56 protein-coding genes and 2 pseudogenes (1 of these 58 running past the window's edge) are annotated in these 55517 nt (G+C 71.5%); 33 read left to right on the top strand and 25 right to left on the bottom strand.

The genetic code is table 11. The annotated features are described in order from the left end of the window. From IEX22_RS12500 to IEX22_RS12480, 5 genes are all read right to left on the bottom strand, one after another. Window positions 1-740, bottom strand: partial view of a hypothetical protein gene (locus IEX22_RS12500; protein WP_188668745.1) — the 5' end (the start) only. Its footprint begins 787 nt before the window's first position; 740 of the gene's 1527 nt are visible here — the first part of the coding sequence; it begins with the start codon at window positions 738-740; the stop codon falls past the left edge of the window. Then, entirely contained in the window at window positions 709-1350 is a 642-nt protein-coding gene (locus tag IEX22_RS12495) for a hypothetical protein (RefSeq protein WP_188668744.1), read from the bottom strand. Before IEX22_RS12495 ends, IEX22_RS12500 begins: the two co-directional genes overlap by 32 nt. Before the next feature lie 271 nt (window positions 1351-1621). Next, window positions 1622-3331, bottom strand: coding sequence for a hypothetical protein (locus tag IEX22_RS12490; protein ID WP_188668743.1), 1710 nt, complete (start codon window positions 3329-3331; stop codon window positions 1622-1624). Between the two features lie 591 nt (window positions 3332-3922). After that, window positions 3923-4858 (bottom strand): aldo/keto reductase, encoded by a 936-nt coding sequence (locus IEX22_RS12485; RefSeq protein ID WP_268236881.1) that lies wholly within the window; start codon window positions 4856-4858, stop codon window positions 3923-3925. Window positions 4859-4892: 34 nt separating this feature from the next. After that, window positions 4893-5753, bottom strand: coding sequence for an aldo/keto reductase (locus tag IEX22_RS12480; protein WP_188668742.1), 861 nt, complete (start codon window positions 5751-5753; stop codon window positions 4893-4895). 80 nt (window positions 5754-5833) lie between these two features. Here IEX22_RS12480 and IEX22_RS12475 point away from each other — a divergent pair, with 80 nt between their 5' ends. Further along, window positions 5834-6757 carry a LysR family transcriptional regulator gene (locus IEX22_RS12475; protein ID WP_229660012.1) on the top strand — a complete coding sequence of 308 codons (924 nt, stop codon included), beginning with the start codon at window positions 5834-5836 and terminating at the stop codon, window positions 6755-6757. Between the two features lie 49 nt (window positions 6758-6806). Here the strand turns inward: IEX22_RS12475 and IEX22_RS12470 are convergent, their stop codons facing one another. Both IEX22_RS12470 and IEX22_RS12465 read right to left on the bottom strand, forming a co-directional pair. Further along, the gene (locus IEX22_RS12470) at window positions 6807-7127 is read right to left on the bottom strand and encodes a hypothetical protein (protein WP_188668741.1); all 321 of its coding nucleotides are present in this window, start codon (window positions 7125-7127) and stop codon (window positions 6807-6809) included. 138 nt (window positions 7128-7265) lie between these two features. Further along, window positions 7266-8213 carry an NAD-dependent epimerase/dehydratase family protein gene (locus IEX22_RS12465; RefSeq protein ID WP_188668740.1) on the bottom strand — a complete coding sequence of 316 codons (948 nt, stop codon included), beginning with the start codon at window positions 8211-8213 and terminating at the stop codon, window positions 7266-7268. Between the two features lie 63 nt (window positions 8214-8276). On the opposite strand from IEX22_RS12465, the gene IEX22_RS12460 reads away from it, so the two are divergent. Further along, window positions 8277-8732 (top strand): hypothetical protein, encoded by a 456-nt coding sequence (locus IEX22_RS12460; protein ID WP_188668739.1) that lies wholly within the window; start codon window positions 8277-8279, stop codon window positions 8730-8732. Between the two features lie 61 nt (window positions 8733-8793). Here the strand turns inward: IEX22_RS12460 and IEX22_RS12455 are convergent, their stop codons facing one another. Next, complete coding sequence (locus tag IEX22_RS12455; protein ID WP_188668738.1) at window positions 8794-9591, bottom strand: alpha/beta fold hydrolase; 798 nt, start codon at window positions 9589-9591, stop codon at window positions 8794-8796. Between the two features lie 44 nt (window positions 9592-9635). Beyond that, window positions 9636-10385: an MBL fold metallo-hydrolase gene (locus tag IEX22_RS12450; protein ID WP_188668737.1), complete on the bottom strand. Its 750-nt coding sequence runs from the start codon at window positions 10383-10385 to the stop codon at window positions 9636-9638. Window positions 10386-10547: 162 nt separating this feature from the next. Here IEX22_RS12450 and IEX22_RS12445 point away from each other — a divergent pair, with 162 nt between their 5' ends. Next, complete coding sequence (locus IEX22_RS12445) at window positions 10548-10856, top strand: MarR family winged helix-turn-helix transcriptional regulator (protein ID WP_229660011.1); 309 nt, start codon at window positions 10548-10550, stop codon at window positions 10854-10856. A gap of 59 nt (window positions 10857-10915) precedes the next feature. Here the strand turns inward: IEX22_RS12445 and IEX22_RS12440 are convergent, their stop codons facing one another. The 5 genes from IEX22_RS12440 to IEX22_RS12420 form a co-directional block, all read right to left on the bottom strand. After that, window positions 10916-11422 carry a glutathione peroxidase gene (locus IEX22_RS12440; protein WP_188668736.1) on the bottom strand — a complete coding sequence of 169 codons (507 nt, stop codon included), beginning with the start codon at window positions 11420-11422 and terminating at the stop codon, window positions 10916-10918. Between the two features lie 5 nt (window positions 11423-11427). Beyond that, complete coding sequence (locus IEX22_RS12435) at window positions 11428-12147, bottom strand: SDR family NAD(P)-dependent oxidoreductase (protein WP_188668735.1); 720 nt, start codon at window positions 12145-12147, stop codon at window positions 11428-11430. Window positions 12148-12156: 9 nt separating this feature from the next. Continuing rightward, window positions 12157-12741 (bottom strand): lytic transglycosylase domain-containing protein, encoded by a 585-nt coding sequence (locus IEX22_RS12430; protein WP_188668734.1) that lies wholly within the window; start codon window positions 12739-12741, stop codon window positions 12157-12159. A 110-nt stretch (window positions 12742-12851) separates the two neighbouring features. Continuing rightward, on the bottom strand, window positions 12852-14090 hold the full coding sequence (locus IEX22_RS12425; RefSeq protein ID WP_188668733.1) for an RNA polymerase sigma factor: 1239 nt from the start codon (window positions 14088-14090) through the stop codon (window positions 12852-12854). Further along, the gene (locus IEX22_RS12420; RefSeq protein WP_188668732.1) at window positions 14080-14439 is read right to left on the bottom strand and encodes a YciI family protein; all 360 of its coding nucleotides are present in this window, start codon (window positions 14437-14439) and stop codon (window positions 14080-14082) included. Before IEX22_RS12420 ends, IEX22_RS12425 begins: the two co-directional genes overlap by 11 nt. Window positions 14440-14629: 190 nt before the next feature. On the opposite strand from IEX22_RS12420, the gene IEX22_RS12415 reads away from it, so the two are divergent. Together IEX22_RS12415 and IEX22_RS12410 are read left to right on the top strand one after the other, a co-directional pair. Further along, window positions 14630-16348: a cation:proton antiporter gene (locus IEX22_RS12415; RefSeq protein WP_188668731.1), complete on the top strand. Its 1719-nt coding sequence runs from the start codon at window positions 14630-14632 to the stop codon at window positions 16346-16348. An 84-nt stretch (window positions 16349-16432) separates the two neighbouring features. Beyond that, the gene (locus IEX22_RS12410) at window positions 16433-16576 is read left to right on the top strand and encodes a hypothetical protein (protein WP_188668730.1); all 144 of its coding nucleotides are present in this window, start codon (window positions 16433-16435) and stop codon (window positions 16574-16576) included. On the opposite strand, the gene IEX22_RS12405 is transcribed toward IEX22_RS12410, so the two are convergent. After that, a complete protein-coding gene (locus tag IEX22_RS12405) occupies window positions 16570-17916 on the bottom strand; it encodes an MFS transporter (RefSeq protein WP_188668729.1) in 1347 nt (448 codons plus the stop codon). The genes IEX22_RS12410 and IEX22_RS12405 overlap by 7 nt on opposite strands. Before the next feature lie 104 nt (window positions 17917-18020). On the opposite strand from IEX22_RS12405, the gene IEX22_RS12400 reads away from it, so the two are divergent. From IEX22_RS12400 to IEX22_RS12390, 3 genes are all read left to right on the top strand, one after another. Further along, window positions 18021-18521, top strand: coding sequence for a winged helix-turn-helix transcriptional regulator (locus tag IEX22_RS12400; protein ID WP_188668728.1), 501 nt, complete (start codon window positions 18021-18023; stop codon window positions 18519-18521). Window positions 18522-18700: 179 nt separating this feature from the next. Then, complete coding sequence (locus IEX22_RS12395) at window positions 18701-20176, top strand: amino acid permease (RefSeq protein ID WP_188668727.1); 1476 nt, start codon at window positions 18701-18703, stop codon at window positions 20174-20176. A 152-nt stretch (window positions 20177-20328) separates the two neighbouring features. Next, window positions 20329-21195, top strand: coding sequence for an NmrA family NAD(P)-binding protein (locus tag IEX22_RS12390; protein ID WP_188668726.1), 867 nt, complete (start codon window positions 20329-20331; stop codon window positions 21193-21195). A 164-nt stretch (window positions 21196-21359) separates the two neighbouring features. Here IEX22_RS12390 and IEX22_RS12385 read toward each other — a convergent pair whose 3' ends face one another. The 3 genes from IEX22_RS12385 to IEX22_RS12375 form a co-directional block, all read right to left on the bottom strand. Beyond that, window positions 21360-21887, bottom strand: coding sequence for a methylated-DNA--[protein]-cysteine S-methyltransferase (locus IEX22_RS12385; protein ID WP_188668725.1), 528 nt, complete (start codon window positions 21885-21887; stop codon window positions 21360-21362). A 198-nt stretch (window positions 21888-22085) separates the two neighbouring features. After that, the gene (locus IEX22_RS12380) at window positions 22086-23066 is read right to left on the bottom strand and encodes a hypothetical protein (RefSeq protein ID WP_188668724.1); all 981 of its coding nucleotides are present in this window, start codon (window positions 23064-23066) and stop codon (window positions 22086-22088) included. A 61-nt stretch (window positions 23067-23127) separates the two neighbouring features. Then, window positions 23128-24132 carry an alpha/beta hydrolase gene (locus tag IEX22_RS12375; RefSeq protein ID WP_229660010.1) on the bottom strand — a complete coding sequence of 335 codons (1005 nt, stop codon included), beginning with the start codon at window positions 24130-24132 and terminating at the stop codon, window positions 23128-23130. A 177-nt stretch (window positions 24133-24309) separates the two neighbouring features. Here IEX22_RS12375 and IEX22_RS12370 point away from each other — a divergent pair, with 177 nt between their 5' ends. From IEX22_RS12370 to IEX22_RS12285, 18 genes are all read left to right on the top strand, one after another. Continuing rightward, window positions 24310-25257: a DUF6282 family protein gene (locus IEX22_RS12370; protein WP_188668723.1), complete on the top strand. Its 948-nt coding sequence runs from the start codon at window positions 24310-24312 to the stop codon at window positions 25255-25257. Continuing rightward, window positions 25254-25820, top strand: coding sequence for a carboxymuconolactone decarboxylase family protein (locus tag IEX22_RS12365; protein ID WP_188668722.1), 567 nt, complete (start codon window positions 25254-25256; stop codon window positions 25818-25820). Before IEX22_RS12370 ends, IEX22_RS12365 begins: the two co-directional genes overlap by 4 nt. 91 nt (window positions 25821-25911) lie before the next feature. After that, window positions 25912-27282: an MFS transporter gene (locus IEX22_RS12360; protein WP_188668721.1), complete on the top strand. Its 1371-nt coding sequence runs from the start codon at window positions 25912-25914 to the stop codon at window positions 27280-27282. Continuing rightward, window positions 27279-28280 (top strand): cyclase family protein, encoded by a 1002-nt coding sequence (locus tag IEX22_RS12355; protein ID WP_188668720.1) that lies wholly within the window; start codon window positions 27279-27281, stop codon window positions 28278-28280. The genes IEX22_RS12360 and IEX22_RS12355 overlap by 4 nt, the downstream gene beginning before the upstream one ends. 54 nt (window positions 28281-28334) lie before the next feature. Then, complete coding sequence (locus IEX22_RS12350; protein ID WP_188668719.1) at window positions 28335-29219, top strand: DUF6282 family protein; 885 nt, start codon at window positions 28335-28337, stop codon at window positions 29217-29219. Next, window positions 29216-30001, top strand: a complete 786-nt coding sequence (locus IEX22_RS12345; protein ID WP_229660009.1) for an HpcH/HpaI aldolase family protein — start codon at window positions 29216-29218, stop codon at window positions 29999-30001. Before IEX22_RS12350 ends, IEX22_RS12345 begins: the two co-directional genes overlap by 4 nt. A gap of 21 nt (window positions 30002-30022) precedes the next feature. Further along, the gene (locus IEX22_RS12340) at window positions 30023-30946 is read left to right on the top strand and encodes a cupin domain-containing protein (protein ID WP_188668718.1); all 924 of its coding nucleotides are present in this window, start codon (window positions 30023-30025) and stop codon (window positions 30944-30946) included. Next, window positions 30943-32442: a flavin-containing monooxygenase gene (locus IEX22_RS12335; protein WP_188668717.1), complete on the top strand. Its 1500-nt coding sequence runs from the start codon at window positions 30943-30945 to the stop codon at window positions 32440-32442. Before IEX22_RS12340 ends, IEX22_RS12335 begins: the two co-directional genes overlap by 4 nt. Further along, a complete protein-coding gene (locus IEX22_RS12330; RefSeq protein WP_188668716.1) occupies window positions 32439-33254 on the top strand; it encodes an N-acyl homoserine lactonase family protein in 816 nt (271 codons plus the stop codon). Before IEX22_RS12335 ends, IEX22_RS12330 begins: the two co-directional genes overlap by 4 nt. Beyond that, window positions 33251-34138, top strand: a complete 888-nt coding sequence (locus IEX22_RS12325; protein ID WP_188668715.1) for an SDR family NAD(P)-dependent oxidoreductase — start codon at window positions 33251-33253, stop codon at window positions 34136-34138. Before IEX22_RS12330 ends, IEX22_RS12325 begins: the two co-directional genes overlap by 4 nt. After that, window positions 34135-35052 carry an NAD(P)-dependent oxidoreductase gene (locus IEX22_RS12320; protein WP_188668714.1) on the top strand — a complete coding sequence of 306 codons (918 nt, stop codon included), beginning with the start codon at window positions 34135-34137 and terminating at the stop codon, window positions 35050-35052. Before IEX22_RS12325 ends, IEX22_RS12320 begins: the two co-directional genes overlap by 4 nt. Continuing rightward, window positions 35049-35450 carry a cupin domain-containing protein gene (locus IEX22_RS12315; RefSeq protein ID WP_188668713.1) on the top strand — a complete coding sequence of 134 codons (402 nt, stop codon included), beginning with the start codon at window positions 35049-35051 and terminating at the stop codon, window positions 35448-35450. Before IEX22_RS12320 ends, IEX22_RS12315 begins: the two co-directional genes overlap by 4 nt. Further along, window positions 35447-35848, top strand: coding sequence for a 4-carboxymuconolactone decarboxylase (gene pcaC / locus IEX22_RS12310; RefSeq protein WP_188668712.1), 402 nt, complete (start codon window positions 35447-35449; stop codon window positions 35846-35848). Before IEX22_RS12315 ends, pcaC begins: the two co-directional genes overlap by 4 nt. Continuing rightward, window positions 35838-36716 (top strand): NAD(P)-dependent oxidoreductase, encoded by an 879-nt coding sequence (locus IEX22_RS12305; RefSeq protein ID WP_188668711.1) that lies wholly within the window; start codon window positions 35838-35840, stop codon window positions 36714-36716. The genes pcaC and IEX22_RS12305 overlap by 11 nt, the downstream gene beginning before the upstream one ends. Continuing rightward, complete coding sequence (locus IEX22_RS12300; protein WP_188668710.1) at window positions 36713-37411, top strand: GntR family transcriptional regulator; 699 nt, start codon at window positions 36713-36715, stop codon at window positions 37409-37411. The genes IEX22_RS12305 and IEX22_RS12300 overlap by 4 nt, the downstream gene beginning before the upstream one ends. A gap of 40 nt (window positions 37412-37451) precedes the next feature. Further along, window positions 37452-38231 carry a carboxymuconolactone decarboxylase family protein gene (locus IEX22_RS12295; RefSeq protein WP_188668709.1) on the top strand — a complete coding sequence of 260 codons (780 nt, stop codon included), beginning with the start codon at window positions 37452-37454 and terminating at the stop codon, window positions 38229-38231. Window positions 38232-38264: 33 nt separating this feature from the next. Beyond that, the gene (locus tag IEX22_RS12290; RefSeq protein ID WP_188668708.1) at window positions 38265-40040 is read left to right on the top strand and encodes a glycoside hydrolase family 2 TIM barrel-domain containing protein; all 1776 of its coding nucleotides are present in this window, start codon (window positions 38265-38267) and stop codon (window positions 40038-40040) included. Window positions 40041-40143: 103 nt separating this feature from the next. Further along, window positions 40144-40788: a class I SAM-dependent methyltransferase gene (locus IEX22_RS12285; protein WP_188668707.1), complete on the top strand. Its 645-nt coding sequence runs from the start codon at window positions 40144-40146 to the stop codon at window positions 40786-40788. A gap of 6 nt (window positions 40789-40794) precedes the next feature. Here IEX22_RS12285 and IEX22_RS12280 read toward each other — a convergent pair whose 3' ends face one another. Both IEX22_RS12280 and IEX22_RS12275 read right to left on the bottom strand, forming a co-directional pair. Further along, a complete protein-coding gene (locus IEX22_RS12280) occupies window positions 40795-41760 on the bottom strand; it encodes an NAD(P)/FAD-dependent oxidoreductase (protein WP_188668706.1) in 966 nt (321 codons plus the stop codon). A gap of 64 nt (window positions 41761-41824) precedes the next feature. Continuing rightward, window positions 41825-43963: a beta-glucosidase gene (locus IEX22_RS12275; RefSeq protein WP_229660008.1), complete on the bottom strand. Its 2139-nt coding sequence runs from the start codon at window positions 43961-43963 to the stop codon at window positions 41825-41827. 106 nt (window positions 43964-44069) lie between these two features. On the opposite strand from IEX22_RS12275, the gene IEX22_RS12270 reads away from it, so the two are divergent. Further along, on the top strand, window positions 44070-44522 hold the full coding sequence (locus IEX22_RS12270) for a nucleoside deaminase (protein ID WP_188668705.1): 453 nt from the start codon (window positions 44070-44072) through the stop codon (window positions 44520-44522). Window positions 44523-44739: 217 nt separating this feature from the next. On the opposite strand, the gene rox is transcribed toward IEX22_RS12270, so the two are convergent. The 4 genes from rox to IEX22_RS12250 all read right to left on the bottom strand — a co-directional run bounded on the left by rox (window position 44740) and on the right by IEX22_RS12250 (window position 49790). Then, window positions 44740-46182: a rifampin monooxygenase gene (gene rox, locus IEX22_RS12265; protein WP_188668704.1), complete on the bottom strand. Its 1443-nt coding sequence runs from the start codon at window positions 46180-46182 to the stop codon at window positions 44740-44742. Window positions 46183-46325: 143 nt separating this feature from the next. Then, complete coding sequence (locus IEX22_RS12260; RefSeq protein ID WP_229660007.1) at window positions 46326-47552, bottom strand: FAD-dependent oxidoreductase; 1227 nt, start codon at window positions 47550-47552, stop codon at window positions 46326-46328. Between the two features lie 70 nt (window positions 47553-47622). Next, window positions 47623-49095, bottom strand: a complete 1473-nt coding sequence (locus tag IEX22_RS12255) for an amino acid permease (RefSeq protein WP_188668703.1) — start codon at window positions 49093-49095, stop codon at window positions 47623-47625. Window positions 49096-49247: 152 nt separating this feature from the next. Beyond that, the gene (locus IEX22_RS12250) at window positions 49248-49790 is read right to left on the bottom strand and encodes a MarR family winged helix-turn-helix transcriptional regulator (RefSeq protein WP_188668702.1); all 543 of its coding nucleotides are present in this window, start codon (window positions 49788-49790) and stop codon (window positions 49248-49250) included. Window positions 49791-49905: 115 nt separating this feature from the next. Between IEX22_RS12250 and IEX22_RS12245 the strand changes: the two genes are divergently transcribed. From IEX22_RS12245 to IEX22_RS16115, 6 genes and pseudogenes are all read left to right on the top strand, one after another. After that, a complete protein-coding gene (locus tag IEX22_RS12245) occupies window positions 49906-50484 on the top strand; it encodes an NADPH-dependent F420 reductase (protein WP_188668701.1) in 579 nt (192 codons plus the stop codon). A 94-nt stretch (window positions 50485-50578) separates the two neighbouring features. Then, window positions 50579-51523, top strand: coding sequence for a VOC family protein (locus IEX22_RS12240; protein WP_188668700.1), 945 nt, complete (start codon window positions 50579-50581; stop codon window positions 51521-51523). Next, entirely contained in the window at window positions 51520-52164 is a 645-nt protein-coding gene (locus IEX22_RS12235; RefSeq protein WP_188668699.1) for an alpha/beta hydrolase, read from the top strand. The genes IEX22_RS12240 and IEX22_RS12235 overlap by 4 nt, the downstream gene beginning before the upstream one ends. 148 nt (window positions 52165-52312) lie before the next feature. Beyond that, window positions 52313-53269: a hypothetical protein gene (locus IEX22_RS12230; protein ID WP_188668698.1), complete on the top strand. Its 957-nt coding sequence runs from the start codon at window positions 52313-52315 to the stop codon at window positions 53267-53269. Window positions 53270-53363: 94 nt separating this feature from the next. Beyond that, a complete protein-coding gene (locus tag IEX22_RS12225; protein WP_188668697.1) occupies window positions 53364-54779 on the top strand; it encodes an anthranilate synthase component I family protein in 1416 nt (471 codons plus the stop codon). A 292-nt stretch (window positions 54780-55071) separates the two neighbouring features. Further along, window positions 55072-55263: pseudogene (locus IEX22_RS16115) on the top strand (hypothetical protein); the annotation flags it as partial. Between the two features lie 50 nt (window positions 55264-55313). On the opposite strand, the pseudogene IEX22_RS15890 reads toward IEX22_RS16115, so the two are convergent. Next, a pseudogene (locus IEX22_RS15890) lies at window positions 55314-55517 on the bottom strand (hypothetical protein); the annotation flags it as partial.

Raw genomic sequence — 55517 nt, 5'->3', positions numbered from 1 at the left:
ACCAGCCTCTTCGCCGCTGACCTGGCGTCCTCGGAAGCAGCCGGGTCCTGCGCAGTCGCGCGAATCAGCTGGAGCCCCACGCACAGCGCAAGGTCGAGCCGCTGCGTCCGAAGCAGTGAGTTGATGAGGATCGCGGCCTCAACCGATGCGCGCGGGGCGGTGCCGGCAGTGCGCAGCCAGCGCCGCGAGTAGGTCTCTATGCGCCCGTCCGTGAGTCCGCCGTCCATCACGGATGTCAACATAGCCAGCAACTCGGTCTGCACAACTTCTCCCGCCACTCCGATGAACGGATCGTCACAGAGCCACTCAACGAGATCGGGCCTCTCCCAGATCTCTAGGTCAGCGAGGCCCCGGGTGTCGACAGACTTGCGGTACTCGGTGACGTCGGCCGGGGCTGCGCCCTTTAAGCGGCCGGTGGTGACAAGCACTGCGACACGGGGGAGGTCCGGATCGAACGATGGATGCCCGATGGTGTTGTACTCGCACTCCTCAAGCTGTGGGCGGACCGCGCGCCATTCGGGTTGGCCGATGTCACCGGCCTTGGATTGGAGGACGTACTGTCGTGTCTCCCCTGTGGCTGGGTCAACCTTCTTCGCCAAGACGTCCTTCCCGAACTCGAAGGCACCATGGATGAAGTGAATGTCAGTGAAACCTCGCGTGTGGAGGAGGGCCAGCAAGGGGCCGTCGAACTCGCGCTCCGTGAGGGTGTCAAGGAAGGTCCCTACGACGTCGCGAAGCAAGCCATTTCTCCTTTCGTCGGCTCAAGATCGCGTCGATGCGCGCTTCCTGTTCGGGCGTTGGCGGATTCTCGCGAAGTTTTTCCGCCTGGTCGGGGTGCATGACGATAGAGAGGTTCGGCCGGCCCTCTTCGTCGAAGGAGATGTCGATGGTCTCAAGCGCATCAGCGAAGGCGTCGGCAAAGTCTCGGCCCGTGACATCAACAGTATTGCCGTACTCTTCGGTCACGGCAGAGACGTGCTCGAGCATTCCGCGGACCAGCTGCCCACCCATAGAGTCGGCTAACCCGTACAAATCTGTCAGAAACTGGTCCATGTTAAAGGCGGCCACGTCCTCGATCGACACCGTCCAAACGTGCTGTACGGCCATCGAGCGATAGAGCGATGACGCCTCGGCCGGGAGAGAAGCGCCGTCGGCCAGCGGTGGTGGCGCCTCGGCAAGTTCTTCACGGGTCACCTGAGCGAGCAACGGGTGAAGAGCGCGAGCCATCTTCTGCGAAGCGTGACTTAACCAGCGCACTCCGCCGATCTCGTACTCGCGTGGCATAACCCACGGCTCTTTCGGACGGTCCTGCGGATAATTCAGGGAGTCCGGCGCGTCTTGGGTATCCACGCCGCCAATTTTAACGGCTCTTCGCAGTTCAGGGTGTAGCCGGGGGTGGGCGCGGCGGCGGGTCGATCATCAGCAGTCCTTCTACCTGCGTCAGCCAGTGGCGGGACGGCATCGACGGCGCGCGCCGTCCCTGGCGGCGCGAGGTTGAGCATACCCCTCCCGACCGATCCCTGAGATGCGAGCGGGTACTTGCCTAGTGTTTGGTCGTGACGTGGTAGATGGTGGCTTGGGGATGAAAGAACCGGCACACATCAAAGAATCAAGGTTCAACTTAGGGGAGAGCTTCGGTGATGTCTTCCATAATTGGCTTCCAAACGCCGAGGTGGATCGAACCGTCGAGGCCGCCATTAGCCTTACTATAGTAGCGGTACTTCTCCCAATCCGGAGAGTAAAAGATCATGTCGCCCGCTAAGTATATTACACCTTTGCCACTAAGAACTTGAAGAGCCGCGTTAAGACTCTCGCGTTTTAATGCTTGGCGCCCTTTAAGCTTGTGGAAGAAGGTGGCTCGAGGTCCACCGTGCCCATGTGTGCGAGTGAGGTCCATTAGTCGATCAAGGAACCGCGGAACCCTGGGATCAACGTTGGGCAACACTTCGGGTTGCACCGCGACCACGTAGTCGGTCCACGGGTAAGCTAGTGGGGTGGGGCTCTCGATCTCAAGCGTTGAAGACCGAGGTGGGGGCGGGGCAATAGTTGGCGGCAATGCGCATTTCTCGGTGACGCTTAGGAATACTTCATCACCTTCCTCGCCGGAATCACGTCGACCGAATGCAGCGCTGGTCCCCTCAATAGTAATGGAGCGGGCGCTCATAGACAGGTCGGGGCCGAGGGCAACGTCATCACCGTGCGCTGGTACATGAAGGTCGCATTTGATGTCGACGGTAAGATTGGTCAATGGACCGTGTAAGACGACGACCTCCTTATTTGCCCGTTGTAGGATAAAGTCGATTGTCGACGACTCGACTTTACTGTCGCCGAGCGAGAAGGTCCCTCCCACCATGGTCTCTTCTTCGCTGATTGAGACCGCCGCATCAGCGGAATATCGCTGACCGGACAAGAGTGACCTGTGCAGAGCTGCGAATTGTCTTTCGTCGAGATCTAGCTTCTCCGCGTTTGGAACGCTCATCAACTCGAATAGCATGCCGGAGGCATCCCCGGCGTCCACAAGTGCGGAGATTGGTGCTTCGTGGAAGGTGAGAGTGAGGACGTACGCCTGAAAAACGGGACTTGCCCACCTTCCTTCATCACGAAAAGGATGGTCCCTCCGGAACTCCTCAGTGTCCTCGATATAGCGAGCTTTCTGCTGGTCATCGGCAATGTGGCTGAGATCGGGCGAAGCCGCGTCTTCGAGGGCATTCAGTAACCAGTTTGCCTGTTCTTGTGGTGTGTATACGTCTTCGGGTCGAAGCCCGAGGTCGAGGGCCACGTCGGCGAGCTTCTCCTGCTCACGAAGGATGATCTTGTCCAGGATCTTATACAGCATCTCTGCACGGCTCGATGGGCTTGATGACTGAAACTCGTCGGCGACCGCCTGGAAGTTACGATGGTCAAGAAGTAATGCTACGACGGCCTCAAGTACCGGCGGATATCCAACGAACTTTTCGGCGCTGCTCGCGTCGGCGAGCGGCTCTCGGAGCGCAGTTAAGACTGCGCTCCGTGCTGCACGGTAAGTGACCTGAGTCGTGTCGATCGGATGCTTACTCCCAGCTACGCGAGCGTCAATGTAGGTGATTTGAGCCTCTGCGTCGAAGTGGGAGACCTCGTACCAAGCGACGTCAAGGTCTCCGCTCTCAAATTGTGCACCGAGGTCTTCGAGCGTTAGCGTGCGTCCAAGCAAGACCAACCGGAGTCCGGCTTTCGAAGCACGGATCAGGGCGCCGACGAACTCGCTCCACGAACTAGCGGAGACACGCGCCCGTGCTTCGTCGAGTGAGTCAATGATGAGGAGCGGACGATTCATCTGCGGGAGCTCGGCCATCCAGTCCATAACGCCGAGGTGGCGAGCAAGTGTCCAGCTGACCAACGAAGACGACGCGGTGCTTTCGTCTTCAAGCCGCCAAACGGGAGCTCCTAAGAGTCGGGACAGTTCGTCAGCCGTCGTGCTCTTCCCCGCGGCGCCGCGGGCCGAAAGCAGCATTACTCCAGCTGTCTCAGGGCTCTGGATGGCATCAAATCGGGGCTCGACGAAGAATCCCTTAGGAGCACGAACTGCTAGCGCGGTCGTCCCGTTCCCGCTGAGCGGAGTGCCAAGGAGACGAGCGTGAAGCTCGCTGAAGGTCGCAGTATCATCCGCCATGGGGAGCCCCAATCGTTTCGGTGTCGTCTCTTACCGCATCGGGAGGCAGCACGGGTTCGTAGTGGATCTCGGGCCTCGGATGTCCCCGTGTCGTTGATCACCATACGTGAAGGTCTCCGGCGGAGGCGGTACGACGACCTCCGCCGAGTCAAAGCGGCCGAAGTTGGTCAAGACGACAGGCAGACGGATGGTCAGTCGCCAGCAACTCGCCGACACAACAAGAGCCCGGGTCCACGCGGTCGTGGACCCGGGCTCTCGCCGTTGAATGAAGACCTACGGAACCCTGTATCCCGCCGCGCGGAACAGTTCGTACCACTCCGCTTTGGTCAGCGGCACGGCCGAGCCCGCCGCGGCGCCCGACACCCGCTCCGGCGTCGTCGTCCCCAGCACCACCTGCATCTGCGCCGGGTGGCGGGTGATCCAGGCGGTGGCGATGGCGATTGCCGGCACGTCGTACTTCTCCGCCAGCCGGTCGATCACCGCGTTCAGCTCGGGGTACTCGTCGTTGCCCAGGAACGGGCCGTTGAAGAACCCGGCCTGGAACGGCGACCACGCCTGCACGGTGATCTTGTTGATCCGGCAGTAGTCGAGGATGCCGCCGGCGTCCAGCGTCAGCGACTGGTCCTCGCCCACCATGTTCGCCGCCACGCCCTGGGCGATGATCGGCGCGTGCGTGATGGACAGCTGCAGCTGGTTGGCCACCAGGTCCTGCTTGACCGCCGTCTTGAGCAGGTCGATCTGCCGCGGCGTGTGGTTGGAGACGCCGAACGAGCGCACCTTGCCCGCGGCCTCCAGCTCGTCGAACGCCTGCGCGACCTCCTCCGGCTCCACCAGCGCGTCCGGCCGGTGCAGCAGGAGCACGTCGATGTAGTCGGTGTTCAGCGCCTTCAGCGAGCCCTCGACGCCCTCGATGATGTGGTCGTGGGAGAAGTCGAAGTACGGACCCTCCGGCACGATGCCCACCTTGGTCTGCAGGGTGATGTCCGAGCGCTGCGACGGCGTCAGCTGCATCGCCTTCGCGAACCGCTCCTCGCAGTCGTGCACGTGGGCGCCATACACGTCGGCGTGGTCGAAGAAGTCGATGCCGGCGTCGCGCGCGGTCTTGACCAGCGTGCGGATCTCGTCGTCGCTCTTCTCCGAGATGCGCATCAGGCCGAGCACCACGTTGGGCGCCGTGGCACCGGAGGGGCCGAGGGGAACACTCTTCACGGTTGACTCCTGTCAAGAAGGGGTAAGGGACGGATCACGCGGCGTTGAGCGCGTCCAGCTCCTCGGCGGTCAGCTGCAGCTCGGCCGCCTTCACGGAGTCCGTGATGCTCTCGGGCCGCGAGGCACCCGGGATCGGCACGACGATCGGCGCAAGCGCGAGCTCCCACGCCAGGGCCACCTGCTGCGGGCTCACGCCGTGCGCCTCGGCCACCTGGCCGAACGCGTCGTGCTTGCTGCCGAGGTCCCCGGCCTTGCCGATGCCGCCCAGCGGCGACCACGGCAGGAACGCGACACCGATCGAGGCGCAGTGCTGCAGCTCCTCGAGGCTGGTGCGGAACGCGGGGGAGAACTGGTTCTGCACGGAGACCAGCCGACCGCCGAGCACCTCGTTCGCCTCGTCGATCTGGGCGACCGTGGCGTTGGAGATGCCGGCCATCCGGATGACGCCCTCGTCGAGCAGTTCGACGAGCGCACCGATCGAGTCGGCGTAGGCGACGTCCGGGTCCGGGCGGTGGAACTGGTAGAGGCCGATGGCGTCGACGCCGAGGCGCTTGGCCGAGGCCTTCGCGGCCTCCTTGAGGTACTCGGGCCGGCCGTTCTGGGTCCACGAGCCGTCGCCGGGGCGCAGGTGGCCGCCCTTGGTGGCGACCAACACGCCGTCCGTGTTGCCGCTGTAGCTGCCGAGTGCGTCGGCGATCAGCTGCTCGTTGTGGCCGACCTCGTTCGCGTCGCGGTGGTAGGCGTCGGCAGTGTCGATCAGGGTGACGCCGGCGTCGAGCGCGGCGTGGATGGTCGTGACGGAGCGCTCCTGCTCCGGGCGGCCCTCGATGGACATGGGCATCCCGCCGAGTCCGATGGCGGAGACGGACTGGGTTCCGATCTGACGCTGCTGCATATCAACCTCCAGGGTGTGGTCTGGTGCACTTGAGACTCACGCTACGAACCGCGAAGCTAGAAGTCCAACAATTCGTCATCATGCTGTCCATCAGTGGCAGTCATGAATACCGGGAGCCGGCCATGGAACTGCGTCAGATGGAATACCTCGTCACCCTCGCCGACGAGCAGCAGTTCACGCGCGCCGCCGCCATCTGCGGCGTGTCCCAGTCCGGCCTGTCCGCGGCGATCCGCAGCCTCGAGGACGAACTCGGCGTGTCCCTGTTCCACCGCACCACCCGCCGCGTCGAGCCCACCGACGCCGGCCACGCCCTGCTCGCCCACGCCCGCACGATCCTCGCCCAGGCCGCCGCCGCCCGGGACGCCGTCGGACGCACCACGGACCAGCTCACCGGCCGGCTGCGCATCGGCACCGAGCAGTGCCTCGGCGCCGTCGACGTCAACGCGCTGCTCGAACGCCTCCACCACCGCCACCCCCTGGTCGAACTGCACTACGTCCAGGCCGGCTCGCACGAGCTGACCGCGCAGGTGCGCGACGACCGCCTGGACATCGCCTTCATCGCCACCGGTGACCACCTCGGCACCCTGGACCGCACGGAGCTGGGCCAGCAGCCCCTCGTCCTGCTCGCCCACCCGGGACACGAGCTGGCCACCGGCGACGCGGTCGACTGGGCGGAGCTGACCGACCAGGACTGGGTCGACTTCCACGATTCCTGGGCGATCCGCTCCTTGAACGACGACGCCTGCAACGCCCACGGCGTCCGCCGCCGGATCCGCTGCGCCGTCAACGACGTCCACACCCTGCTCGACCTGGTGCACCGCCGGCTCGGCATCGCGATCGTCCCGCAGCACGTCGCCGCCAAGCCGCAGGCGGCCGGCCTGGTCACCCGCACGATGCCGGTCGACGCGCCGCGGTGGACGGTGACGGCGATCAGCCGCAGCGACAGTCACGCCACCACCCGCCGGCTGCTCAGCCTGCTCAGCACGGAGGCACTCGCCGCCTGAGCCGCCCCCGCGCTGCCCTGCTCGACCACCGACGCGGACGGCGGCGGGTTCAGACCGCCCAGATCGCCGGGCGCCCGGGAGCGACCGAGAGCTCACGCAGACTCAACTCGGCCACGATGGCGTGGCGGCGCAGGGTCAGGACATCGACGTCGCTCGCCGCCTCCCTCGGCCCCCGGTCGAGCTGGTGGCAGATGCGGTTCAGGATCGTCCGCAGGTCGTCTGAACTCAGCCCGAGGAGGTCCCGGGAGACGACGGCGGAGCCGCCGGCGAGGCGCTGCGCCGGTCCGAGTACCCTCAGTCGCCTGCTGATGGACGCGGCGGCGGTCCGGGGGCGGGGGACATCGGCGGCGGTCGCGGGGTGAATGGACATGACACAGCTCCCTCGACGGGGTGGAGGCAACTGTTCAGCCGTGTTCCACGGTAGGCGTCCACGGCGGCGAGCGCCAGAGGTCGTCGACGGTGACGGCGTCCATGACGGCGCGTGACGAGGTCGGTGGTGGGCGTAGCGTCAGGCGACGGCGCGCCGGTGCCAGGCGCGGGCCGTTGCGTCGAGCACGTCCGCCCACGGCGTGGCCTCGAGCCCGAAGGTGGCGGTGGTCGCGGAGGCGTCGACCAGGAACGGACGATCGAACTGGTAGAGGACCCCGGTCAGTTCGCGCAGCAGCGGGACCGCCAGTCCGCCCGCGCGCAGCACCGCCCGGGGGACCCGGCGGAGTCGCGGTTGCCCGGTCCCGGCGATCCGCCCGAGCTCCTGCAACACCGCCCGCACACTCGCCGGCGGGCTGGACGGGACCAGCCAGGCCGACCCCCAGGCTCGTTCGTCGCCGCCGAGGGCGACGAGCGTGGAGGCGATGTCCTCGACGGCCGTCCAGGCGTGGGGCTGGTCCGGGTCGCTGTACACCCACGCGGGCTTGCCGGCCAGCGTGGCGTTGGCGTACATCGCGAGGATCGAGCTCTGGACGGGCGCCGTGGGACCGAGGTAGTCCGACGCGCGTGCCTCCGTCACCCGCACCCGGCCGGCCTCGTGCGCCTCGAGCGCGTCCTTCCACATCCGCGCCCGGAGCGCGCCCTTGTGGTCGGAGGGCCGCAGCGGCAGGTCCCGGGTCATCGGTTGGTCGACCGGGCCGTAGCCGTAGAGGTTGCTCAGGGTGACCAGGACGGCGCCGCTCGCCTCGGCGGCGTGCAGGATGGCCGTGGCCAGCGGGGGCCACTGTCGCTCCCAGGCCGGGTAGGCGCCGGGGTTGGCGCAGTTGTAGAGCACGGTCGCGTCCCGGGCGGCGTCGGCGAGCGCGACGCCGTCCGAGGCGTCCAGCGCGACCCGTTCGACGCCCGGATGGTCCGGGCCCTGCCCGGAGCGGGTCACCACGCGCACGTGGTGCCCGGCCTCGGCGAGCCGGATCGCGACGGCCGAGCCCACCGGCCCGGCACCGACGATGAGATGACGTTCCGCTGCCATGTCGGCAGTATCTCGCGTACGGCCGTCACCGCAACCGCGCGGGACGCGCGGTAGCCTCCGGTCGTGGGGTTCTCGCCGCTGGGCCTGGTCGTCGCCCTCGCCGTCCTCGCCCCCAATCTGCTGCTCGTGCGCTGGCCGCCCCGCGAGCCCCTTCCCGAGGCGCGCGTGCCCCGCCTGCTGACCTGGCTCGAGCGAGCGGGGCAGGCGCTGTGCCTCGTCGTGCCCGTGATCACGCGACCGGGGGAACTGGTCGGCTGGTGGTCGATCCCGGTGTTCGTCGCGATCGCGGCGTACAACGGGTTGTGGGTGCGCTACCTCCGGACCGGGCGGGCAGGGGCGAGCCTCTACCGACCCTGGTGGGGCGTGCCGGTGCCGATGGCGGTGCTCCCCGTGGTGGCATTCCTGGCCACCGCCGGGTGGCTGAGCAACCCGTGGATCGCCGTCGCCGCCGTCATTCTCGCCGCGGGGCACATCCCTGCCGCCGACATCATCGCGCGAACGCTGCGCGCGCGCCGATGACCAGCTCTCGGGCAGATCTGCGGTGTTTGCCCGTCGGTAGCAGCGCGCAGGTCCATGCGCCTCACCCTCGTGCGACGGAGCCCTCTCGACCTCCGGCATAGTCGTCCAGCAGGGCGAACGTCGCCTCCGGCTGTTCCAGATGGGGCAGATGCCCGGCGTCGGCGACGAGCTCGAAGCGGCAGTCCCCGAGCGCAGCAGCGTACGCGCGGCCGTAGTCGGGCGTGACGATCCGGTCCGCATCGCCCCAGATCGCCAGCGCGGGCAGAGCGACCCGGCCGAGCCGCCCGAGCAGCTTGGGATCCTCCATGTACGGATCCCCGGCGAGCGCCTTCAACGTCGCCATGTTCGCCGCCTGCACCGCCCGGCGCTCCTCCGGAACCGTCGCCGGATCGATGTAGAACCGCTCGGCGTCGTGCCAGGAGTACTCGGCGACGCCGCGCGGGTCCAGCGCGAAGAAGTCCCGCGCCGGATGGCCCGGGACGTCGACGCCGACGGCATCAAGTAGCACCAGTCCGGTGATCCGGCCCGCGTCGGCGTCCCGGAGGGCCAGCTCGGCGGCGATCCACCCGCCGATGGACGAGCCGACGACGAGCACGTCCCGCATCTCCTCCTCCGCCAGCCACCCAAGCAAGGCAAAGGCGATGTCGTCGATCCCGGTCACCCAGTCCGGCCGTGACGTGCCCTCCCAGCCCGGCAGCGTGGGGGCGAGGGTGCGCCGGGTGCGGCCGAGGTGCCCGGCGAGGCCGGCGACGGTGGCGGGGCCGCCCCCGCCGTGGATGACGAGCGCGGGGCGGCCGGCGCCCTGCTCGTCCACGTGCAGTGTGAGGCCGCGGTCGAGGTCGATTTCGCGGGACGTCATGGGTGTCTCCTGGATCGTCGTCGCTGCGGAGGGGCCGGCGCCGGTCATGGCACCTCGACCCGTTCGCCGGGAACGGTGACGCGGACCTCGACGTCGGGCGCCAGGCGCCGCGCCGCGTCGACGAACAACTGGGGGTCGCGGTCGCTCTTGGTGATGGTGCGGTCCCCTTCCTCCCCGCTGGTGAAGCGGTAGTGGTGCGGGATGGCGAGCTTGGGGGCGAGGATGGCGGCCAGCCGCGCGGCGTCCTCGGCGTCCATCACCACCTGCAGCTCGTGCATCGGCCTGATCTTCAGCCCGTTGATCGGCAGCAGCGCCACCTCCACGGGTCCGACCTTCTCGGTGAGATCAGTGATCGCGGGGATCAGCAGGGTGTCGCCGCCGAAGTAGAGCCGGATGTCAGGGGAGCCAATCACGTAGGTGATCTCCTCGACCCCGTGGGCGGCCGGCACAGCGGTGATGGTGACGTCCCCGACGGCGGTCGATTGCCAGGGCTGCAGCTCCCGGACGTCGGTGAAGCCGTGGTCGCGAGCGACCGCGCCGACGCTCGGTGGGCCGACGACGGGGACGGCGTGGTCGCGGTAGGTCTGGAAGGCGTCGAAGTCGCAGTGGTCATAGTGGGTGTGCGTGATGACGACGGCGTCCAGGTCGGGCAGCTCGTCCACCGTGAAGGCCAGGCGCTCGCCGGGGAAGTAGTCTTCGCGCGTGGAGAACCACGGGTCGGTGAGGATGGTGAGGCCACCGAGTTCGAGCAGGTGGCAACTGTGGGTGACGCGGGTCAGTGCGAGTCGGGTCATGATGAGCACCTCCACGACGCACGTTACTAAATATATTTAGTCAGTCAAGAGGGGGGTGGCGTCATCAACGACCTGCAGGTCCTCGGCCGCGCCGTCAAGCAGCTCCAGTGGCGCCACCATCGCACCATCGATGCCCGACTACGGGCGGTCGGTTCCACGATCATGCAATGGGACGCCCTCCGGGCGATGGTCCGCGAGCCCGATGCCAGCGCACGCCGCCTGGCCGCGGAGACCTTCCAGAGCGAGCAGTCCTTCGGGGTGATGGCCGCGCGGATGGAGCGCAACGGCCTGATCACGCGGACCGCCGGCCTGGGTCGACTCCGCCGGCACCGGCCGACCGAGGAGGGACTGCACCTGCTGGACCTCGGCAACGCCGTCGCCAACGAGGTGTTCGCCGCGACGATCGGCACGCTCACTCCCGACGAGCGGGCCGTGCTGCTGGACCTGCTCACACGAGCCGCGGCCGAGTGACGCGGCTGCGCGCCGCCGCCCGCCGCCTGACACCTGACACCGACCGCCGAGTGAAACGGTCAGGCGTCACCGGGGCGATCGGAGCCGGCGGTCCACTCCTCGATGGTCCGGACGATCTCCGGGTCGTCGGGGTGCGTGGTGGGCCGGAATCGCTTGACGCGTCCGTCGGGGTGGACGAGGAACTTCTCGAAGTTCCAGCTCACGCGGCCGGCCTTGCCGTTGGTGTCGGGGGTGCGGGTCAGCTCCCGGTACAACGGATGGGCGTGCCGGCCGTTGACCTTGACCTTCTCCGTCATCGGGAACGTGACGCCCCACGTGGCGGAGCAGTACTCGGCGATCGCGTCCGCGCTGCCGAGCTCCTGCAGGAACTGGTTGCTCGGGAAGCCGACCACGGTGAACCCGGCGTCGCCGTAGCGTCGCTGCAGGTCCTCCAGCTGCTCGTACTGCGGGGCGAGGCCGCAGCGGGAGGCCACGTTCACCACCAGCGCGACCTTCCCGCCGGTGAGTTCGCCGAAGGTGGTCGGCTCGCCGCGCAGCGTCGTGACATCGATCGGGCTCACGTCCATGCCTCTCACCATGGCACCGTGTCCCCGTTGCGGTCCAGGTACTCCAGGCCCGGCCGGCCACGCTTGGCGAGCAGGACGTCCACGATCAGCGGGACCGATTCCTCCAGGGTGTAGGGGGCGTCCGGGCCGCCCAGGTCCGTCTTGATCCACCCCGGGGCCAGCAGCAGGAGGGCGCGCCGCGTCCCGGACTGCCGGGCGGCGAAGCTGCGCATCAGCATGTTCAGGGCCGCCTTGCTGGCGCGGTAGACCTCGCGCCGGCCGGTCGTGTTGTTCGTGATGCTGCCCTGCCCCGAGGTCATCACCCCGATCAGGCCGTCGTCGGGCACGAGATCCTGCAACGCCTCGATCACGCGCAGCGGGCCCAGGGCGTTGGTGACCATGACGTCGACGAAGTCGGCCTCCGGGACCGCGCCGATCGGCGTGTCCTCGCCCGTGGTGGTGCCCGCGTTGACGAAGAGCAGGTGGAGCGGGCGGCCCGCCAGCCGTTGACGCAGGGCCGCGATCTGCTCGGGATCCGTGACGTCCAGGCGTTCGACATCGACGCGGCCCGCGGCCTCCTGCCCGTGGGTCCGATCGGCCAGCTCGCGCAGCGGTGTCGGGGCGGACGGGTGGCGGGCGGTGCCGATGACGTGCCATCCGCGGCCCGCCAGTTCGGCGGCGATCCCGTGACCGAGGCCGCGGGACGCGCCGACGATCAGGGTCGTCGGAACCTGCTGATCAGCCATGGTGTGACCCTACGAGTTCTCCGCCGTCGGCCGCTCGTACGCCGCGACCCGGTCGCGGATCTGCGCGACGTACCGCTCGGTCTCGGGGAACGGCGGGATGCCGTCGTGGCGCTGGACCGCGCCGAAGCCGGCGTTGTACCCGGCCAGCGCCAGCTCCACCGGGTCCCCGTCGATGCCGGAGGACCGCGCCAGCTCCAGCAGGTCCGCCAGGTAGCGCCCCTGGGCGGCGATGGCGTGCGCGGGGTCGAAGGGGTCGCCGCCGCGGCCGTAGTCGGTCCACGTGTCCGGCATGAACTGGGACAGCCCCTGGGCTCCCACGGGGGAGCGGGCGCCGGCCCGCCAGTTCGACTCCACCTCGATCTGTGCGGCCAGGACGGGCGCCGGAATACCCGCGTGCTCGGCCGCGGCCTCGACCAGCGGCGCCCAGCCGTGCGGGACGGCGGCGGCGTCGAGGTCGCCGACGTCGGCCGCGAACGACGAGCGCCGCTCAGAGCCCAGGGCCACGGCCACGCCGATCACCAGCGCGGTGACCGCGAGGACGGCGACGGCGATCGTCGTCCGGGTTCCTCTCGCACGCGCGATCGGCTGGCTCACGGCGGTCCTCTCCGGTGCTGCGAAGACGCTGACGCCCGCGGGCCGGGCGCCTCGTCAAGGAGAACGACGCGCGGCCGGCCCCTGTTCCTCGGCCCGCCGTGCCGGGCGCCTCACGCCGGCGCGTCCCGCAGCCGGGCGAGCACGGCGGCCTCCGCCGGATTGCCGGTCAGCGCGATGGCACGCTCGTACGCCGCCCGCGACGCGTCCGCCCGCCCCAGCCGGCGCAGCAGGTCCGCACGGCTGGCGTGGAAGGGGACGTAGTCGCGCAGTGCCGGCTCGAGCCGGTCGACGAGGGCGAGGCCGACGTCGGGCCCGTCCAGCTCCGCGACGGCGACGGCGCGGTTGAGCGCCACCACCGGGGACGGGTCGAGCAGCAGCAGCCGGTCGTAGACCGCGACGATCTGCGCCCAGTCGGTGTCCGCGAACGTCCGCGCGGAGGTGTGCACGGCATTGACGGCCGCGAGCAGCTGAAAGCGGCCGGGCGCCGTGCCCGAGCGCCGAGCCGCGTCCCGGCACCGCCGCACCAGCCGGTGCCCCTCGTCGAGCAGGGCCGCGTCCCAGCGCGACCGGTCCTGCTCGGGCAGCGGCACCAGCGCCCCGGCGGCGGTGAGCCGCGCGTCCCGGCGCGCCTCGGTGAGCAGCATGAGGGCCAGCAGCCCGGCCACCTCGGCGTCGTCGGGCAGCATCGCCGCGAGCAGCCGGGTGAGCCGGATCGCCTCGGCCGTGAGGTCCCGCCGCACCGGATCGCCGTCGGGACCGGAGGCCAGGTAGCCCTCATTGAACACGAGGTAGAGCACGGCCAGCACGCCCGCCACCCGCGCCGGCAGGTCCTGCGCGGCGGGCATCCGGTAGGGGATGCGCGCCGCAGCGATCTTGGCCTTCGCCCGGGTGATCCGCCGGCCCAGCGTGCTCTCCGGAACAAGGAAGGCGCGGGCGATCTCGGGGACCGTCAGGCCGCCGACCAGCCGCAGGGTCAACGCCACCCGCGCCTCCATCCCCAGGGCCGGGTGGGCGCAGATGAAGATCAGCCGGAGCCGATCGTCGTCGATGACGCCGAGGGGCTGCGGTGACGGATCGTCCAACATCCGTGCCTCCCGTTGTCGTCGCGCGCCGAGCGTCTCGCGTCGGATCCGGTCGATCGCCTTCCGGCCCGCCGTCGTGGTCAGCCAGGCGCCCGGCCGCGCGGGCACGCCGTCGACGGGCCACCGCTCGACGGCGGCCACGAAGGCGTCCGCCGCGGCGTCCTCGGCGAGGGCGAGGTCCCCGAAGTGCCGGGCGAGTGACGCCACCACCCGGGCCCACTCGTCCCGGTGGGCCCGGGCGACGGCCTCGGAAGCGTCAGGCGTCATCGGGCTCCTGCAGCGCACGGACCTCGATCTTGCGGTTGCACGCCGTGGAGGCGTCGGCGGCGAGCGCCAGGGCGGCATCCAGATCCGGGACCTCCCACACCCAGAAGCCGGCCAGGTACTCGCGCGACTCGATGAACGGGCCGTCGGTGATCACGGGCTTCTCGCCGCGGTTGTCGATCACCGTCGCCGTGTCCGGGCCCGCCAGTCCACCGGCGAACACGAAGTGCCCGTCCGCCTGCAGCCGCTGGTTGAACGCGTCCACGGCCTCCATCTCCGCCGCGGTGGCGGAATCGGTGCGGCCGGCGCTGGCGGCCTGCCCGTCGTCGATCACGGAAATCAGATACTGCATGGCACGATCCTTCCCGGTGGCGGGGCCGCCCTCCTGGGCGTCCCTCTACCCCTACGACGAACCACTCTGCACCGATCCGACAGTGCCGGCGACGAGATTTTTTCGGGGGTCGTGAGCGTCGGCGGTGACGTGTCAGCACCGGCGCTCCGTAGGCTGACCCTGACCTGCCTGCCGACGAGGGGAGACGACCATGACCGAAGCACTGCTGGTGGCCGCCGCGGTGGTCGTCATCGTCGCCGTCCAGGGCTGGGCCCGCCGCACCGGCGTCGCCGCCCCCCTGCTGCTCGTCGCCATCGGCGTCGCGGTCAGCTTCCTGCCGTTCGTGCCCGGCATCACCGTCGAACCGGAGTGGATCCTCGCCGGGGTGCTGCCCCCACTGCTCTACTCGTCCGCGGTCTCGATGCCGGCGATGGACTTCCGCCGGGACTTCGGCTCGATCAGCAGCCTCTCGGTGCTGCTCGTCGTCGTCACCGCGGTCGGCCTGGGCTTCGTCTTCCACTGGCTGCTCGGCGTCGACCTGGCGTTCGGCATCGCCCTCGGTGCGGTGGTCAGCCCCACGGACGCCGTCGCGACCGGCATCGTCAAACGCCTCCACGCTCCGCGCCGGGTGGTGACGGTGCTCGAGGGGGAGAGCCTGCTCAACGACGCGTCCGCGCTGGTGCTGCTGCGGTCGGCGATCGCGGCCACCGGCGGTGCGGTCTCGCTGTGGGGTGTCGCGGGGGACTTCCTGTACGCCGTGGTCGTCGCCGTCGCCATCGGCGTCGTCGTCGGGCTGCTCAACCTGCGCGTGCGCGCCGCGACCCGGGACGCGGCGGCCAGCACGGCGATCTCCTTCATCGCGCCGTTCGTGGCGTCGGTGCCCGCGGAGCACCTGGGCGCGTCCGGGCTGGTCGCGGCCGTCGCGGCGGGGCTGGTCACCGGGCAGGGGTCGGCCCGCTATCTGCGGGCCGCCGACCGCATCGCCGAGCGCTCGAACTGGGCGACGGTCGAGCTCGTGCTCGAGGGCGGAATCTTCCTCGTGATGGGCCTCGAGCTGTTCGGCCTGGTGGAGGAGGTGACCGCCGAGGACGCGTCGCTGTGGCTGGCGCTGGGGACCGGTGCCCTCGCCGTCGTCCTCGCCCTGGTGATCCGCAGTCTCTACGTCGTGCCGCTGCTGTGGCTGGTGCGCAAGCAGGCGATGGACCCCGTCGAGTCCCGGGAGCGGCTGGCGCGGGTCCAGGAGCGGATCGACGCCTCCAGCATGGACCGCGAGGACCCGCGCGTGCAGCGCCGGCTCGCGTCCTGGTCGCAGCGGATGACGCACCGCCTCGCCGACATCGACTACCTGGCCCGCTCGCCGCTGGGCCGGCGCGAGGGCGCCCTGCTCGTGTGGGCGGGCATGCGCGGCGCCGTGACGCTCGCCGCCGCCCAGACCCTGCCCGACGACACCCCGCAGCGTTCGCTGCTCGTGCTCATCGCCTTCGTGGTCGCCGCCGGGTCGCTGCTCGTGCAGGGCGGCACGCTCGGCGTCGTCGTGCGGGCGCTCGGGCTGCGCGGCAACGGCGGGGTCGACGGCAGCGAGCAACGCACGGTGATGGAGGCGATGACCCGCGCGGCGGTGGACGTGCTCGAGGACCCCGGGCTGCGGCGCGCCGACGGCTCACCGTTCGACGCGGCGTCGGTGGAGCGGGCCCGCGCCATGATGCGCAAGGTGATGGAGACCAAGCAGCTGGACGCCGTCGACGACACGGCCGCCGCGCGGGAGGGCACCGAACTGCGGCTGCGCATCATCGAGGCGCAGCGGGCCGCGCTGCTGGACGCCCGGACCGCCGGCACCGTCAGCTCGGCGACGCTGGGCGCGGCCCTGGATCAGCTCGACGCCGACCAGATCAGCACCGAGCTGCGGGCCGGTGACGCCGATGGCGGCTGAGGCGCACGACGGTGGCCGCATGCCCCCGGCGACGACCGTCGGGGGCCGCCCGTCGCCGACCGCCTTCGACGTCGAGGCACACCGATGACCGTCTTCCGCACCGTCCTCGAGCCGACCGGCGGCAACAACGTCGGCATCGTCGTCCCCGAGGAGATCGTGCTCGGCTTCGACCGCCGCGCGCCGGGTGACGGGCTGGGTTCGTCGGGACGTCGCGCTCATCGTCAGTGAGCACCGGCCGCGGCGTCGGTGGTGGAGTCGCCGCCCGGCTTCGCCGAGGTTCCCGTCGGCGTCGGGCCGCGTCGCGACGTCACGAGGATCGAGAGCACCGCCGCGATGGCGCACAGGGCCGCTCCGGCCCACCACGCGTACGTGTAGGTGCCGAAGACGTCGCGGACGATCCCGGCCCCGAACGCCGCGACTGCCGCGCCGATCTGGTGGGAGGCGAACACCCAGCCGAAGACGATGGTGCCGCGCTCGCCGAAGTGCTCCCGGCACAGCGCCGACGTGGGCGGAACCGTCGCGACCCAGTCCAGGCCGTAGACGACGACGAACAGCACCATGCTGGGGTGCACCTGGTCGGAGAGCAGCGACGGCAGGAGCAGCAGGCCGACGCCGCGGAACGCGTAGTAGAACACCAGCAGCTTGCGCGGGTCGATCTTGTCGGTGAGCCAGCCCGAGGCGATGGTGCCGGCGATGTCGAAGACGCCGACGACCGCCAGCAGCCCGGCCGCCGTGGTGGCCTCCATGCCGTGGTCGTGCGCCGAGGGGATGAAGTGGATGCCGATCAGCCCGTTGGTGGTGGCCCCGCAGATCGCAAACGCGACGGCCAACGCCCAGAACGTGCGGTGCCGCACCGCGAACGCCAGTCCCTCCAGTGCCCGCCGGACCGCGCTGCCCGCCGGCCGCTGCGGGGCGGTGTACGTGGTCGGGTCGGCGCCGTAGGGGATGGTCCCGCGATCCTCCGGGTGGTCCCGGATGACCAGGCCCACCAGGGGCACCGCGGCCAGGGCCACGGCGGCGATCACCAGGGACGCGACCCGCCACCCCACGTGCTCGGCCAGGAACGCCGTCGGCGGCAGCAGCACGAGCTGCCCGGTCGCCTGCCCGGCCGTGAGCACCCCCATCACCAGGCCGCGGCGGGCGACGAACCACCGGTTGGCCACCGTCGCGGCGAAGACCAGCGCCATCGAACCGGTGCCGGCGCCGATCAGCACGCCCCAGAAGACCAGCAGCTGCCAGGACGCGGTCATCAGCACACTGCCGCCGGCCCCCAGGGCGACCAGGGTGAGCGCGGTCGAGACCACCCGGCGCAGCCCGAACCGGTCCATCAGGGCGGCGGCGAACGGGGAGACCAGTCCGTACAGCAGCAGGTTGACGGCCACGGCCAGGGACATCACGCTCGTCGACCAGCCGAACTCATCGTGCAGCGGCACCATCAGGGCGCCCGGCGCGGCGCGGAATCCCGCCGCCGCGAACAGGGCGACGAACGCGACGCCCGCCACCCACCAGGCGGGGTGGACGCGTCGCCGGTGGCCGGCGAGCCGGGGGTCGGTGCTGAGTCTGCTCATCGTTCTCGCGCTTTCCGTTCGTCCTGGTGCTCCACCAAGTGACTTTCTTCAAGGAAGTTATATGCTGATCCCACCGTGGACGCAAGGAGAGGTGGGGGAGGACGATGCCGCTGCGATCGGACTGGTCCGGGGAGGTGTGCCCCATCCGCCGCTCGCTGGACGTGCTCGGAGACGGCTGGGTGCTGCTCATCGTCCGGGACGTGCTGCAGGGGCACGGCCGCTTCGACGAGCTGAGGCAGAACCTCGGCATCGCCGACGCGGTGCTCAGCCGTCGTCTGCGCACGATGGTCGAGGCCGGCCTGCTCACCCGGGTCGACTACGCCGACGGCGGCCGGACCCGGCAGGGGTACGCCGCCACGGAGGCCGCCGCCGAGCTGCTTCCGATCCTCCAGCAGCTGGCGGTCTGGGGCGAGCGGCACACGGCGATGCCGGACGAGAGCGGCCACATGGCACTGATCCACGACACGTGCGGCCACGAGACCACCCAGGGGCAGGTGTGCAGTGCCTGCGGCGAGGTGCTCGTCGCCGAACAGATGACCTGGGTGAAGCCCTGGGCCGGCGTGCGCACGTCCCTGGTCCCGGCGGGCGTGCTCGGGGACGCCTGACGCCGGGGAACCGCCACCCGTCAGGCGCCGAGGCGCCCATCCCCGCCGTGTGACATGGCGCTCACCAGCTGTTTCGTTCTCGTGAACTTGTCGCTCCTAGACTGGTCCGCTGTCTGTGTCGTTCGGCGACCGGGTGCGGAGACATCGCGCCCCGTCGCTCCCCAGGAAAGAAGGCCGGCTTGAGTGCTGACCGTCCCGCTCGTTACGACGAGCCGATCTCTCCCGCCACGGCGGCCGGCATCCCCGTCGCGACGGCGCCGAAGAAGCTGCGCCCGCGCCACGTCATGATGATCACCCTCGGCGGGATCATCGGCTCGAGCCTGTTCGTCGGGTCGGGCAACGTGATCCGCTCGGTCGGCCCCGCCGCCGTGCTCTCGTACCTGATCGGCGGGTTGCTCGTCTTCCTGGCGATGCGCATGCTCGGGGAGATGGCGGCCGCGCGCCCGTCCGTCGGCTCCTTCATGGAGTACGCCCGCGAGGGCCTGGGCGACTGGGCCGGCTACTTCGTCGGCTGGCTGTACTGGTACTTCTGGGTCGGCGTCATCGCGTTCGAGGCCGTCGTCGGCGGGTCCATCCTCGCCGGCTGGTTCCCCGCGGTGCCGGACTGGGTGTTCTCGGTGGTCCTGCTGCTCGTCTTCACCGCCACCAACCTCGTCTCCGTGCGCTCGTTCGGGGAGGTGGAGTTCTGGCTGGCCAGCATCAAGGTCGCCGCCATCCTCGTGTTCCTCGCCGTCGGCGCCCTGTTCGTCCTCGGGCTCTGGCCGAACGCGTCCTTCTCCGTGCCGAACCTGTGGAACGCGGGTGGTTTCGCGCCGAACGGCTGGTGGGCCGTCGTCGGTGGCGTCGCCATCGTGATCTTCTCCTACTTCGGCACCGAGATCGCCGTAATGGCCGCTGCCGAGTCCGAGGATCCGGCGAAGGGCATCCGGCAGGCCACCGTCACCGTCATCTGGCGCATCCTGTTCTTCTTCGTCGGCGCCGTGCTGGTGATCGTCGCCGTCGTGCCGTGGAACCAGCTGTCGGACCCGAAGGAGAAGGCGCCGTTCGCCTACATCTTCGGGCTGTTCGGCCTGCCCGGCGCCGACCTGGTGATGAGCGCCGTCATCCTCACCGCGGTGTGCTCGGTGCTCAACTCCGGCCTCTACTCGGCGGCCCGCATGTTCTCGGCGCTGGCCGCCAAGGGGCTCGCGCCGGCCGTCGTCGCGAAGAAGTCCCGCACCGGCGTGCCGACGGTGGCCGTCATCGTCTCCACGCTCGGCGGCTACGCGGCGGTGCTGGTGAACTTCGTGGCGCCGGAGTCCGGCATCTTCGACTTCATCATGAACTCGGCCGGGCTGGTCGCCCTGTTCGTCTACGTCTTCATCGCCGCGACCCAGATGCGCCTGCGGTCCCGGATGGGCGACGAGGAGCGGGCGAACCTGACGCTGAAGATGTGGCTGCACCCGTGGCTCGGCATCCTCGTGATCGTGGCGGTCGTCGGCATCGTGGTCGTCATGCTCGTCTCGGGCGAGTCCGGGCGGACGCAGGTGTGGACGAGCCTCGTGGCCGTCGCGGCCCTGGCGGTGTTCTGGCCGCTGGTGGCGCGCAAGCTCAAGCGTCGCGCCGCGGCCGGCGTCGTTGATGCACGCGAGCCGGAGCTCGACGCGCTGCCCTGACCGGTGCAATGGCGACAGCGAGAGTGACGGAAGTGGTAGATGAGGCGTCCGTAGCGCCACTCCCGTCACACCGGCCCCGCCCGGTGTAGCCGCGGGTCCGGTATGTCGCCGACGATGGTGGTGACCGGGACACCGAGCGACAGGAGCCGGACATGACGATCGGTGTGATGGCACCGCGGGGCAACGTCGGCCGGCACGTGCTGCGGTTGCTCGTGCAGTCGGGGGAGCGGCCACGGGCCCTGTTGCGGGACCCGGCCAAGCTCGCCCGGGACGTCGCCGCGCACGTCGACGCCGTGGCGATCGACGTCGGCGACGCGGATGCGGTCCTGGCGGCCACCCGGGGACTGCGCGCCGTGTACTGGGTCAGCCCCACGGCGGAGGATAGGGACCCGGCGGAAGCGCATGCGCAGGCCGGCCGCCACCTCGGCGACGCGGTGCGGGCGAACGGCATCGCGCGGGTGGTCTTCCAGTCCAGCATCGGGGCCGAGAAACGCCACGGCGTCGGGGAGATCGACGGACTGGCCGCCACGGAGGTCACCCTGGACGAGAGCGGCGCGTCGACCACCCACCTGCGTTGCGGGTACTTCTTCACCAACCTCCTGATGGACCTGGACAGCATCCGGGCAGGGGTGCTGGCCACCGCCGTCGACCTCGACAAGCCGATGCCGTGGGTCGACCCGGCCGACATCGCCGCCGTCGCCGTCGGCCGCCTGCTGTCCGAGACGTGGACCGACCGCCACGTCCAGGCGGTGCACGGCCCCGAGGATCTCTCCTTCCGGCAGGTCGCGGTGATCCTGACCGAGGTGCTGGGCCGGCCGGTCGAGGCGCGACAGCTGAGCGACGCGGACCTGCGTGCGGCGGTGACCGCGGCGGGCCTTCCGGACGCCGTCGTGGAGTCGATCGTGGCCATGACCGCCGGGCTGCGGGAGCTGGTCCCGGAGGACCCGCGATCGTTCATCACGACCACGCCGAGCTCGCTGACCGGGTGGATCCGAGCGCATCTGGCGCCGGTGGTGTGAGGGCTCGCGGCGGCCGAGCGTTCAGGGAGCGCCTTGACCGGTGCAACGGCTACACCGAGTGTGACGGGAGTGGCTGACGAGGCGCCGTTGCGCCACTCCCGTCACACCAGCTCCACTCGGTGTAGCCACGGGTCCGGTGCGTCGGCGCGGTGTGCAGCGGCGGGTCAGAACAGGCGGGCCGCCCGGACCTCGGCCGGCTCTTCCAGGGCGAGCAGGGTGCGCTTGCGGTCCAGGCCGCCGGCGAACCCCGTGAGGGAGCCGTCCGCGCCGACCACGCGGTGGCACGGGACGACGATGCTCAACGGGTTGTGCCCCACGGCCTGGCCGACCCGCTGGGCGAGTTGCGGGTTGCCGAGCGCGAGCGCGATCGCCCCGTACGTCGTGGTCTGCCCGTACGGGATGTCGCGCAGGATCGTCCAGACCTGCTCCGAGAAGGCGTCGCCGTTCGTGCGCAGGAGCACGTCGAAGCGGGTCCGCCGGCCCTCGAGGTACTCGCGCACCTGGGCGGCGGTCGTGCTGATCAGGCCGTCGTCGGCCTCCTCGACGCGCTCACCCGAGTCGGCGGCCGCCGGTGGGTACCAGTGCCCCGGGAAGTAGATGCCGACGACCGCGTCGTCCTCGGCGATGATCAGCAGATCACCGAGGGTGGTCGGCGCGAACGCGTGGCGGCGGGTGGTGATGGCGTTGCTCATGTCGGGGGTCCCTCCCATTTCCATTCTCCCCGGTAGACGCGCCGGGCCCGAGGAACGTGAGGGGGCGCGCGCATGAGCTGCCGGATGTCGGTGACCTTGATAGTCATCGCGTCCCCTCTTCCATCCGCACACGACGTGTCCAGCGTTCGCTGACGGCGCTGACGAGGACGACGGCCGCCCGGATGGAATGCCGCAGGCCTATCCCGCGGAGAGCCGGAGCAGCATCGAGGCCACCTCGAAGCGGGCCCGGCCGACGGGGGTCCGCGGGTCGTAGCCGAGGTCCCGGCTGAACGCCTCGTGGCGGGACTGCAGGGTGGAATGGTGCATGCCCATGCTCGCGGCGGCGGACCGTACGCTCTCGGCGTGGGCGAGCGTGGCGAGCACCGACCGGGTGTGCGGGTCCAGCGCGGCCAGTGCGCGGACGTCGGACAGCTCCCCGGCCTGTGCCTCCACGGCGAGAACCGCATCGAGCAGGGCGCCGAGCGCCTCGGCATCCACCACAGGAGACTGCGCGTCGGTGAGCCGGTACGCCGCCAGAGCGGTCCGCCAGGACGCGGCCAGCTCGATGCCGGAGCCGAGCCGGCCCAGGCCGCCGCCGCGGATCTCGGTGCGGGCCGTGCCGATCCACACGCGCACGACGCCGTACGCCGTGGCGATGAGAGCCGACGGTCCGGGTGCCTGCACGTCCGGTGCGACGGCGACGGCGCGGACGCGGGTGGACGGACCGAGGCGCAGCCGCGTCGTGGCGGCGGCCCGCTCGGCGACCGAGCGGGACGCGTCGACGACCGTCTCCAGGGCGTTGTCGGGAAGCACCAGGCGGCGAGCCCGTACGGAGGCGACGGCCAGGGCGAGGCGTTCGAGCACCAGTGAGTCGTTGACGTGGGCATCGCCCTCACGTTCGAGCCAGACGCGTGCGGCGTCGTCGACGTCGACCCCGTCCCAGGCGCCGGCCGGACTGGGCTCCGGTTCGTCGGTGAGACGCCGTCCGGAGGACTCGACGCGGATCGTGCCGTCGGGAGCGCTCATGCCCGCGACGGTGCCGGACAGTGCCGCCGCCCCGCGGACCAGGGTCTCCAGATTCACCCCCCCGGCGACCAGAGCGTCGAAGTAGGAGATGACCTTCAGACTCTGACTCACCGAGGGATCGAGGGACGTGACGCGCCCCATCAGCTCCTGCATGCACGGCTCCTTCGCACGTCCTCGCCGATCATCCTGCCACGGGGCCCGAGCGGCGTCACGCTCACTCGCCGAGCAGGCGGTGCACCCATCGGTCCCGGGCCTGGACCATCTCCCGGGAGAGTGCGGCCTGCGGCGCGTAGCCCTCGAAGGCGTGGAACCCGCCGGGCCACACGTGCAACTCCGCCTGTCCGCCGGAGGCCCAGAGGGCACTGGCGTAGGCGACGTCCTCGTCCCGGAAGACCTCGGCGCTGCCGCAGTCGATGAACGCGGGCGGAAGGCCGGAGAGATCGGTGGCCCGCGCGGGGGCGGCGTAGATCGACACGTCGTCGGTGGCCCGCCGGTCGCCGAGCAGCGCGGTCCAGCCCGTGAGGTTGCTGCCCCGGTCCCACACGCCGACGCCGTCGATCTGGGCACTCGAGACGGTGCCGTCACGGTCGTCCAGCATCGGGTACATGAGCAGCTGGCCCATCAGCGGGGGCAGCCCCCGGTCCCGCATCAGCAGGGTGACCCCGGCCGCCAGGCCGCCGCCCGCACTCGCCCCCGTGATCAGCACGCGGGACGGGTCGATGCCCAGTTCGGCTGCGTGCGTCTGGAGCCAGACCAGGCCGCGATAGCAGTCCTCCACGGGGTAGGGGTCCGGGTACTCCGGCGCGAGACGGTATTCGAGGGAGACGGCCACGGCCCGGTAGCGGTGCAGCCAGTCGAAGAGGGCGGCCACGCCGGACCACCGGTCGCCGACGATCATGCCGCCGCCGTGCAGGTGGTAGATGCCCGGGCCGACGCCGGTGCGGCCCTCCGCCTCCAGGACGGTGACGACGACGTCGTCCCCGTCGTGTCCGGGGATGACGAGGTCACGGCTGCGGATGCCGGCGTCCCGGGCCATCTCCGGCGTCACCCGCAGCCGGGGATTCTCCCGCATCGGTCCGATCATCCGCTCGGTCACGGTCGGCGGCACGCCGTCGGCGAGGGTGGTCAGGGCGGCCTCCAGCTCGGGGTCGAACGGCGGGCGGGCCGGCATCGAGGCCAACGCCCCACCCGTCGTCTCCGTGGTGCTGTTGTGCTCCATGGGCACCCCTTCCTGGTCACGCGGACCGGTCGATTCATCTTGACGGATGAGCCCCGCGGGCCCCACCGCCAGATGGCCGGAAAGTCGCTCGATGTGCCCGCCACGTGGCGCGATATCGGAATGTACGACGGTCTTACGATGACGACGTCGATGATGACGATGGAAACGGAGACCCCCGTGGATGACCCCGCGCTGACCCCCTCGTTCGAGGATGCACTGCCGCCCGACTTCGGCAGATTCCTCGAGGGTGCGATCGATCTGCACGTGCACGGCCAGCCCGATCTGGCCGAGCGGGCGCAGAACCGCGGCGACGACGCGGCCGTCGCCCGGCTCGCTCGGGCCTACGGCATCCGGGGCTGGGTGCTCAAGTCGCACCTGTGGCCGACGATGGACCGCGCGCGGTCCGTGCAGCAGTCCCTGGGAGACACCGACTTCCGGGTGATCGGCAGCATCACGCTGAACCCGCAGGTCGGCGGTGTCGACCCGACCATCGTCGAGTGGGCCGCCGACCACGGCGCCGGGGTGGTGTTCATGCCCACCTGGGGTGCCCGCGCCGACGTCGACCGGTGGGGTTACATCTCCATGCTGCTCGAGCGGCAGACCCCGAACTTCCGGGACTGGGCCGAATCCCACGCCATCACCGTCGCCAGGGACGGCGAGCTGACGCCCGCCGCCGAGGACGCCGTCCGGGCCGCCATCTCCCGCGACATGCTGGTCGCGACCGGTCACCTCGGGCTCGAGGAGAGCCTGGCCGTCGCCCGGCTCTGCCAGCAGCTGGGCCGGCCGGCGATGATCACCCACCCCCTGCACTTCACCGACGACCCGGGAGAGCTGCGGGTGTTCACCGACCTCGGCGGCATCCTCGAGTTCTCCAGTGCGCCCCTGATCAACCCGGAGTCCCACCACCGTGTGCGGGACGTCGCGGAGGCGATCCGTCTGCTCGGCCCGGAGCACGTGGTGCTCAGCTCGGACGTGTTCTCCCGCTGGGTTCCCCCCGAGCCCGAGAGCCTGCGCAGCTTCACCGAACAGCTGCACTACCTGGGCTTCACCGCGGACGAGTTGCGCACGATGCTCGTCGTCAATCCCCACCGGCTGCTGGGCCTGCCGGTCCCCGGTGCCGCGTGAACCGCCGACTCGGCGACGCCGACGTCCTCCGGCGCTCCGCGGCGGGGCAGGAACTGCTCCGCCGGTTCACGGGTGGTGACCGGGCCGGGCGCGGCACGGACTTCTCCCTGGTGGACGCCGACGGCCGGCTCACCGGTCCGCCGGCCATCTGGCAGCTCAGCCCGGACCTGGGTCTGGCGCTAGAACCCCTCGGTCACACCGTGCGGTTCTCGCTCACGCTGTCGCGGCGCACCCAGGAGATCGTCGTGCTGACCGTCGCCCGGGCTGAGGACAGCGACTTCGAACGGTGGGCCCACGTGCGGGCCGGCCGGGCCGCCGGCCTCTCCGAGGAGGAGATCGCGGCCCTGCTCGAGGGGGAGCCGCAGTTCGCCGACCCGGCCGAGCGGGCCGCCCACGCGCTGACCCGGCGGCTGCTCACCGGTGCCCCGATCGAGGACGCCGCGTTCGACGCGGCCGTGGACGCGCTCGGCCGGCAGGCCGTCGCCGAACTCGTCACCCTCGTCGGCTACTACCGCATGATCGCGCTGCAGTTGCGCGCCTTCGACGTCCGACCCCCCGCCTGACCGGCTCCGGCCGGGCCACGCCTCCACCGACGGGGACCAATGACGGTCCCCGCGCCAGTACAGAATCGCGCCAGTACAGAAAAGGATCATCATGAGCACATCTCCCGGTGTCGACACGTCGACGACCGACCCCACCGTCCGCCGCCGGCGGGCCATCCGGGGCGCCTTCTGGGGCTTCCTCGTCGACTCGTTCGACATCTACCTGCCCTCGATCGCGCTGCTGCCGGCCATGGTGTACTTCACCCGCGGCCTCGACCCGGGACAGACTGCCGTCGTCACCGGCTTCACCCTCGCCACCACCCTCTTCGGTCGGCCGATCGGCGCGATCCTGTTCGGGCACCTGTCCGACCGGCTGGGCCGCAAGCGCGTCGGCGCCATCTCGATGTACGGCTTCGGCGTGACGACGCTGCTCATCGCGTGCCTGCCCGGCGCCGAGCAGATCGGCAGCGTCACCGCGATCAGCCTGCTCCTGCTGCTGCGCTTCATCGACGGGATCTTCCTCGGCGGCGAGTACACCGCGGCCACGCCGATGGCCATCGAGTACGCCCGGCCGGAACGCCGCGGCTTCATCGGCGGCTTCGTGCAGAGCGCCTCGACCATCGGCTACGTCGCCATCGCGGTCTTCACCTTCCTCGCCCTCCAGATCTCGCCCGCGGGCCAGATCAGCTCGCCGTACGTCCAGTGGGGCTGGCGCATTCCGTTCGTCATCGGCGCCGTCTTCGCCTGGGTCGTCGCCCGGTACCTGCGCAAGGACGTCGAGGAGTCGGTGCTGTGGATCGAGACCGAGAAGGCGAAGAACCCGATCCGCGAGATGCTCGGACGCAAGCACATCGTCGCGTTCGCCCAGGTCTTCGTCCTCATGACCGGCGTCTTCTTCATGGTCAACATGGTCGGCTCGGTCATCCCGCAGCTGCTGCTCGGCCGACCGGGCTTCACGGCCAACGACCTGACGCTGAGCATCATCTTCGCGAACATCGTCGTCCCGTTCGCCTACATGCTCGCCGGCCGGCTCAGCGACCGGCTCGGCCGCAAGCCGGTGCTGCTCATCGCGGGCGTCCTGGTGCTGGTCGTCATGTCCGGTCTCTTCGCCGTTCTCGGCAGCGGCGTCGCTATCCCGTTCGCCGGACTCGTGGCCGTCGTGTTCGTGGTCCAGTGCATCAACGGCTTCACGATCGGCACCCTGCCCTCCTACATCAACGAGCGCTTCCCGACCCGGATCCGCTCCTCCGGCTGGGGAATCGGCTACTCGCTCGCCGTCGTCATCCCCGGCTTCTTCGCGGCCTACCAGGCGGGCCTGTCGGCCTTCATGCCGCTGGGCATGACGCCGGTGGTCCTCCTGGTCGTGGCCGGCGTGCTGATTCTCGGCAGTGTCGCCGTCTCGCCCGAGACCCGCGGGATCGACCTGGGCAACGACGACGCGGTCGTCGCCGGCGACGCGCCCGCGATCGAGGTCAAGGCGTGACGACTCGCTCCATCCCGTCGTACCGCGACCTCCTGACGAGGACCGACGCCCCGCCGGGTTCGTCCTGGGGCGTGTTCGGGGCCGGCGACCAGCTGGGCACGCTCAACTTCATCGGACCGGAGGAGACCACCGCCGCGGCCTCCCTGGTCCGGGACGGCCGCGTCTTCGACCTCGACTACCCGCTGAACACGTTCGTGCCCAGCATCGCCGGGACGCGGCCGCCCACCGAACACCACCTGTTCGCCAACAACCCGAACCACCGCGACGACTGGCTCGACTCGTTCTACCTGCAGTCCACCTCGCAGATCGACGGGCTCCGGCACATGCGCCACCCCGTGCACGGGTTCTACGGCGGGGTACCGGACGAGCGGATCACCCCCGCTTCGCCGGACCTGGGCATCCAGCTGGTCGCCGAGCACGGTGTCGTGACGCGCGGCGTCCTGCTGGACCTGCCCCGCTACTTCGCCGATCGGGGCGAGCGGCTGGACGTGACCACCAACCAGCCGATCACGGTCGCTGACCTCCGGGGTGCCGCCGCCCGACAGCAGGTCGACCTGCGGCGCGGCGACGTCCTGCTGATGCACACGGGCTGGGCCGAGGACTACCTCGGCCTCACCCCCGACCAGCAGGACCACCGCCGTCGCCACTGGGGCTCACCCGGTATCGAGCAGAGCACCACGATGCTCGAGTTCCTCTGGGACACGGGCATCGCGATGCTGGCCTCCGACAACGCCGGGGTGGAGGCGTTCCCGGTGAGCCCCGACTCCGGGTTCGTCGACCCCGCGGAACCGCCCGCGGAGCGCGGCCCCAGCCACAACGGCATGCTGCACCGCCCGCTGATCGCCCTGCTCGGGCTCTACCTCGGCGAACTGTGGCGCCTGCACGAGCTGGCCGACGCCTGCGCCGCGGACGGCCGCTACGACGTCCTGCTGACGGCGAAGCCCCTCTCCGTCGTCGGCGGGGTCGGCTCGCCACCGAACGCGATGGCGATCCGATGAACCCGCCCCGCTGACCTGCGACCCGATGACCTGCCACCGAAAGGACCACCGATCATGACCGTTGTGGACGAGCTGCTCGACGGAGCCGTCGACCTGCACTGCCACTCGGGCCCCTCCCCGATGCCGCGCCGCATCACCCACGTCGAGGCGGCGCAGCAGGCCGCCGACGCCGGCTTCCGCGCCATCGTCGTCAAGTGTCACTACCACGACACGGTCACCGACCTGCTGTCGATGCAGCCCCTGCTCGCGGACCTGCCCATCGACGTGTATGGCGGCATCGCGCTGAACAGCGTCAACGGGGGCCTCAACCCGTGGGCCGTGGACCGGTCGCTGAAGATGGGCGGCAAGGTGATCTGGTTCCCCACGATCTCCTCGCACATCCACCTCGAGCACGCCGCGCACCACGCCGAGACCCAGTCCCACTTCCAGCCGCTCGGCATGATGCAGAGCGCGGAGGTCTCGGTGTTCGACGAGGACGGCGGCGTCCGGCCGGAGGTCCGGCAGATCGTGGAGCAGGCGAAGGCGGAGGGCGCGCTGGTCTCCACCGGCCACCTCGACGCCGGCTCCGCCCTGGCCGTGGTCCGCACCGCGCACGACGTCGGCCACGACCGGGTGATCATCAGCCACCCGGACTACGTCTCGGACATCGACCGGAGCCGGCTGGAGGAGATGATCGGGCTCGGCGCCGTCGTCGAGCACGAGGTGGCGATGTACCACCGCGACCACATCTTCCCCGCCGAGAAACTGGTCGACTGGATCCGGACGATCGGCGCCGAGCACACCGTGCTCGGATCGGACCTGGGACAGGTCGGCAACCCGCTGCCGGTCGAGGGCTACCGGGGGCTGCTGCCCCGGCTGCTCGACCTCGGCATCGGGGAGGACGAGATCGACCTGATGATCCGGCGCAACCCGGCCCGGCTGATCGGACTGGACGGGTGAGCGCCCTGAACCTGCCCACCCCGGGGTTCGCCCGCAGCCTCCGGGAGGCCACCCGCACCCTCGTCGGCACCTGGGTGAAGATCCCCGCGCTGGCGACCGTGGAGATCCTCGCCCTCGCCGGCTTCGACTTCGTGGTGATCGACCTCGAGCACGCGCCCTTGGACCTGCCGAGCGCCTACACCGCCACGGTCGTCGCCCAGGCGCACGGCATGAGCGTGCTGGTCCGCGTCTCGGACCGGTCCGGGTCGCAGCTGCAGCGTCTGCTCGACTCCGGCGTCGACGGGATCCTCGTTCCCCGGGTGTCGACGCCGGCGCAGGCGGCGGACGCCGCCGCCGGGATGACCTTCGCCCCTGACGGGGACCGCGGCAACGGCAGCACCTCCCGGGCCGGCCGCTGGGGCGCCATCGACCGCGACCGTTACCTCGCACGCGGCGCGGACGTGCTGCGAGCCGTGCAGCTCGAGGACCGCGCCGCCCTCGATGAGGTCGACGCCATCCTCGACACCCCGCACCTGAACGGGGTGTTCCTCGGGATGGGGGACCTGCAGCTCTCCAGCGGGTTGCCCGAATCCGACCCGGCGATCCAGGCGCTCGTCGACACGCTCCTCGACCGGGCCGCCCAGCGGCAGCTGCCGGTCGGCACCGCGGTCCGGACCGCCCAGCAGGTCGAGGCCGCAGCCGCGCGCGGCTTCGCCTACGTCATGGCCGACAACGACGCCGGAATCCTCCGTGCCGCCGCGACCGACCTCGTCAGCGACATCCACCGGCGCCTCGGCGCCTGAACCACCAGGAAGAGACCACCGATGCCCTACGGCTCCGCAGACCCCCGATCCCGCCTCGCCACCGCGGCGAACCCGGACACTCCCGTCACCGACTACGCCGGGATGGAGTACGCCGAGTTCGCCACGATCCCACCGGCGGTCACCGTCGACGGTCGCGAGGACTGGTACGCCCGGGGACAGAACCTCGTCCTGGGCTGGTCCCGCGTGACCGGCGAGAGCCGCTTCGAGGACCGGGACGAACCGCAGGAGTACGTCCTGATCACGGTCGATCCGACGGTGACGGCGACCGTCGAGGCCGGCGGCGAGACCGTCGAGGTGCCCGGCGAGCGAATGGTCGTCGTGCCGCCCGGGTCCAGCCGGATCCGGGTCCGGGGGGAGGGCCGGGTCGTCCGCCTGGTGCGGGCCACCGCCGAGGACCTCGTCGCCCTGGCGGTCAACCGCGACTCCTACGCGGAGCCGCACCGCAACATCCCGCCGTTCGTGCCGTGGCCGGACCCGGCCGACGGCTACCGGGTCCGTGTGTACGACCTGACCGTGCCCACCCTGCCGGGCTCCCCGTTCCGGCTCTACCGGTGCACGACCGCGATGGTCAACTGGATCGCGCCCCAGGAGGGGCCGCGGGATCCCCGCCGGCTCTCGCCGCACCACCACGACGACTTCGAGCAGTACTCGCTGGTCATCGCGGGGGAGTATGTCCACCACATCCGCTGGCCCTGGACGACCGACCGGACGGTGTGGCGGGAGGACGAGCACCGACGCGTCGGCTCGCCGTCGCTCGCGGTCATCCCGCCGCCGAGCGAGCACACCAGCGAGGCCGTGGACGAGGGCCACCACCGGCTCGTCGACATCTTCTCCCCGCCCCGGCTCGACTTCTCCGCGATGGACGGCTGGGTGCTCAATGCGGCCGACTACCCCATGCCGGCGACCGACGGGGCGACCCCGTGAGCCGGCGTCTGCGCGTCGGTATCATCGGCGCCGGTTTCGGGGGGATGGCGCTCGCCGTCAAGCTGCAGCGACGCACCTCGGCCGATTTCACGATCTTCGAGCAGTCCGCCGGTGCGGGGGGCACCTGGTTCGACAACCGCTACCCGGGCTGCGAGGTCGACATCCCGTCCCACGCCTACTCGTTCTCCTTCTACCGGAAGGACTGGCCCGGCACCCACGCCACCCAGCCGGAACTGCTGGCGTATGCCGAGGAGATCGTCGACCACTTCGGGCTGCGTCCGCACCTGCGCTTGAACACCCGGGTCGACGGCGTCGAGTGGGACGACGCCCGGTCGATCTGGACGCTCACGACGGCGACGGGGGAGCGGCACGAGTTCGACGTCGTCGCCTCCGCCGTGGGCCTGCTCAGCGTGCCGCGCTACCCCACCTGGCCCGGCCTGGACGAGTTCGACGGCCCCGTCTTCCACACCTCGCGGTGGGAGCACCAGCACGACCTGCACGGCAAGCGCGTCGCGGTCGTGGGCACGGGCTCGACGGCGGCGCAGGTGGTGCCCGCCATCGCGCCGATCGTGAAGGACCTGCTGGTCTTCCAGCGCGAGCCGGGCTGGGTGGAGCCGAAGTCCGAGCGGCCCTACACGCCGGCCGAACGCTGGTTCTACCGCACCGTTCCGTTGGCCCAGCGCGTGCACCGGGCCCACCTGTTCTCCGTCGCGAACCGGCGGTTCAAGGCGAACGACGTGACCAGCGCCCGGCAGCAGCAGATGCGTCAGAAGTGCGTCGCGTTCATCAACGAGAGCGTGCACGACCCCGCGACCGCCGCCGCCCTGACCCCGCACTACCCGTGGGGGTGCAAGCGCCCGATCGTCGCGTCCACCTACTACCCGGCGTTCAACCGGGACAACGTGCACCTCGTGCCGCAGGAGGTGGTCAGCGCCACCCCGGGCGGCCTCGTCGACACGACGGGGCGGGAGCACGACGTGGACGTGATCGTCCTCAGCACCGGTTTCCAGCCGCAGGTGTTCCTCTCCTCCGTCCAGGTGCGCGGGACGGCCGGGCGGGACCTGCACGAGACGTGGAAGGAGCGGGCCAGCGCCTACCTGGGCATCACCGTGCCGGGGTTCCCCAACTTCTTCATCCTCTACGGGCCCAACACCAACGGCGGCACCTCGATCATCGCGCAGCTCGAGCGGCAGGCCGAGGTCGTGGTGCGCGCCATCCGCCGGGCCGAACGCAGCGGTGACCGGGTGATCGACACGGACCCGGCGGCGGAAGCGCGCTGGGTCCGGTGGATCGATCGGCAGCTGGCGACCCACGCGTCGGCCATGAACGCCGGCTGCCACAACTACTACACGGTGGCCGGCGGCGCGAACGTGACGCAGTGGCCGCGCACCCATCTGGTCTACCTCATCGTCACGCGGCTCTTCGGCACCGCCGGCCTCCGCTTCCGGAAACCGGCGCCGCGGCCGGCCGCCGTCCCCGAAGGAAGCCGACCGTGAGCCCGGTCTACGAGGTCATCGTCGCCCGGTACGGCACCCGGGTGGGCCGCCGGAGCGAGGTCTACCTCAACTACCCGCTGTACCACGCGGACGACGGCCCGATCGGGATGGACTACTTCGTCTGGGTGGTGCGGGGGGAGGGCCGGACCATCGTCGTGGACACCGGGTTCTCCACCGCAGGCGGCCAGAACCGGGGCCGCACGATGATCGAGCACCCGCTCGACCTGCTCGCCGGCCTCGGGGTCCACCCGGAGGACGCCCCGACGGTCGTCGTCACCCACGCGCACTACGACCACATCGGCAACCTGGCCCGGTTCGACCGGTCCCCGGTGGTCATCGCCGCGGCCGAGCTGGACTTCTGGTCCGGGCGGCACGCGCAGCGGGTCCAGTTCCACCACTCGGTGGAGGACGACGAGCTCGACGCCCTGTTCGCCGCGCGCGACGCCGGCCGCGTCCACGCCTTCGCCGACCGGGTGGAGGTGGCGCCCGGCGTCGACGTCCTCCGGGTCGGCGGCCACACCCCCGGCCAGTCGATCGTCCGGGTCCCGACCCGGGCCGGCATCGTGCTGCTGGCCAGCGACGCCATCCACTACGACGAGGAGTTCGATCACGACATGCCCTTCAGTTCCGTCGCCGACCTGGTGCAGATGTACAGCGGCTTCGACCGCATCCGGGCGATGCTCGACGCCGGCGAGGTGGACCACGTCGTCCCCGGCCACGACCCCGGCACCCTCGACCGGCTGCGCCCGCTCGGCCGCGCCCTGTCCGAGCACGTGCTCACCATCGGTGAGCCCGTGGCGGTGACCGCATGAGCGGCCGCTTCGACGGGCAGGTCGCCGTCGTCACCGGCGCCGGGCGGGGGCTGGGCCGGGCGTCCGCCGAACGGCTCGCCGCGGAGGGAGCACACGTCGTCGCGGTCGACATCGACGAGGACGCGGCGGCCGCCGTGGCGGCGGGCCTGCCCACCGCGTCGATCGCGGTCCGCGCCGACGTGTCCGACGAGGACGACGTCGCCCGCTACACCGCCGCCGCGGTGGACCGCTTCGGCCGCATCGACCTGCACCACCTCAATGCCGGCGTGTTCGGCACCTTCACCCCGCTGCCCGACCTCACCGTCGAGGAGTTCGACCGGGTGCTGGCGATCAACGTGCGCGGCCAGTTCCTCGGGCTGCGGGCCGCCTTCGGCCGGTACGCGGTGCAGGCGGGCGGCGGCGCCGTCGTCGTCACCGCGTCCATCGCCGGGCTGACCGGCAGTGCGGACCTGCTCGCCTACCAGACGTCGAAGCACGCGGTGAACGGGTTGGTGCACGGCGCGTCCGTCTACGGCGGTCCGCTCGGGATCCGCGTGAACGCGGTGGCGCCGGGCATCGTGCCCACCGATCTGTTCGCCGCGGCCCCCACGACCGCGGGCGGCAAGACCGACATGGAGGTGCGGGCCTCCACCACCCCGCTGCGCCGCGCCGGCACGGCCGAGGAGATCGCCGCCGTGGTGGCGTTCCTGCTCAGTGAGGACGCCGCCTACGTGACCGGGCAGATCGTCTCCGCCGACGGCGGCGCGACCGTCGTCAACACCGTGCGGCCGTCGGGCGGCGCGGGCGCCTGGGACGCCGAGGCTCACGACCGCGATTTCTACGACCGCGACGTCGCGGCGGACAGGCTTGCGGACAGGCTTGCGGACAGGAAGGACAGGACATGAGCGAGACACGCGTCGGGTTCATCGGACTCGGCAACATGGGCGGTCGCATGACCCGGTGCCTGGTCACGGCGGGGGTCGACGTCCTCGGCTTCGACGCCCGACCCGAGAGCATCACCGCGTCGGGCGCCCGCGCCGCGGCGTCGACGGGAGCGCTGGTCGACGACGTCGACGTCGTGCTGCTCTCCCTCCCGGACAGCCGGGTCGTGGAGGCCGTGATCGACGGGGAGGACGGCGTGCTGCGGCACGTCCGGCCGGGTCAGGTGGTCGTCGACCTGAGTACCGCCGCCCCGGCGTCGACCCGGCGCATTAACGCCGACCTGGCCGAGCGGGGCGTGGCCTACCTCGACGCCGGGATCTCCGGTGGGGCCGCGGCCGCGGAGAGGGGCGCGCTGACCCTCATGGTCGGAGGGGAGGAGGAGGCCCTGGACCGGGTGCGGCCGGTGCTCGACCACCTCGCCCAGCAGATCCACCACGTGGGTCCCAGCGGCGCCGGGCACACGACGAAGCTGCTCAACAACTTCCTCAACGCCATCGCCCTCTCGGCGACCGCCGAGGTGATGGTGGCGGCGAAGAAGGCGGACCTGGATCTGCAGACGGTCCTCGACGTGCTCAACGCGAGCTCCGGCGTGAACTTCGCGACCCTGAACCGATTCCCCCGCATCATCCACGGTGACTATCTGGAGGGCGGCCTCACCAACACCCTGATGCTCAAGGACGTCACGCTCTACCTCGACCTGCTCGGCAGCCTCGGGGTCGTGAGCCTGAACGCCCCGGGCCCGGTCGCGAGCTTCGGCCTCGCGCGCGCCCTCGGGTACGCCGACGCCATCAGCAACACGGTGGTCGACGCCATCGGCGACGTCTCCGGCGGCGTCCGCCTGCACGACGACGTCGTGGCCGCGGGAGGGACGGCGTGATCCGCGTCCGCCCCGCCGAGCAGGCCGGGACGGCCGGCAAGCCCGGCTCCCGGTTCACCGGGGACGCCTTCGCCTACCTGACCCTGCCGGCGACCGACGGGGTCACGATCAACACCGTGACCTTCGCCCCGGCCGCCCGGACGCACTGGCACTCCCACGAGCGCGGCCAGATCCTCCAGGTGCTCTCCGGCCGGGGGCTGATCCAGACCCGCGGGGAGGAGCCGCTCGTGCTGCGCCAGGGAGACACCGTGTGGATCCCGCCGGGGGAGACGCACTGGCACGGCGCCGCACCGGACTCGTCCCTGACCCACACCGCCATATCCCTCGGCGTCACCGACTGGCTGGAGCCCGTCGTCGACTACCCGGGAGCCGCCCAGGCAGAGGAGACATCGTCATGATCGACCAGCTGAAGACGCACCAGCAGACGTTCGAGGAGGGCCTCGCCGTCCGCCGGGAGGTGCTCGGGGCCGCGCATGTCGACGCGTCGATGCAGGCGACGAGCGACTTCGCCCGGCCGATCCAGGAACTCGTCACCGAGTACTGCTGGGGAGCCGTGTGGACCCGTGAGGGTCTGCCCCGGAAGACCCGCAGCCTCATCAACCTGGCGATGCTGACCGCGTTGAACCGGCCGCACGAGCTGGGGGTGCACGTGCGCGGTGCGCTGACCAACGGGGCGACCGAGGCCGAGATCCAGGAGGTGCTGCTGCAGACCGCCGTCTACGTCGGCGTGCCGGCGGCCCTCGAGTCGTTCCGGATCGCGGACGGCATCCTGCAGGAGCAGCGCGATGCCGGCTGAGGCGGCGCGAGAGCGGCCGATCGGGTTCATCGGGCTGGGCAACATGGGGGTGCCCATGGTGGCCAACCTCGTGCGAGCCGGGCATCCGGTGGTGGCCTTCGACGTCTCGGCCGACGCCCGCGATCGCGCGGCCGCGGTGGGTGCCCGGGTCGTGCCGACGGTCCAGGCGGTGGCCGCCGCGGCGGAGACGATCATTCTCATGCTGCCGAACTCGGCCATCGTGAACGACGTCGTCCACGAGCTCGCGGGCGCCCTCGGCGACCGCACCCTTCTCGTCGACATGAGTTCCTCCGAGCCTCTCAGCACCCGCGAGCTCGCGGGCCGACTGGCCGCGGTGGGTACCCGGCTGGTCGATGCCCCCGTCTCGGGCGGTGTCGCCGGCGCGGAGGCCGGGCGGTTGACCATCATGGCCGGCGGCGAAGCTCCGGACGTCGCCGCCGTCGAGCCGCTGCTCGGGGTCCTGGGCCGCGTGGTCCGGGTCGGACCGGTCGGTGCCGGTCATGCGGTCAAGGCCCTGAACAACCTGCTCTCGGCGACGCATCTGTGGATCACCGCGGAGGCGATGACGGCCGGTGAGCGCTTCGGACTCGACCCGGCTGTCATGATCGACGTGTTCAACGGGTCGAGCGGGCGCAGCGGGTCGACGGAGACCAAGTACCCGCGGTACATCTTGCCCGGTGGTTTCGACTCGGGTTTCGGCCTGCGGCTGATGCTCAAGGACATGCAGATCGCCACCCGCCTCGCCGCGCAGGTCGGGGCGCCGAGCGTGCTGGGCGAGCACGCCGTGGAGCGGTGGAACGCCGCCGCACGGGCCCTCGACCCGGGCGCCGATCACACGCGGGTCGCAGCGTGGCTGGCGGAACGGTGAGCACGCTGGCCGATTCCTGGACGGTGGGCCCGATCGGACGCGTGTCCGCGCCGCTGCGCGCCCAGGTGATCACCGCGCTGCGTCGAGCCATCCTCGATTTCGACCTCAAACCCGGCCAGCGCCTCGTCGAGCGGGAACTGATCGAACGACTGGGTGTCTCGCGCACGACGATCCGGGAGGCGCTGCGGGAGCTGACCAGCGAGGGACTGGTCACGGTGGTGCCCCATCGCGGGGCGATGGTGAGCGCACCGTCGCTCACCGATGCGGCCGACCTGTACGAGGTGCGGGCGTCGCTCGAGTCGCTCGTCACCCAGCGTTTCGTCGAGCGGGCGACCGACGACGACGTCGACCGGCTCCGCGCCGCCGTCGACGATCTCGCCGCGGTCTCCGACGAGGACCACGACATCCGCACGATCCTGCAGGCGAAGGACCGGTTCTACGGCGTGCTCGTCGCCGGCGCCCGCAGTGAAGCGTTGCGGCAACTGCTCGAGGGCATCCAGGCGCGGGTCCAGGTGCTCCGCGCGACCTCGCTGTCCGAGGCGGGACGCGCCCCCGAAGCCGTGCGCGAGTTGCGGGCCGTGCTCGACGCGATCACCCGGCGCGACGCCGACCTGGCGGCCCGCCGGTGCGCCGACCACGTACGCAACGCGGCCGTCACCGCCCTGCACAGCCTGCGCGCGGCGGAGGACGAGTGAACCACCCGCACCAGCCGACAGCCCAGCACGAGGAGACGACATGGCATTGACCGCCGATCAGCAGCATCTGAAGAACGAGTTCATCGCCGTGCGCGGCACCTGGGGAGACTCCTGGGAGGCCATGCTGCGGCTCGACCCCGAGTTCCTCCGCGCCTACCTGGAGTTCTCGGCCGTCCCCTGGCGCAAGAACCACCTGGACGCGAAGACCAAGGAGTTCCTCTACATCGCCGTCGACGCCGCGGCCACCCACCTCTACGAGCCGGGCATCCGTCAGCACATCAAGGCCGCCCTCGCCCTCGGCGCGACGAAGCAGGAGATCATGGAGGTGCTCGAGTGCACCGCCACCCTCGGCATCCACGCGATGAACATCGGCGTCCCGATCCTCGTCGAGGTGCTGGAGGAGAAGGGGCTGCGCTCCGGCCCGGCGCCGCTGTCCGCCGAGCAGGAGCGGATCAAGGCCGAGTTCACCCGGACCCGCGGCTACTGGCACGCGTTCTGGGACGAGATGCTCGAGCTCGATCCGGAGATCTTCGCCGCCTACACGGAGTTCTCCTCCGTGCCGTGGCGTACCGGCACGCTCGACCCGAAGGTGCGGGAATTCGTCTACATCGCCTTCGACACCGCGGCCACGCACCTGTACGTCAAGGGGCTCAAACTCCACATCGAGAATGCCCTCGGCTACGGCGCGACGCCCCAGGAGATCCTCGAGGTGATGGAGATCGCCAGCGTCATCGGCATCCACGCCGTGACCACCGCCGCCCCGATCCTGGCGGAGGAGGCGGGCCTTCCCGGGACCGCGGGGGATGAGCAACCGGTCTGATCGACCGCGCGACCCACCTGCGAGGATCGTCCCATGACGCGCCTTCACCCCCGCCCGCTGCTGAGCCGGGAGACCTGGGTCGACCTCGACGGTGACTGGGAGTTCCGCTTCGACGACGACGACGCGGGCCTCGACGACGGGTGGTGGCGCGCCGGGCCGGAGGCCGTGCCGTTCGACCGCACGATCCGGGTGCCGTTCCCGCCGGAGTCCGAGCTGTCCGGCGTGCACGAGGACGGCCACGCGATCCTCTGGTACCGCCGCACCGCCGACCTGGCGCCCGCCGGCCCGGGCGATCGCGTGCTGCTGCACGTCACCGCGGTCGACCACCACGCCGACGTGTGGGTGAACGGCGTGCACGTCGGAGCGCACGACGGCGGCCACGTCGGCTTCGCCCTCGACATCACGCACGCGCTCGGCGACGGCGCGGCCCAGACCGTCGTCGTCCGCGCCGTCGACGACCCCCACGACCTCGAGCAGCCGCGTGGCAAGCAGGACTGGCAGGAGGAGCCCCACGTCATCTGGTACCGGCGCACCTCGGGACTCTGGCGTGGCGTGTGGGCGGAATCGGTGCCGGCGACGCGCCTGGACGGGCTGCGCTGGACGCCCGGCGCGCAACCCGGCGCGGTGACGCTGGACGCGACCGTCACGGGGGCGCGGCTGTCCCCGGACCGGGAACTGGAGGTGGTCTTCCGCCTCGACGGCGAGGTGCTGGCGCGTTCCCGGCACGCGGTGACCGGCGACCGGGTGACGCTGCCGTTCCTGCTGAGCGACGCCCGGTTCGACACCGAGCCGGACCGGCTGCTGTGGGGCCCGGACCGGCCGACGCTGATCGACGTCGAGCTGACCCTGTGGCGTGGTGAGCAGCGGGTCGATACCGCCCGCTCGTACGTCGGCCTGCGCACCGTGGCCGTCGAGGACGGGCGGTTCCTGCTCAACGGGCGGCCGTGCGTCCTGCGGCTGGTGCTCGAGCAGGCGTACTGGCCGCGGTCCCACCTGGCCGCCCCGGACGACGACGCGATCCGGCGGGAGGTGGAGCTGGTGAAGGCACTCGGCTTCACGGGCATCCGGATGCACCAGACCGTCGCCGACCCGCGCTTCCTGCACTGGTGCGACCGGCTCGGCGTGCTCGTCTGGGCCGACGCGCCGGCCGCGTACCGCTTCACGGCCCGCGCACTGGAGGCGACCACCCGCGAGTGGATGCAGGTCGTCGCCCGCGACGCCTCCCATCCGTCGATCGTCGCGTGGGTCGCGTTCAACGAGAGCTGGGGCGTGCCCGACGTCGCCGCGGACGCGTCCCAGCAGAACGCGGTCCGCGGGATCACCGGGCTGCTCACGGCGCTCGACCCGTCGCGCCCCGTGGTCGGCAACGACGGCTGGGAATGGGTGGCGGGCGACGTCGTCGGGGTCCACGACTACACGCACGACGGCGCGGTGCTCCGGGCGCGGTACGGCACGCGCGACGCCGTCGCCGCCACCCTGGCCCACGAGCGGCCCGGGGGCCGGCGGCTGATGCTCGACGCCGACGCCGCGGCCGGGCTTCCGGTGGTGCTCTCGGAGTTCGGCGGCATCGGCTTCCACACGTCGGCCGGGGACTGGGAGGGCTACGGCGCGGTGACCGACGAGGAGGCGTTCCTCGCCCGGCTGCGCGACCTCGTCGGCGCCGTCCACGACTCGACCGGTCTCGCCGGGTTCTGCTGGACGCAGCTGACGGACACGCTGCAGGAGACCAACGGCCTGCTCGACGAGCACCGTCGCCCCAAGGCCGACATCGAGCTGATCCGGCAGATCATCGCGGGGGAGGAACACTAGCCTCTGCCCGCCGCTCGCGCCGTCCGCTGCGCGTCGTCGAAGCCGAAGACGAGCCGCGGTGACATCTCTCGACGCTGTGGTGTCCCGGTGGCAGCATCGGGGCATGACGAGGGAACCATCGGCCGGGCGGACGCCGACCAGTCACGAGCGCCTGACCGGGGCGACGTGGGACGCGTCCTACCGCGGGACCGACCCCGCGCCGTGGGACATCGGCCGACCCCAACCGGCGTTCGAGCGTCTGGCGGCCGCCGGCGCCTTCACCGGACCGGTGCTCGACGCCGGGTGCGGCACCGGGGAGCACGCCCTGCTCGCCGCGTCCGTCGGGCTGCCCGTGCTCGGCGTCGACGTCGCCGAGACCGCCCTGGCGCGAGCCCGCGAGAAGGCCCACGAGCGCGGGCTGGACGCCGAGTTCGCGACCGCCGACGCGCTGGACCTCGGCCGCCTCGGCCGGACCTTCGCGACCGTGCTGGACTGCGGGCTCTTCCACACCTTCGACGCCGAGGAGCGGCCGGCCTACGTGGCCTCGCTCGCGGCCGTCACCGAACCGGGCGGCCGCGTGTTCGTGCTGTGCTTCAGCGAGGCCATCCGCGCCCAGGGCCCGCACCCGGTCTCGCGCCGCGAGCTGGAGGAGGCGTTCTCGGCGGACGCCGGATGGAGCGTCACGAGCATCGAGCCGGAGCGTCTCCTGACGACGTTCGCGGAGACCGGGGTGCCCGCGTGGCTGGCGACGATCATCCGGGAGCGATGACCCGGCTCAGCGATCGGGGATCCGGGCGGGGTGCGGGTGCGCGCCGGCGGCGTGGAAGTCGGCCAGCACCAGCGCCATGTTCACCGCGCTGCCCGTCGCGGCGCCGTCGCCCATCGCCACCGGAACCGTCGCCGCCGGGTTCACCACGTTCCCGACCGCCCAGATGTGCGCTGCGCTCGTCCGGCCCCCGGCTCGGACCGCGAGCACCCTGACGGTCGCCGTCTCGGTGCGGTCCAGTCCGAGATGGTCGAGGAAGCCGTCGTGGGGGTCGGCGGTACTCGTGGTGAAGAGCGCGTCGAGGGTCACGACGGCACCGTCGGCGGTGCGCGCCCCGGTCACGGCCGCTCCCTTGCCCAGCACCTCGACGACGGGCACATCCACGACCTCGATGCCGCGCGACCGCAGCCGACCGGCGACGGCGCGGGCGATGGCCCCGAGCCCGGCGGTGAAGACGACGACGTCGTCGCTCCACTGACGCACCAGCTGCGCCTGGTGCACCCCGACCGGCGAGGTGGTGAGCACGCCGAGCCGCTGGTCGCGGACCTCCCAGCCGTGGCAGTACGGGCAGTGCAGGACGCCGGTGCCCCAGCGTTCGGCCAGGCCCGGGATGTCGGGCAGCCGGTCGGTCATCCCGGTCGCGACGATCAGCTCGCGGGCGGTCACGACGGAACCGTCCTCGAGGATCACCTCGACGCCGGCGTCGGGGTGATCGCCGGGCGCCGGGTCGACGCGGGCCACGACGCCCGTGCGCACCTCGACGCCGTACCGTCGCACCTCGTCCCGGCCGCGCGCGAGCAGGTCCGCGGGCGCCACCCCGTCGTTCCCCAGCACCCCGTGCATGTGACCGGCGAAGCGGTTGCGCGGGCGGCCGGCGTCCACCACGACCACCCGCCGCCGCGCCCGTCCGAGCATCTGCGCCGCCGAGAGCCCGGCGGCGCCCCCGCCGACGACGACCACGTCCCACGTGTCCATGGGTCCACTGTGACCCCTGCGGGGCGACGACGGAACCGCCCCGGCCGATCGGAGCGCGGGCGACTCAGCCGGCGCTGATGGTGACCGTGTGCGGCGTGTTCGCCGCGGAGGTGCCGACGTACACGGTGTAGTCGCCGGCCACCGGCGCGAAGGACCGCGTGGCGTAGTCCCAGACGGCGAACGGGTGGTTCGTCGCGTCCGGGTCGATGACCATGCTGACCCGCTCGGTGGCGCCGGGCTCGACGGCCACCTTGGCGAACCCGACGAGCCGCTTCGGGGGCTGTCCGTCGGCGGGCACCCCGAGGTACACCTGCACGACCTCGGCGCCGGCGACCGGGCCGGTGTTGGTCACGGACGCGGTCACCATGACGGGCGCCCGCACGCCGTCGGGGGCATCCACGGCCACGTCGGCGACGTCGAACGTCGTGTACGAGAGGCCGTGCCCGAAGCCGAACAGCGGCTCGATGCCCTGCCCCTGGAACCAGCGGTAGCCCATCTCCAGGCCCTCGGAGTAGCGGATCACCGGGTACCCGTCGCCCTCGTCGGTGCCGGGGTAGCGCTGCGGGTCGTTCGCGTACAGGGTGTCGTCCGCCGAGCGCGGGGCCGTCGTCGGCATCTTGCCGGACGGGTTGACGACGCCGAACAGCAGGTCGCCGACGACGTGCCCGTCCTCGGCGCCCTGGTTCCAGGCCTCGAGCACGGCGGGCGCGGCGTCGATCCACGGCATCAGCACGGGGTTGCTGTCCTTGAGCACGACGACGGTGCGCGCGTTGACCGGCAGCAGCTCGGCGAGCATCCGGTCCTGGTCATTCAGCAGGTGGGCGTCGGCCTGGTCCGCGCCCTCGGTGGCGATCAGGCCGGCCATCAGGACGACGACGTCGGCGTCGGCCGCGGCCCGCTTCGCCTCCTCCAGGTTCGCCAGGTCGTCGGCAACCGTCACGGAGGTGACGGTGGCGGAACCCCCGAGGTCCGCGAGCACGTCGCGCAGCCCGTCCAGCGGGGGCACGGTGTAGAGCGGGTCGACCTTGGAGGAACCGCCGCCGCCCAGGCACGCCTCGTCGACGTACTTGGCCTGCCCGATGACGGCGATCGTCCCGGCGTTCGGGTCCAGCGGCAGCAAGCCGCCGTCGTTCTTCAACAGCACGGCGATCTGGCCGCCGATCCGCCGCGCGACGGCCCCGTGGGCGGCCGCGTCGATCTCGCCGGGCTCGTAGGGCCGCTCGAACTGGCCGAAGCGGAACATCTGCGTGTAGCGACGGACCAGGGCCCGGTCGACGGTGGCGATCTCCAGGCTGGTGTCGTTCAGCGCGGCCTTGACGTTGTCCTCGTTGAGCCACTTGGCGTCGGGCATCTCGTGGTCCATGCCGGCGTTCAGGGATGGGGCGGCGGACCGGCAGGACCAGAAGTCGGACTGCACGTAGCCGGTGAAGCCCCACTCGGTGCGCAGGATGTCGGTGAGGGTGGGCCGGTTCTCGGTGGCGTAGACGCCGCGGATCCGGTTGTAGGAGCTCATGATCGCGGCAAGCTGCGCGTCCTTGACCACCATCTCGAACGGCAGCAGGTACAGCTCCCGCATCACGTGCTCGTCCACCTCGACGCTGGCCCGGAAGCGCTCGTACTCCTGGTCGTTGAGCACGAAGTGCTTGGCCATGGCGATCACGTCGTGCGCCTGGATCGCCTTCGTCACCTCGACCCCCATCACGCCGGACAGGTAGGGGTCCTCGGAGAAGTACTCGAAGTTCCGGCCGGCGATCGTGGTGCGGTGCAGGCAGACGCCGGGGCCCTCGAGCACGTGCTGGCCGAGGGTGGCGGTCTCGGAGCCGATGATGTCGCCGTACTGGCGGGCGAGCTCGGGATCGAACCCCGCGGCCAGGCCGATCGACATGGGCAGGGAGGTGGCCTTCGGGCTCGGGGTGCCGTCGCCCATCCCGACGCCGACCGGGCCGTTGGTGATCCGGAACCGGGGGATGCCCAACTCGTCGATGCCGGCCACGTGGCGTTCGATCCGGATCTGCGCGGCGAGCTGCTCCAGGTCCTCGCCGTTCGCCGCGGCCTCGTTGGACAGGGCGTAGATGTCGATGGTCTCCATCGCGCCGTGCAGCTGGGCGATCTTCTGCTCCAGCGTCATGGCGGCGACGAGCTTCTCGGCCCGGTCGCGGGGGGACAGGGACGTGTCCTGCCAGGGGCGCTCGGTCTCGGCCACGGTGTTCTCCTTCGAACGGGGGCATGGGGACGGTGCTCAGCGTCGCACTCCGGCATCGCGAACGGCAGCGGTTGCCAGCCGTTGCCGTCGCGATAGGTTGACGACCATGGCCTTCGACTACTCCCTCGAGCACTTCGCCCGCGCCCGTGAGGCGGCCGCCGCGTCCCTGGCCGAGGGAGGGGTGCCCATCGGCGGCGCCCTCGTCCTCGGCGGCGAGCTGGTGGCCACCGGTCACAACCAGCGGGTACAACACGGCGATCCGACCGCGCACGGGGAGATCGACTGCCTGCGCGCCGCCGGCCGGATCCGCTCCTACGCCGACGCCGTCCTCTACACGACGCTGGCGCCGTGCGCCATGTGCTCGGGTGCGATCGTCCAGTTCGGCATCCGCCGTGTGGTGGTGGGGGAGGCGACGACGTTCGGTGGCGAGCTGGACTGGATGCGCTCCCGCGGCGTCGACGTCGTCGTGCTGGACGACCCGGAGTGCCGCGACCTCATGACTCGCTTCGCGACCGAGTACCCCGCGGTGTGGGCGGAGGACATCGGCGAGGTCGAGTGAGCTCTCGGCGGGCATAGCTAGCTGGCCGGCGCGTCGTTGCTCGTTTGCGGCTGGGCGCGCCCTCGTCGCTGAGTCCGTCGGTTCCGCCCGGGCTGCTCGCTGAGTCCGTCGGTTCCGCCCGGGCGCCCCGGTCTTTTCCCCCTGCCTGAGGGCGGAACCGACGGGCTCACGCCGGGGTCCCGGTCGCGGGCACGGCCGCGTACTCATTCCCGCGCACTCAGGACGCCGCCGCGCCGAACCAGTCCGGCAGCCGGCGCCGCAGGTCCGCCGGGTCGGTCCCGACCCAGCCCACGTGCCCGTCCGGGCGCAACAGCACCGCCGGCGCGTCCAGCTCGTCGCCGGTGTCGACGATCTGGTCGACGACATGGTCGACGCGGTCGTCCCATCCGTCCACGGTGGCGTGGCCGGTCTGGTCCAGCAGCAGACCGCGGCCGGCGTGCATCAGCTCGTACAGCCGGCCGTGCGAGCGCAGGGAGACGTCCCGCAGCCGCCGGCCGACCAGCGGGTGCCCGTCGCCGAGGTCGTACCGGACATCGATGGCGGTGATCATCTCGGTCAGCCGACGCGTCACCCCGTCGATCTCCATCAGCTCGCCGACCAGCCCGCGCAGCGCCCGCGGACCCGGCCCGGAGGAGATGAGGACCATCTGGGCGCGCGTGTTCTCCAGGACGTCCGAGGCGACGGGCCGGCGTTCGTTCGCGTAGCTGTCCACCAGCCCCTCCGGGGCCCAGCCGGCGACGTCGGCGGCGAGCTTCCACCCCAGGTTGAACGCGTCCTGCACCCCGAGGCTGAGCCCCTGTCCGCCGACCGGCGGATGGATGTGGGCGGCATCGCCGGCCAGCAGCACCCGCCCGACGCGGTAGGGATCGGCGAGCCGGGTGGCGTCGCCGAAGCGGGACAGCCAGCGCGGTGCGTGCACCCCGAAGTCGGTGCCCCCGTAGGCGACCAGCTGTCGTTTGACCTCCTCCAGGGTCGGCGGGGTGGCCCGGTCCTCGGCCACGTCGGCAGCGGGCACCATGACGCGATGCAGACCGTCGCCCACCGGCATCAACCCGAACCGGAACTCGGTGCGGCGGACGCGCGCAGTCACGTCGGCCACCTCCTTCGCAGGCGCGGTCACCTCCATCTCCCCGAGCAGGGTGTCGACCCGGGACGGTTCCCCGGGGAAGGCCGCGCCGATCAGCCGTCGCACCGTGCTCCGGCCCCCGTCGCAGCCGACCAGCCAGCGGGCGGCCACCCGCGTGCCGTCGGACAGCTCCGCCTCCACCCCGTCGTCGTCCTGCCGCAGGCCGACCAGCCCCAGGCCGCGCCGGACGTCGGCGCCGAGCTCGACGGCGCGCTCGGCCAGCAGCCGGTCCGTGACGGGCTGGGGGATGGCGAGCACGTAGCCGTGCGCGGTGTCCAGGCCGGTCGGTGCCGGACCGGAGATCCCGGCGAAGAACCCCGAGAGCGGGTGCCGCGTACCGTGCTCGAGGAAGCGGTCCAGCAGGCCGCGCTGGTCCAGGATCTCGATGCTGCGCGCGTGCAGGCCGAGCGCGCGCACGTACGGTGTCGGCTCGGGCTCCCGGTCGAGCACCAGCGTCGACACGCCGTGCAGGCGCAGCTCGGCGGCCAGCATCAGTCCGGTCGGACCGGCTCCGACCACGATGACGTCCGTCATGAGAAACCCCGTTCCGAGCCCCGATCGGGGCTCACGGCTGGAGATTCTCGCGCGAACCGGGGGCCTTGCCGCAAGCCCCGGGGTGGGCGATATCCTGACAGTGGCAGGGAGGAATTCCTGCCTTTCCTGTGTCCGGGTGGATCTCAGGCCGAGACGGCGTCCTCCTCCGCCACGTACCGCGCGGCGGCCCGGGCGGCTTTCCGGCCCGCGCGCGTGGCCCCGAGCGTGGACGCCGAGGCACCGTACCCGACGAGGAACAGACCGGGTTGCCTGGTCATGGTCACGCCGTCGGCCGCCATCACGATGCCGCCACCGGGTTCGCGCAGGTGGAGGCTACTCAGGTGGCCGAGCGAGGCCCGGAATCCCGTGGCCCAGAGCACCGTGTCGACGGGTACCTCCCAGCCGTCGTCGTCGACCGCATGTCCCGGCAGCGCGCGTACCCGTGCGCGGACGTCGTCGTCGATCAGGCGGTCCGCAGCCCCCTGGGAGGGGAAGCCGTGCCCGTCGGGGCCGGGGCCGGCCAGCACCGCGCCCGTCGGGGTGAACCGGAGCAGCGGCCCCCGGCTGACCAACAGGCCGGACGCGATCGCCGGCGGGTACATGCCCGTCAGCGGCAGGCCGGTGGCGGCGACCACCGAGTGGGGCGAGAGGCCGCGGACGGTGCGCGCGGAGACGGAGGCCTCGACGGCCCGGCCCCACTCCGCATCGAAGGACCGGTCCGTCCAGCGCGGCGCGCCCCGCGTGGTCCACACCGTCTCGACGCCGGTGCGGTCCAGGTCGAGGACGAACTGGGCGGCGGAGGTGCCGCCGCCGACGACGAGCACGCGCCGACCGGCGAAGTCGGTGGCCGCGGTGTAGTCGTGGGTGTGCAGCTGACGGCCGCCGAAGTTCTCGATGCCGGGATAGTGCGGAACGTAGGGGCTGTCCCAGGTGCCGGTCGCGTTGACCACCGCCCGGGTGCGCCAGACACGGCCGTCACGCGCGGTCACCGCGAAGCCGCCGTCGGCGGACGCCACCGACGCGACGGCGACCGGGCGGATCACCGGCAGCGCGAAGGCGTCCTCGTAGGCGCCGTAGTAGCGGGCAACCACACCACTGGCCGGCTCTGCCGGATCCGGAGTCCCCAGCGGTAGGCCCGGCAGGTCGTGCACGCCGTGCGCGGCCCCGAGCGTGAGGGAATCCCACCGGTGCCGCCACGCGCCACCGGGTCCGTCGTTCGCATCGAGGACGACGACGTCGTCCCACGCGCGCAGCCCGCTGCGCAGCAGGTGGTGCGCCGCGCTCAGCCCGGCCTGCCCGGCACCGATGACGACGACGTCGAGCAGGCGGTCATCGGCGGGGGCGTCAGGCAGGGATGGGGGGTCGGTCACGCCCCGTGAAGCGGCGAGCGGCCGCCGGATATTCCGGCGGCCGCTCGGCTGCGGGTGAGTCAGGCCCGGCTCAGGCGTCCGCCCGGGCCGCCGCCTCCCGGTCCTCCGCCAGTTCCGCCTGGAACTGCGCGAATCGGGCCTGGTGGGTGGGCCGGCGGCGCAGCACGAGCCAGGCCGCGCCGAGGACGAGGAACCAGACCGGGGTGATCGCCAGGGCGGTCAGCGTGTCCGGCTGGGTCGTCAGCGCCCAGAGCACGAAGGCGAAGAACGCGAACACCACCCAGACCATGACGCGTCCACCGGGCATCCGGAACGCAGAGGACTGGTGCAGCTGGGCACGGCGCTTCCGGAACACCAGGTAGGACGCCAGGATGATCGACCAGACGAACATGAAGCACACGGCCGAGACGGTGGTGACGAGGTCGAACGCGACGCCGACGTCCTTGCCGGCATACAGCAGCACGATGCCGGACAGCAGCAGCACGCAGGTGAGGAACAGGGCGTTCTGCGGCACGTGGCGGTTCGAGAGCCTCCCGAACAGCGCCGGGGCGTCGCCCTCCTGGGCCAGGCCGAACACCATCCGCGAGGTGGAGTAGATGCCCGAGTTGGCGGAGGACATGGCCGACGTCAGCACCACGAGATTCACCACGGTGGCGGCGATGCCCAGCCCGGCGAGGGAGAACGTGGCGATGAACGGGCTGTGCCCGGCACGGAACTCGGTCCACGGGGTCACGGACATGAGGATCACCAGGGCGCCGACGTAGAACAGCAGCACGCGGACCGGGATGGCGTTGATGGCGCGGGGCAGCGTCTTCTCCGGCTCCTTCGCCTCGGCCGCCGTCGTGCCGACCAGCTCGATGCCGACGAACGCGAACACCGCGATCTGGAAGCCGGCGACGAAGCCCATGAACTCGTGCGGGAAGAATCCGCCGTGGCTCCACAGGTTGGTGAACGACGCGGGACCGGCGTCGGACTGGAAGCCCGTGACGATCATGACGAGGCCGGTCACGATCAGCGCGACGATGGCGACGATCTTGATCAAGGCGAACCAGAACTCGGTCTCTCCGAAGGCCCGCACCGTCGGCAGGTTCAGCAGCAGCAGGATGGCGATGGTCGCGACGCCGGGGATCCACAGCGGGATGCCGGGGACGAGCTCGCGGGCGTACCCGGCGATGGCGATGACGTCGGCGATCCCGGTCACCACCCAGCAGAACCAGTAGGTCCAGCCGGTGAAGAAGCCCGCCCACGGCCCCAGCAGATCCCCCGCGAAGTCGCTGAACGACTTGTATCGCGTGTTGGAGAGGAGCAGCTCGCCCATCGCCCGCATGACGAAGAACAGCATGAAGCCGATGATCATGTAGACGAAGATGACGCTCGGCCCGGCAACGGAGATGGTCTTGCCCGAGCCCATGAACAGGCCGGTGCCGATCGCTCCGCCGATGGCGATGAGCTGGATGTGCCGGTTGGAGAGCTGGCGGGCGAGGTGGGGCTCGTGGCTCGTTGCCGAGCGGGTGAGGCGAGCGGCGTCGGTGGTGTCGACCAAGGATCTTCTCTCTCGTGTGCGGCGTCGTTCCGCGGCGGAATGACGCCGGAACACGCGGCATCACCGGGGGTGGTGATGCGGCCCACACGCTATCGAGCGTCCGCGACGGGGCAAAATCGGGTGCTCATCGCGGCGGCCGGCTCCGGGGAGTGTCAGACCGCCGCGGGCAGGGGCGCCGGATCCGCGGCGCACACCGGCGCCGGGTCGGCGGCGCAGGAGCGTCCCGCCGCCGTCGTCGTCATCCGGGCCTCGGGGTCGAGCTTCGCCAGGATGCCGTAGGACAGGTCGGCCAGCTGGTCGACGCCGCCGGCGCCGAGGCCGTCGAGGATCAGCCGCCGGACGGCGGAGGCATAACGCGATCGGCTCTGCTCCTCCGCCCGCACGCCCGCGGCGGTGAGCACGGCGTTGGTGGCGCGGCCGTCCTCCGCGCAGGGTGCCCGTTCCACCAGCCCCTTGCGTTCCAGGCCGGTGACGACGCGGGAGAGCCGGGGGAGGGTGGCGTTCGTCCGTGCGGCGAGGGCGCTCAGCCGCATCCGGTGATGCGGGGCCTCCCGCAGCGACTCCAGCAGCGTGTACTCGAAGGACGTCAGCCCGGCGGGTGCGAGTTCCTTGTCCAGGGCCGTCGGCAGCAGCTCCAGCAACGCGTGGAGCCGGGCGATCGCGACGCGCTCGGGGTCGGTGAGATGAGGCTCCATGAGGGCGAGTCTAACAAAAGGTTGTATCTACAACGGGAATGGACTAGCGTTATTGGTTGTAGTTACAAGCAAGTCGGATCGTCGGGACCCGGCAGCGGCACGAAGGAGAGTCATCATGGCCAACGTCACCATCATCGGAACCGGCACCATGGCGAACGCGATCGGCGGCGTCCTCGCCGACGGCGGCAGCAGCGTCGCCTACATCAGCCACGAGCAGTCCGGCAGCGCCACCGTCGAGGGCGACATCGTCGTGCTCGCCGTGCCGTACCCGGCCGTCGACGGCATTCTCGCGGCCTACGGTGACCAGCTCGCCGGCAAGACCGTGGTCGACATCACCAATCCGCTCGATTTCTCGACCTTCGACGCGCTGGTCGTCCCGGCCGGTTCGTCGGCCACCGAGCAGATCCAGCAGCAGCTGCCGAACAGCCGCGTGCTCAAGGCGTTCAACACCACCTTCGCGGCCACCCTGGCCTCGACGAAGGTCGGCGATCTGCAGACCACCGTGCTCATCGCCGGTGACGACACCGACGCCAAGGGCGCCCTCGCCGCCGCGGTCGAGGCCGGCGGGGTCAGCGCCGTCGACGCCGGCTCGCTCAAGCGCGCGCACGAGCTCGAGGCCCTCGGCTTCCTGCAGCTCACGCTCGCGGCCGGCGAGAAGATCGCCTGGACCGGCGGCTTCGGCTTGGTCCGCTGAGCAGCGGATCTTCTCCTCCCCGGTGGTCCGGGCGTGTCCGATGTCGCGTCCGGTCCCGGGGCCCTGCTCCACCTCGCTCCCGAAAGAAGTCGTCATGACCGAGACCGCAACCACCCCCGCGTCCGTCACGCCCGCCGTCGATGGGCGCACCCTGAACGCCGCCACCGCGATGGACGCCGTGTCCCTGCGCGTCGGCGACCTCGAGGGCATGTCCTCCTACTACGCGAACGCCCTGGCCCTGGAGCCGATCGAGGAGCGCTCCCGCGGCCGCGAGGTGCACCGGGTGCTCGGCCGCGGCACCACGCCGCTCGTCCGGCTGATCGCGACGCCGGACCTGCCCGCCGTCGACCCCCGCCAGGCCGGGCTGTTCCACACCGCGTTCCTGTTCGACGACGCGCCGTCGCTCGCCGGGACCGTGTACCGCGCCGCCACGGACGAGCGCAGCCGGTTCCTCGGCTCGAGCGATCACCTGGTCAGCGAGGCCTTCTACTTCACCGACCCCGAGGGCAACGGCATCGAGCTCTACGTCGACCGCGACCGGTCGCAGTGGACCTACGCCCACGGGGAACTGCAGATGTCCACCCTGTACCTGGACCCGAACGCCTACCTGCAGCGCCACCTCGACGCCGCGACTCTGGCCGACGCCGCGACCCGGGCCGGCCGCGTCGGGCACGTCCACCTGCAGGTGGGCGACGTCGCCACCGCGAAGGACTTCTACGTCGACGGCCTCGGCTTCGAGACCACCGTCTCCGCCTACCCCGGCGCCCTGTTCGCCTCCGCCGGCGGCTACCACCACCACGTCGCGATGAACACGTGGAACAGCGCGGGCGCCGGTCCCCGCGCCGCCAGCCTGGGCCTGGGCGACGTCGCCGTCACCGTGCCCGGCCGCGAGGACCTCGACGCGCTCACCGCCCGGCTGACCGCGAAGGGGCTGGCCTTCGCCGACACCGGCTCCAGCGTCGTCGTCAACGACCCCTGGGGCACCCAGGTGACGGTCGGCCTGCCCGCCACCTCGACCGAGGATCTGCTGCGCCGATGACCCTCCACGCCCTCACGTCGCCGGCCGGCATCCCGGGCGACGCTCCCGCCGTCGCGCTCTTCCTGCACGGCTACGGCTCGAACGAGCAGGACCTCACCGCGCTCGCGCCCGTCCTGCCGCCGGGCATACCCTGGGCCTCCCTGCGGGCGCCCGGCACCCTGAACGCCGGCCAGCACGCCTGGTTCGACATCGTCCGGCCCGGCGACCCCGACCCGGCGCCGCTCGCCGCGGCCACCGACGCCGTCTGGGCGTGGGTCGACGCGACCGTGCCCGCCACCACCCGCGTCGTGCCCCTCGGGTTCTCCCAGGGCGGCCTGATGGCCTCCCAGCTGCTGCGGACCCGGCCGGAGCGCGTGCTCGCGCCCGCGATCCTCGGCGGCTTCGTCCAGGCGGCGGCCCAACCGGGTGACGCCCTGCTCGCCGACGCCCGGCCGGCCCTGTTCTGGGGCCGCGGCGCCGACGACGGGGTCATCACCTCCGCCGCGATCGCCCGCACCCGCACCTGGGTGGACGCCCACACCACCGTCACCGACCCGGTGTACCCGGGCCTCGGGCACGGCGTCGACGGCCGCGAACTGTGCGACCTGACCGCCTTCCTCGCCGCCGAGCTGTCCACGGCGCTCGCCCCGGTGGCCCGGTGAGCGCCTTCGAGATCGGCATCTTCACCTTCGGGGAGCTGACCCGCGGTGGGCGGAGACGCTGCGGTCGATCGAGCTGCTGGCCACCGAGGTGCTGCCCGAGGTGCGGAAGGCGCTGGGCGAGGAGGGCTGATGCTCCTACGCTGAGCCCATGCGCACTGCCGTCGGGCGCGGGATCCGGGAGGTGGCTCGCGGCGTCGGCCTGTTTCTGTGTCTGGGCGCTCTCGGCGCGATCTGGCTGCTCCCGTCCGTCCGCCGACGTCGTGCCCGCCGGGCGGCGCACTGCCGGCAGTGCGCGCGGAACGGCCGCATCGCCGCGGTGGTGATCCCGTGCTGCGCGGTCCTGTTGCTGGCCGGCGCCGCCGTGCGGGCGCAGGCCGCCGCCGTCCCGCTGACACCGTGCAACGTGCACGTCTACGCCAACGGTGCGGCCGTCCCCGAACCCGAGGTCCAGCTGGACGTCGACCCGACGTGGGACGTCTCCCGGCGGGTGGTGCTGGCCGGCGTGAGCGGTCTCGCGCTGGCGGGCGGTCGCGTGGCGGGGATGGACGAGTGCCAGTCCAGTCAGCCGATCCTGTTCTGGCGCCCCCCGGCCACGAGCGCGGGCGGGTCCGTCATCGGGGAGACCTTCCTCGCGTGGGACACCGTGGCGAACGGGGGGCGCGCGTCCGAGCGCAACGGGTTCGGCATCAGCAGGGAGGACATCTACCTCCGGTTCGGGCCGAACATCGCGGTCGACCGGGCGGAGCTGGAGGCCCTGGCGGGTCACGAGTCCGTGCACGTGGACCAGGCGGCTACCCTCACCTCCATCGGCGGACCGCTGACGATGCCCCTGCTCTACAGCGTCGACAACGCGTTCTTCCCGCTGGAGCGCAACCACTTCGAGCGGGCGGCCGGCCTGGACGCCGGGGGCTACACCGAGCCGCCCGACGGCGGCCCCGACCCGCAGTGGAGCGCGGTGGCCGCCATCGTCGTCCTCCTGGTCCTGCTGGGCTTCCGACGGCTTCGGTGGCTGTCCCGGGTCGCCGCGCAGGGCGGCGCCGGCGCCGCGACGCACGAACCCGGCCGTTGCCCCCGGCACTCCCGCGGCTGGTTCCGGCCGCGTTGAGGCCGGGCACCCCGCCGCCCTTATCCCGGATACACTCGCTCCCGACATCGTGCAGCTCCCGACATGGCGGGCGGTCAGGACAGCGGAGGACGTCATGCGCACCACGCCGCTTCCCGTGCGGGCCGATGCGGAGACCGTCTTCACGCGCGTGTTCGCCGCCCACCACCCGGACGTGTACTGGCTCGACGGCGGCACGGACACGGCGAGCTATCTCGGCACCGGGGACCCCGTCCCGCTGGCACCCGGCGCGGTGCTCGAGGGGCTGTCCGCGGCGCTCGGCGTATCCACCCATCCTGCGGGCCCCGACGACAGCTCGTTCCGGCTGGGGCTGGTCGGCTGGCTCGACTACGAGCTGCGGCACGAGACGGTGCAGCCGCACCCGGGGGCGCCGGCCGCGACGGACCCGCCGTCGTCGTCGCCCGCGGCGTCGTTCCTGCGCACCGACCGGGCGGTCGCCGTCCACCCCGACGGGCGGGTCGAGCTGCTCACGGCCGACGACGTCGACGTCGACTCCTTCGGGCGGCAGGTGCTCGCCAGGCTGCGAGGGCGGGTTCGCCCGCCGTCCTCGCCGGTGGTGGTCGACGTGCGCCGCGCCGACAGTGACGCGGAGTACCTGGCGAACATCCACGCCGCGCAGGCTGCCATCCGGGACGGGCTCGCCTACGTCCTCTGCCTGACCACGGAGTACCGGGTCCGGGGTCGGATCGACCCGGTGGGGGCATACCTCGCGCTGCGCCGGCGCAGTCCCACCCACCACGGCGGATTCGTACGGATCGGCGGTGTCAGTCTCGTCAGCGCCTCCCCGGAGCGGTTCCTCGAGGTGACCCCGTCCGGGCTGGTGACGACGCGGCCGATCAAGGGCACCGGGCCGCGCGGGGCGTCCCCGGAGGCGGACCGGCGGCTGGCCGCGGAGCTGGCGGCGGACGAGAAGGAGCGCGCGGAGAACGTCATGATCGTCGACCTGATGCGCAACGACCTGCAGCGGGTGTGCTCGGTGGGGTCGGTGACGGTCTCGTCGCTGTGGGCGGTGGAGAGCTACGCCCAGGTCCACCAGCTGGTCTCGACCGTGCAGGGGCGGCTGCTGCCCGGGCGGTCCGCGGTCGACGCCCTCCGGTCCTGCTTCCCGGCCGGCTCGATGACGGGGGCGCCGAAGCAGGCGGCGATGGAGCTGCTGTCCTCGCTGGAGCGGCGGCCCCGGGGGCGGTACGCGGGGGCCTTCGGGCACTTCGGCGCGGACGGGCGGGCGGACCTGGCGATGACGATCCGCAGCATGGTGATCGAGGGGGACACGGCGACGATCGGGGTCGGCGGGGGCATCACGGCGCTGTCCGATCCGGCCCGGGAGCTGGCGGAGATGGAGCTGAAGGCGCGGGCGCTGCTGGAGGTGCTCGGGGTGGGTCCCGGCGCGGAGGTGCCCCCATTCGGCGAGGCTGCGCCTGCCGCCGGAACGGCTGCGCCTGCCGCGGGAGTGCGGGCTGCGGGAGTGCGGGCCCGGGCGTCGGGGGGCTGACGCCGGCGTCGCGGTGGTGAGCCGAGTTCTGTCGGTGTTGGCTGGTTGAGTGGGGTCATGGAGGACACCTCGGTCGAGACGCGGTCGGGACCGGCGACGTTGCCGGGACTGGACGCGATCGCGCCGTGGGTTGCCGATCCCGGCGCCGGCGTCGCTGCCGGCGCCGGCACAACGGGGGCACCGTCGGATGTCGTCGACCCGTCATCGCTGCTCGACCGCCTGGTGACCGCCGCACTGCTCCGAGCCCGAGGCCCGGGAAGCACTCGTCCACGCCGTCGACGTCACGGAGACGGTGCTGCTCGAGGCGGCCCGACGCGGGAAGACGGTCGCCCAGCTGCGCTCGCGGGCGCGCAAGGTGCGGGAACGCTGTCATCCGCGGTCGTTCGCTGAGCGGCACGCGGCGGCTCGTGAGGACCGGTTCGTGCGGGTGACGGCGGATCGCGACGGGATGGCCAGGTTGTCGGCTCTGGTTCCGGCCGCGGTGGCCTGGCGGATCGATGCGCGGTTGTCTGCCCTCGCTCGGGAGGTGACCGCTCAGGCCGATGGTCCCGGCTCGTCGTTCGGCTCAGGTTCGTCGTCCGGTCCCGGGTGCTCGCTGGATTCCGGGCCTGGTGCGGTGCGGGTCGTGGTGGGTGAGGGGCCGGGGGCACCGATGACGGTGGTGATCGGCGGACCCTGTCCCAGGTGCGGGTCGATGTGCTGGCGGATCTGCTCGCCGGCGTGGGGGAGGGACGTGGC

Origin of the sequence: Tersicoccus solisilvae, from assembly GCF_014643255.1 — a bacterium.
Taxonomy (GTDB): domain Bacteria; phylum Actinomycetota; class Actinomycetes; order Actinomycetales; family Micrococcaceae; genus Tersicoccus; species Tersicoccus solisilvae.
The sequence above is the reverse complement of the archived record's forward strand: the minus strand, read 5'-3'. Positions and strand labels throughout refer to the sequence as shown.

Bases quoted from the DNA above. Each gene is read 5' to 3' on its own strand.
- IEX22_RS12350 (WP_188668719.1), top strand. From the start codon at position 28,335: ATGACCGTTGTGGACGAGCTGCTCGACGGAGCCGTCGACCTGCACTGC.
- IEX22_RS12320 (WP_188668714.1), top strand. From the start codon at position 34,135: ATGAGCGAGACACGCGTCGGGTTCATCGGACTCGGCAACATGGGCGGT.
- IEX22_RS12465 (WP_188668740.1), bottom strand. From the start codon at position 8,213: ATGGCAGCGGAACGTCATCTCATCGTCGGTGCCGGGCCGGTGGGCTCG.
- IEX22_RS12445 (WP_229660011.1), top strand. From the start codon at position 10,548: ATGCAATGGGACGCCCTCCGGGCGATGGTCCGCGAGCCCGATGCCAGC.
- IEX22_RS12290 (WP_188668708.1), top strand. From the start codon at position 38,265: ATGACGCGCCTTCACCCCCGCCCGCTGCTGAGCCGGGAGACCTGGGTC.
- IEX22_RS12235 (WP_188668699.1), top strand. From the start codon at position 51,520: ATGACCCTCCACGCCCTCACGTCGCCGGCCGGCATCCCGGGCGACGCT.
- IEX22_RS12270 (WP_188668705.1), top strand. From the start codon at position 44,070: ATGGCCTTCGACTACTCCCTCGAGCACTTCGCCCGCGCCCGTGAGGCG.
- IEX22_RS12225 (WP_188668697.1), top strand. From the start codon at position 53,364: ATGCGCACCACGCCGCTTCCCGTGCGGGCCGATGCGGAGACCGTCTTC.
- pcaC (WP_188668712.1), top strand. From the start codon at position 35,447: ATGATCGACCAGCTGAAGACGCACCAGCAGACGTTCGAGGAGGGCCTC.
- IEX22_RS12425 (WP_188668733.1), bottom strand. From the start codon at position 14,090: ATGACGCCTGACGCTTCCGAGGCCGTCGCCCGGGCCCACCGGGACGAG.
- IEX22_RS12380 (WP_188668724.1), bottom strand. From the start codon at position 23,066: ATGCAGGAGCTGATGGGGCGCGTCACGTCCCTCGATCCCTCGGTGAGT.
- IEX22_RS12405 (WP_188668729.1), bottom strand. From the start codon at position 17,916: ATGAGCAGACTCAGCACCGACCCCCGGCTCGCCGGCCACCGGCGACGC.
- IEX22_RS12385 (WP_188668725.1), bottom strand. From the start codon at position 21,887: ATGAGCAACGCCATCACCACCCGCCGCCACGCGTTCGCGCCGACCACC.
- IEX22_RS12470 (WP_188668741.1), bottom strand. From the start codon at position 7,127: ATGTCCATTCACCCCGCGACCGCCGCCGATGTCCCCCGCCCCCGGACC.
- IEX22_RS12250 (WP_188668702.1), bottom strand. From the start codon at position 49,790: ATGGAGCCTCATCTCACCGACCCCGAGCGCGTCGCGATCGCCCGGCTC.
- IEX22_RS12455 (WP_188668738.1), bottom strand. From the start codon at position 9,591: ATGACGTCCCGCGAAATCGACCTCGACCGCGGCCTCACACTGCACGTG.
- IEX22_RS12325 (WP_188668715.1), top strand. From the start codon at position 33,251: ATGAGCGGCCGCTTCGACGGGCAGGTCGCCGTCGTCACCGGCGCCGGG.
- IEX22_RS12340 (WP_188668718.1), top strand. From the start codon at position 30,023: ATGCCCTACGGCTCCGCAGACCCCCGATCCCGCCTCGCCACCGCGGCG.
- IEX22_RS12480 (WP_188668742.1), bottom strand. From the start codon at position 5,753: ATGCAGCAGCGTCAGATCGGAACCCAGTCCGTCTCCGCCATCGGACTC.
- IEX22_RS12390 (WP_188668726.1), top strand. From the start codon at position 20,329: ATGACGATCGGTGTGATGGCACCGCGGGGCAACGTCGGCCGGCACGTG.
- IEX22_RS12240 (WP_188668700.1), top strand. From the start codon at position 50,579: ATGACCGAGACCGCAACCACCCCCGCGTCCGTCACGCCCGCCGTCGAT.
- IEX22_RS12245 (WP_188668701.1), top strand. From the start codon at position 49,906: ATGGCCAACGTCACCATCATCGGAACCGGCACCATGGCGAACGCGATC.
- IEX22_RS12280 (WP_188668706.1), bottom strand. From the start codon at position 41,760: ATGGACACGTGGGACGTGGTCGTCGTCGGCGGGGGCGCCGCCGGGCTC.
- IEX22_RS12450 (WP_188668737.1), bottom strand. From the start codon at position 10,385: ATGACCCGACTCGCACTGACCCGCGTCACCCACAGTTGCCACCTGCTC.
- IEX22_RS12490 (WP_188668743.1), bottom strand. From the start codon at position 3,331: ATGGCCGAGCTCCCGCAGATGAATCGTCCGCTCCTCATCATTGACTCA.
- IEX22_RS12360 (WP_188668721.1), top strand. From the start codon at position 25,912: ATGAGCACATCTCCCGGTGTCGACACGTCGACGACCGACCCCACCGTC.
- IEX22_RS12410 (WP_188668730.1), top strand. From the start codon at position 16,433: ATGACCGTCTTCCGCACCGTCCTCGAGCCGACCGGCGGCAACAACGTC.
- rox (WP_188668704.1), bottom strand. From the start codon at position 46,182: ATGACGGACGTCATCGTGGTCGGAGCCGGTCCGACCGGACTGATGCTG.
- IEX22_RS12375 (WP_229660010.1), bottom strand. From the start codon at position 24,132: ATGGAGCACAACAGCACCACGGAGACGACGGGTGGGGCGTTGGCCTCG.
- IEX22_RS12440 (WP_188668736.1), bottom strand. From the start codon at position 11,422: ATGGACGTGAGCCCGATCGATGTCACGACGCTGCGCGGCGAGCCGACC.
- IEX22_RS12435 (WP_188668735.1), bottom strand. From the start codon at position 12,147: ATGGCTGATCAGCAGGTTCCGACGACCCTGATCGTCGGCGCGTCCCGC.
- IEX22_RS12420 (WP_188668732.1), bottom strand. From the start codon at position 14,439: ATGCAGTATCTGATTTCCGTGATCGACGACGGGCAGGCCGCCAGCGCC.
- IEX22_RS12305 (WP_188668711.1), top strand. From the start codon at position 35,838: ATGCCGGCTGAGGCGGCGCGAGAGCGGCCGATCGGGTTCATCGGGCTG.
- IEX22_RS12295 (WP_188668709.1), top strand. From the start codon at position 37,452: ATGGCATTGACCGCCGATCAGCAGCATCTGAAGAACGAGTTCATCGCC.
- IEX22_RS12400 (WP_188668728.1), top strand. From the start codon at position 18,021: ATGCCGCTGCGATCGGACTGGTCCGGGGAGGTGTGCCCCATCCGCCGC.
- IEX22_RS12285 (WP_188668707.1), top strand. From the start codon at position 40,144: ATGACGAGGGAACCATCGGCCGGGCGGACGCCGACCAGTCACGAGCGC.
- IEX22_RS12475 (WP_229660012.1), top strand. From the start codon at position 5,834: ATGCTGTCCATCAGTGGCAGTCATGAATACCGGGAGCCGGCCATGGAA.
- IEX22_RS12230 (WP_188668698.1), top strand. From the start codon at position 52,313: ATGCGCACTGCCGTCGGGCGCGGGATCCGGGAGGTGGCTCGCGGCGTC.
- IEX22_RS12415 (WP_188668731.1), top strand. From the start codon at position 14,630: ATGACCGAAGCACTGCTGGTGGCCGCCGCGGTGGTCGTCATCGTCGCC.